This window comes from Staphylococcus taiwanensis, from assembly GCA_020544305.1.
Classification (GTDB): Bacteria; Bacillota; Bacilli; order Staphylococcales; family Staphylococcaceae; genus Staphylococcus; species Staphylococcus taiwanensis.
The window spans coordinates 2,018,253-2,075,923 of the sequence record CP058667.1 but is presented as its reverse complement, the minus strand read 5'-3'; the positions used below and the strand labels follow the sequence as shown (position 1 = coordinate 2,075,923).

The following is a 57,671-nucleotide window of genomic DNA, read 5'->3' as shown; positions in this document are numbered from 1 at the left end:
CAGCTAAAAGCCATAATGTAAAAGAATTAAAAGAGAAATATTTGAAGAATGTTCAGCATGAGAAAAAATCAATTCAAGACGTAAAATCATTTGTAGATTTATGTAATAAGTCTATAAAAGCTAATGAAGATATTTTGGATTATACGAAATTATTTGAAAGCAATCGATCACAAGTAGAAACGCAAATTCAAAAAGCTAGCAATCAAGACGATGCCAATCAATTAACATCTAAAATTGAAAACAATAATAAAAAATTAAAAGAAACAGCTCAGAAATATTTAGAGAATGAGCATTCTGATTCGAAAAATGCAATTGAAAAACGTATTAAACCTTTAATTGAAAAGCAAATTACCGAATTAAACCAAACGAATATTACTGACTCAAATGTTAATAATGCACGTAAAAATGCGATAGAAATGTACTATAATTTATTGAATTATTACGACACACGTGAAAATACTATAGCTATTGAGAAAAAACTTTCTAAAATTAATGTCGAAAAGTTGCCGAAAACGGGTAAAGAGTTAAGTAAATACGATAATGATTTTTACGATGATTTAAAGAAAGTTAAAGCGCAACAATAATATGATAGTTAGTAAAATTAAAATTTCCGGTTAACATTAGACAGTGAAATGTGTATAATTGAACCCATTGAGTAGTTTAAAATGATTATAAAGAGCAATGAATATGGGCATAAATAATTTTAGAGGTGAATAGAATGGCTATTAAGCTGAGTTCGATTGACCAGTTTGAACAAGTACTTGAAGACAATAAATACGTATTTGTATTAAAACATAGTGATACTTGTCCAATCTCAGCAAATGCATTTGATCAATTTAATAAGTTTTTATATGAAAGAGATATGGATGGCTATTATTTAGTCGTTCAAGAAGAAAGAAAGTTATCTGATTATATCGCTGAAAAAACAAATGTAAAACATGAATCTCCACAAGCATTCTATTTCATTGATGGAAAAGCTATGTGGAATGCGAGTCATGATGATATTAATGTATCTTCATTAGCTCAAGCTGAAGAATAAAATACAAAAACATATTGAAAGTTATGCGTAAGGCTGAGACATACCCGTTTGATGGTGGTCTCAGCCTTAATTTCTACCGTACAATTGGCTTTCAATTATGAAAAGTACAGATGATACATGTATAATGTGAAAGTGAAGTCGAATAAATAACATCTAAATCAGTTTTACAAAAAATAAAGAAAATGGCATGAGGTGATTAAGAGATGAAAGTATTAGTAGCCATGGATGAATTTAACGGTATCATTTCAAGTTATCAAGCTAACCGTTTTATAGAAGAAGCGGTAGCAAGTGAAATAGATAATGCAGATATTGTTCAAGTACCTTTGTTTAATGGACGTCATGAATTAATGGATTCAGTGTTCTTATGGCAGTCCGGTACAAAGTATAAAATAAATGCGCATGATGCAGATATGAATGAAGTCGAAACAGTTTACGGACAAACCGAGCAAGGGTTAACGATTATTGAAGGTAATCTATTTGTTAAAGGTCAAAAGCCAATAGAACAACGGTCAAGTTATGGTTTAGGTGAGGTCATTTTAGATGCGCTTAATAATGGTGCAGATAATATTGTCATTTCACTTGGTGGTATAGATAGTTTTGACGGTGGCATTGGCATGTTGCAAGCATTGGGTGCTAAATTTTATGATGATGAAGCAAATGTACTTGATGCACGTGAAGGAACTCAAATTATCAAGTTTATTAGACGAATTGATTTAGCTGATATTCCTCAAGCGTTTAAAGATGCACACATTCAATTGATGTCAGATTTTTCTAGTAAATTATATGGGAAAAATAGTGAAATGATGCAGACTTATGACACACAACACATTGATCGACAAAAAGCTGCAGAAATAGATAATTTGATTTGGTACTTTAGTGAAATTGTTAAGCATGAATTAAAAGTAGCGATGGGTCCTGTCGAACGTGGTGGTGCTGGTGGAGGCATTGCTGCTTTATTACACAGTTTATATGGTGCTGAAATACTAACGAGTCATGAATTAGTGGATCAAATCACACATTTGGATGATCTAGTATCTCAAGCTGACTTAATTATTTTTGGAGAGGGCTTGAAAGAAGAAGATCATTTACTTGAAACAACCACTTTAACAATCGCTGAATTAGCAGATAAACATCATAAGCCCGCGATTGCTATTTGTGCAACTGATGATAAATTTGATGTTTTTAATAAATATAATATCACAGCAATGTTTAATACATTTATTGAAATGCCTGAAACGTTTGAAGATTTTAAAATGGGCATTCAACTTAGACATTACACTGTACAAGCATTAAGATTATTGAAAACATCTTTAAGTGAATAAAAAATACATTAAAAATGCCTGGGACATTCGGTCTCAGGCATTTTTAATGTAATAGTATTTTATTTTTTATGGTTTGTTACTTCTTGAGCGATACCTATGATAACCTGTACCGCTTTTTCCATTACATCTATAGATGCATATTCGAAAGGACCATGGAAATTTCCACAACCCGTGAAAATGTTAGGTGTAGGTAAACCTTTAAATGATAGTTGTGATCCGTCGGTACCACCACGAATTGGTTCAGTATTTGGTTCAATATTTAAATCTGCAAATACTTTTTTAGGAATATCAATGATATAAGGATGTGGTTCAATTTTCTCAGCCATATTATAATATTGATCTTCAATATCGACTTTAACTGGGAAATCTTCATAATGTGTATTAATATCATCGCGGATTTCTAAAAGTTTTTTCTTACGCAATTCGAACGTTTCTCTATCATGATCGCGAATAATATATTGGAGCGTCGCTTTTTCAACGTTACCTTCAAATTTCATTAAATGAAAGAAACCTTCATAGCCTTCTGTACGTTCAGGCACTTCACCGGCTGGTAATAAACTATGGAATTGGTGACCTAATGAAAGGGCATTAACCATAATATTTTTAGCTGAGCCAGGATGAACATTCACGCCATGAGTCGTAATTTTAGCTTCAGCAGCATTGAAACTCTCAAATTGGAGTTCACCAAATTCACTGCCATCCATTGTATAAGCGAAATCCGCATTAAAACGTTCTACATCAAATTTATGAGGGCCTCGTCCAATTTCTTCGTCTGGTGTAAATGCGATACGAATTCGACCATGCTTGATTTCTGGATGTTCGTTTAAGTATTTCACAGCTTCCATAATTTCTACTACGCCAGCTTTGTCATCTGCGCCTAACAACGATGTCCCATCCGTAATCATCAACGTATGACCTATTAATTTTTTTAATTCAGGAAAAGTCTCTTGATTTAATACACGGTTAGTATCGCCAAGCTTAATTGACGTACCATCATATTCTTCCACGATTTGAGGATTCACGTTCGTAGCATTAAAATCAGGTGATGTATCAACGTGAGCTAAAAAGCCTACAGTTGGTACGGTATCCTCTACATTACTTTCTAATGTTGCAAACAAATAGCCATTTTCATCAAGTTCAGTTTCTAATCCGAATGTTTCAAGTTCTTGTTGTAATAAATGCAATAAATCCCATTGTTTTTCAGTAGAAGGCGTAGTTTCAGATTCTGGATTAGACTGTGTATCAATTTTGACGTAACGTGATAATCTGTCTATAATCTGTTCTTTCATAGCTAGACATCCCCTTAGATTCTATTATTCATATTATAAGATTTTCTATATGTTTTACCTTTAATTTTATCATATAACTGTTTGATACGTGTGTAAATATAGTAGAGGATTTCGGCGACTAATATACCGAATGCGATTGAACCAGAAATGAGCGTGACCTCTAAAAATGTATTTACTGCTTGTGTATAATCATTTGAAACTAAAAAGCGTGTTGCTTCGTATGCTGTCCCACCTGGTACAAGAGGTATAATTCCTGGCACAATAAAGATAATGACAGGGCGTTTATAACGGCGACTCATCACGTGACTGAGTAATCCTAGTATCAAACTACCTAGAAATGAGGCGCCCACTTTTCCTAAATCCATATCTACAGTATATTGGTAAATGGTCCATGCGACGGCACCAACAAAGCCACATGCTGCAAGCAGTTTCTTAGGCGCATTGAAAATGATAGAAAAAAGAACTGTAGAAATGAAACTAATTGTAAAATGGAATAAATAAAATAACATTTGTGAACAGCCTTTCTTAAAAAATTAGTAATACGATGGCTACACCAGCACCAATAGCAAATGAAGTAAGTGCAGCTTCAACACCACGTGACATCCCAGCTAGTAATTCGCCGGCCATTAAATCACGTATTGCGTTGCAAATTAATATTCCTGGTACAAGGGGCATAACACTTGAAATCGTTATAATGTTTTGGTTCGTCGCGATGCCTAACTTTGTGAATGTTGCAGCGATAGTGATAACCACAGCGGATGCGACAAACTCTGAAAAGAATTTAATTTGGATAAAACGTTGAACTAAACTAAAAGTTAGAAAAGCAGCACCACCGGCAATAACTGCAATCCAACAGTCAGAAGCTACGCCTCCAAACATGAATAGGAAGAAACCGCATGCGATTGCGGCAGCAAAAAAGTTTAATAAAAAAGAATATTGTAATGATGCCCGACGTAAATGAATCAGTTCAGATTTAGCTTCGTCTATAGATAATTCATTTCGTGCAATCTTTCGAGATAGACTGTTTGTTAGGGCAATTTTCTCTAAATCTGTAGTACGTTCACGTATTCGAATGAGTCTTGTATTTGTACGGTCATTGAGAGAAAAAATAATCGCTGTTGACGTTACGAAACTATATGTATCATATAAACCATAACTATGCGCGATACGATTCATCGTATCTTCTACACGATAAGTTTCAGCACCTGCTTCTAGAAGAATTCTTCCAGCAATTAATACAACATCAATCACTTTATTTTCATCGATAATAGTGATTGAATCTGACATAAACGTCACCTCCATAGCAAAGGGTAGATAAATTTCGTTAAATAGACAATTTGAAGTGTACAACTTGCGCACGTAACTTGCAATAGTGATTCACGTATTCATACCACTTCTTCAAAGATTGTTAACATACGATCTCAATTATTTACATTTTATGTGATTTTAAAATGTGAAATAACTACTAAAAAATCGACGTTATACGCTTAAAATATAAAAAACTTCTTTCAAAGTAGACATTGTAGAAATGTAACTTAGAAAGAAGTTTCGTATTTAAGTTTAAAACTTGTATCTCATTTTTTATTAGTAGCAATCTACATTTTAATAATAGGGTTGAACATGACTTGGTTACGGCCTTCATTTTTAGCAACATGAACCATGTCATCTGCGTCTTTAAATACTTTACGTTGTGATTTGTGATCTTCTTTAGTTAAGTAACCCACACCTATTGAAACGGATAATTTAATGACTTCTTTATTAGGTAAATGGAATGAAGATTTTTCTACACCTGTTCGAATATTCTCCGCAAGTTTAACACTTTGATCTAATGAATAATCTCGAATGACTACTGAGAATTCTTCGCCACCATTACGGAAAATTTGAAATTGTTTTGGCACGTAGTTTTTTAATAACTGTGACATTTGCTTGAGCACAGCATCACCAGAATGATGTGAATACGTGTCATTTACATCTTTAAATCCGTCTATATCTATTAAAAGAAGTGCTAGACTTTCATTATTATCTTCAGCGGCTTGTGAAATTTCATTTAAATGTCTATCAAACTCTTTAACGTTACCTAAACCTGTAAGATAGTCGTATTTGTCTTCATTTTCATAACGTGTAACAAGAGAGAAGAAATGCCACATATCAACAAACGTAATCGCTGAAGCAATCGTTAAAACAAATGAAATCGGAACTAAGACAGCTATTTCAGTCCAATCATATAAAGGACTAAAGATTGATAAAATGAATAATATAATCACACTGATAAGATTTAAAATGACCAAAGACACAATATCGTTTTGTTTCAAGAATGGTCCTACAACACTAACGATAATGCCAATAACTATAAGGACAACACCATATAAAATTGAGTTTCCAAAAGTGAAAACATCGACTAATGCAACAATAACAGCTGCAATTAATGTGTAGCCCATATTAGTGAAACGCCCTAAAAATAATAATGGGACAAATGTTAAATGAATTAGATATTCATGATGAAATGGGATAGGATATGCGGCGAGTAATAATGCTACTAATGTCATTAGGACGGTAACATAGCCTTTTGAAAAGACCATAATTTTATTTTCGGAATATTGTAACCGATGAAATAAATAAATTCCCGCAACCATGACCGCAATGTTATAAATAATTGCTTCAATCATATTGGAATCGACTCCTTTAATTTAACCATTAGTTATTGTAAGTGAAAACTTACCATTTGTCATTATGTTGTAGGACATACGTAGAATAAATTTTAAAAGGCACGTAGACTTTCATGTTCAAATTAAGAATGAAATGATATGATAGAAAAAATAACTTATCTTTACAAAAAATTAACAATATCTCAAACACACAAGCTAAAAGTGACGAAATAAGTTAAGATATTTGGTGTTTATAGATTAGATTTTATAGTTTGAAAGTGAAAGATTAGTTTAACATTTACTACTATAGTCCAGTATAAAAGAACGTAAAAAACTGTTTAAATTTAAATAAGCAGATAAAAATAAACGAGAAAATATTAAGAGAGATTTAATGAAGGTGAACTGATGTATACTTTACTACTCATTGCTGTAACAATGGTAATCAGTTTAATAATCACACCTATCGTAATTAAGCTATCTATTAAATACGATTTAGTAGATAGACCTAATTACAGAAAAGTACATACAAGGCCTGTGTCAGTATTAGGCGGTACCGTAATATTACTTTCTTTTCTAATTGGCATTTGGCTTGGTCATCCAATTGAAAGGGAAGTGAAACCTCTAGTTATTGGTGCAATTGTAATGTACTTAGTTGGGTTGATTGATGACATCTATGATTTGAAGCCACTATTAAAATTACTAGGTCAAATAATTGCCGCTTCAATTGTAGCTTTTTATGGCATAACAATAGATTTTATTTCTTTTCCGATGGGTCCCACAATTCATTTTGGAATATTAAGTATCCCAATCACTATTATTTGGATAGTGGCTATTACTAACGCGATTAATTTAATTGATGGTTTAGATGGTTTAGCTTCCGGGGTATCAGCAATTGGTTTAATCACCATTGCATTTATCGCAATTTTACAAGCCAATGTCTTTATTATCATGATTTGTAGTGTGCTTATTGGTGCTTTACTAGGTTTCTTATGTTTCAATTTCCATCCAGCAAAGATATTTTTAGGTGATAGTGGTGCTTTGATGATTGGATTCATCATAGGATTTCTATCCTTGCTAGGCTTTAAGAATATTACATTTATATCATTATTCTTCCCAATCGTAATTCTTGCCGTTCCATTTATTGATACATTGTTCGCGATGATTCGAAGAATGAGAAATGGACAACATATTATGCAAGCAGACAAGTCCCACTTACATCATAAATTATTAGCACTCGGTTATACGCATCGCCAAACCGTATTACTGATATACTCAATAGCCATTTTATTTAGTTTATCAAGTATTATCTTATATCTATCACAACCTTTAGGTGTACTACTCATGTTTATTCTTATTGTAGTCACAATTGAGTTGATTGTTGAATTTACAGGATTAATTGACGATAATTATCGTCCAATACTTAATTTGATTACTAAGAAAAATGATGAACATCATGCACAGGATAAAGTGAAACATAAATAATATATAAGCCTTGTTCATATATAGAAAGCTACTTCGAGTGATTAAATATGAACAAGGCTTTTTAGTTTGGTTTTATAATAAGAGTCAAGAACATGATTTCCAGAGAAATAGCCAGTAAATGATTTTTTAATTCATTTACTGGCTTCTTTATTTAGGCTCTATAATAAATTGGACTAATGATTAAAATTCATCAGTGCAATTATTGTGTTTTGAAAACAAAAACGGCGCAATTACCACAATAATTATTAGTTACCACACAAATAAAAAAGAAAGGTAATGCGCCTATGTGTAAGTCTATATTAAAACCATTAAAATTAAAGATAAATATATCATTTTTAAATGAAGTGACCGCAAAAAATATTATGGAAACATAAGATTATTTAATTATGTTGAACACTTCATTTTCAATTAAGTCGTTGGAATATCGAAAGGTAACTTTTTCACATTTCCTTCATGTAATTCAAAGTTTCCAGCTGTATTTCGATTTAAAAAATCAATAAAGTTATCATATTCTGATTGAACGACATCAATTTGATAACTTACCTTATCGGTATATGTTGTATCTCTTAAAATATAGGATGTGGAGGCTAATTCATATTCGAATTTACCTGTTAAGTCATAATTGATCGTTACTGTAGTCGGTATCGCATCTCTTAATTCAACGCGACCAATATCGTAGATGACGTCTCTTACAGCACCACTATAAGCACGAATCAAGCCACCGCCACCTAATTTAATGCCGCCAAAGTAACGTGTAACGACAACACAGACGTCATGAACATCTAATTTCTTTAATATTTCAAGCATGGGTACGCCAGCTGTACCACTCGGTTCACCATCATCATTGGCTTTTTGAATATTCATTTGATCACCAACAGTGTAGGCAGAACAATTATGGTTCGCTTCTTTATGCGTTTGTTTCATTTCATTTATAAAAGCTTTCGCTTCATCTTCAGAAGAGATTGGTTTTATATGTGCAATAAAACGAGATTTATTAATCACATTTTCAATTGTATGTGCTTGTTTGATAGTAATCACATGTTCACTCAATGCGTTCTCACCTCCATTAGTAATTAGCGTTATTAACTTTTATTATACACACTTATATTTAAATGAATAAATATCTGATTATGAATTTCTTTTTCAATAGAAATAATTTATAATAACCTTGAGTATAATTGAGGAGGACTACAATGAAAATCGCAGTAATGGCAGATTCAACTGGGTATCTACCACAAGACTTTATGGATAAGTATCAGATACCTATTGCACCATTAAGTGTCGCATTTGATGATGGAGAAACGTTTACTGAAAATGATAATGTTCCAATCGAACGTTTTTATAATAAAATGGCCTCATCTAAAACATTCCCAACAACAAGCCAACCAGCTATTGGAGAATGGATTAAAAACTACGAAATGCTAAGAGATAAAGGTTACACAGACATAATTGTGATTGCCTTATCAAGTGGAATAAGTGGTAGCTATCAATCAGCAACACAAGCTGGAGAAATGGTTGAAGGCGTCAAAGTTCATACTTTTGATAGTAAGTTAGCCGCTATGATTGAAGGAAGTTACACCATTTATGCAACTGAACTTGTGAAAAAGGGCTTCACACCAGAAGTGATAATCGAAGAATTAAAAGAAATTCGTGAGAATACAGGTGCATATTTATTTGTAGATGATTTGAAAAATTTACAAAAAAGTGGCCGTATAACAGGTGCCCAAGCTTGGGTAGGTACTTTATTAAAGATGAAACCAGTGCTTCGCTTTGAAGAAGATGGTAAGATTCATCCATTCGAGAAAGTTCGTACTAAAAAACGTGCTTTTAATGCATTGGAAGAGAATATCTTCGGCATTATTAAAGATAAAGACTTAGAAGAAGTTACAGTCTTTGTAATTAATGGCGATAAAATTGATGAAGGTAAAGCTTTTTATCATCATTTAAAAGAAACTTATCCAAATGTAAATGTACAATATTCTGAGTTTGGTCCAGTCATCGCGTCTCATTTAGGCTCAGGTGGATTAGGATTGGGATATTTCCCTAGAAAAATCGAGATAAATTAATTTTTGTAAGTCTAAAAGTGAGGGGATTAAGTGTATGCACAATGAGAATGCATTGTGTATTACCCTTATCCTAGTGCTTTTAGGCTTTTTATTTTTGAAAAAGGAAGTGATACTTATAAAATATTATGGAAAATTAGTATTTCCTAATGTTGAATTAAGTGACGAGACAGTCATTATTAAGACACCCGGTATTGTTAAAACGTCAAAAGGTTATCGATGTATACAATGTGGCAATGAAGATGATAAACAATTGTGTGAATATGAAGCGGCATTTTCAAAGGAGAACATCATTTATTGTCGTAGTTGTATTCAATTAGGTCGTATGGATAATGTCACGGAATATCGAATAACAGAAAGTGTTTGTAGTAAAACAGATGGCTATTATGCATTACCATTTAAATTATCTGAACAGCAGTGTTATGCTTCAGAAAAGATAGTTGATGCGATTCATCATTTCAAGGATTTACTCTTATATGCTGTAACTGGAGCAGGGAAAACAGAAATGATGTTTGAAGGTATCCGAATTGCACGTCAATTAGGCTATAATGTAGCGGTTATTTCACCGAGAGTAGATGTGGTAATTGAAATTAGTTTACGTATCAAAGAAGCGTTTATCTATGAAGAAATTGACGTCTTACATCAATCAAGTCAGCAACAATACAATGGTCATTTCGTTATAGCAACGGTACATCAAATGTATCGTTTTAAAACACATTTCGACATTATATTTATCGATGAAGTCGATGCTTTTCCACTATCTATGGATCCAAGACTTGTAGAAGCGATTCAACTTGCCTCTAAACCACAACACAGTCATATATTTATGACAGCTACGCCTCCCAAAAATTTATTGAAACAATTGCCTCATGAACAAATTATTCAATTGCCCGCTCGGTTTCATAGACGTCCTTTGCCAGTTCCTCAATTTAAGTATTTCAAATTAAACACAAAACACATTCAATACAAGTTAAAACAATTATTGCTTCGACAAATTGAAGCGCAGCGTTACACGCTAGTCTTTTTTAATAATATTGAAATAATGAAACAAGTATTTAAACTTTATCATTATCTCTTTCCAGATTTAATATATGTTTCAAGCAAAGATGCGTTACGTTTTGAGAAAGTCGAAGCTTTACGTAAGGGCGAACATCGAATTGTCTTTACGACAACAATTTTAGAACGAGGTTTTACTATGCCTCGTTTAGACGTGATTGTGATGAATGCTGAAAGTTTTGACAAAGCAGCACTAGTACAAATTTCGGGACGGGTAGGACGCAAACAAGAAGCGCCAACCGGAACAGTTATTTTTTTACATGAAGGTGTGAGCTTATCCATGATTCAAGCTAAGAAGGATATTAAGCATATGAATCAATTAGGCTTAACGAAAGGGTGGTTAGATGCCTAAATGTGTGCAGTGTTTAAAGACGATTCATGAGCCACTCACTATTTTAAACTTTTATCGACCTGTCGAAAGAATGTGTAAAACATGTCAACAAGAATGGGATAACGTGAAATTGATTCAAGACCATCATCGTTGTCCAAGATGCTTAAACTATCATGAAGATGTGGATGCTGTTTGTTTGGATTGCCAATTTTTAGAAAAAGAATTTGCACTCATGTCACAACTATACTGTGATTACCAATATAGCGGCGTGATGAAAGAAACCATCCATAATTATAAATTTATGAGAGATTATTATTTAGCTGATGTACTGGCATCACAACTTCGCTTACCTCAAACTTCATATGACATGATTGTACCCATACCATCGCCTTATGAGCGTGATTTAGATCGAACATTTAATCCTGTGACGACTGTTTTAAAGAAAATGGGGGTCAAATATCATAATATTCTTGGAACTGACCTTAGACCCAAACAATCATTATTAGGTAAAATTGAGAGAGCGAAAGCACCCAATCCATTTTACGTCAAAGAGGATATGGATTTAACTGATAAAGAAATATTACTCGTAGATGATATTTATACAACTGGATTAACAATACATCATGCAGGGTGTAAATTGTATGATAAAAATGTCAGAAAATTCAAAGTGTTTACGTTTTCAAGATAGGTTAAACGTGGTATTATAATAGTAAGAATTACCAATATAAGAGGTTAAAGGAGAGATAGCTATGATTAGATTTGAAATTCATGGAGATAACCTCACTATTACAGATGCCATCCGCAACTATATTGAGGAAAAAATTGGTAAACTTGAACGTTATTTTAACGATGTGCCAAACGCAGTTGCACACGTTAAAGTTAAAACGTACCAAAACTCTACAACTAAAATTGAAGTAACGATTCCTTTAAAAAATGTAACATTAAGAGCTGAAGAACGACATGATGATTTATATGCAGCAATTGACTTAGTTACTAGTAAATTAGAACGTCAAGTACGTAAATATAAAACACGTGTTAATCGTAAGCATAAAAATCACGGTGAGCCAGAGGCGTTTGTAGCTGAAGTTCAAGAAGCACCTCCTGAGGTAGCAGAAGAAACTGAAGTTGAACCAACGAATGAGAGTGATATTGAAATTATTCGTTCAAAACAATTCAGCTTAAAACCAATGGACTCAGAGGAAGCAGTTTTACAAATGGATTTATTAGGACATGATTTCTATATCTTTACAGATCGTGAAACAGATGGAACAAGTATTGTTTATAAACGTAAAGATGGAAAATATGGATTAATTGAAACAACAGAATAACCATCAATAAACAAAACAAGTAAGAATAGAGAGCGTTCATTTCAAATGGACGCTCTTGTTTTATGTGAAAACTTATATAGTAATTCGTGGACGCTAATAAAATGCTGTGCTAATGTAATGAGGTAATTGGATATTTATGTTTAGAACATAAAGTTATAAATAATAAATAGGGAAGTACAGTAATAGATAATAGTTGTGTGCAATTAAGTACAACGTTTATATGAGTATTTAAGTATAAATTTGAAAGTATAAATGATATGATAAATTGTTGTAAGGAAACAGTTTTAAGCTAAAGGAGCGGACGTAATGGGATTTTTATCAAAAATTGCTGATGGCAATAAAAAAGAAACTAAACGTCTAGGTAAAATAGCCGATGAAGTACTCGCATTAGAGGAAGATATGGCTATCTTAACTGATGAAGAAATTAAAAATAAAACCAAACAGTTTCAACAAGAAGTTCAAGACATAGAAGATGTGAAAAAACAAAATGATTATTTAGATAAGATTTTGCCTCAAGCGTATGCCCTTGTACGCGAAGGGTCAAAACGTGTCTTTAATATGACACCATATAAAGTACAAGTTATGGGTGGTATTGCGATTCATAAAGGTGATATCGCCGAAATGAGAACTGGTGAAGGTAAAACTTTGACAGCAACGATGCCTACTTATCTTAATGCACTTGCTGGTCGTGGTGTACACGTCATCACAGTCAATGAATACTTATCAAGTGTGCAAAGTGAAGAAATGGCTGAGTTATATGAATTTTTAGGTTTAACAGTAGGCTTGAATTTAAACAGTAAATCAACTACAGAAAAACGTGAAGCTTACGCTCAAGACATTACCTATAGTACTAACAACGAATTAGGCTTCGATTATTTAAGAGATAACATGGTCAACTATGCGGAAGAACGCGTAATGAGACCATTACATTTTGCGATTATTGATGAGGTCGACTCAATTTTAATTGATGAAGCAAGAACACCATTAATTATCTCTGGAGAAGCGGAAAAATCTACTTCTTTATATACACAAGCTAATGTATTCGCTAAAATGCTAAAAGCTGAAGATGACTATAAATATGATGAAAAAACAAAAGCAGTACATTTAACTGAGCAAGGTGCAGATAAAGCGGAACGCATGTTCAAAATTGAAAATTTATATGACGTACAAAATGTCGAAGTCATTAGCCACATTAATACTGCATTGAAAGCACATGTAACGTTACAAAGAGACGTCGACTACATGGTAGTTGATGGCGAAGTACTAATCGTGGACCAATTTACTGGACGTACAATGCCTGGTCGTCGTTTCTCTGAAGGGCTTCACCAAGCAATAGAAGCTAAAGAAGGCGTGAAGATTCAAAATGAATCTAAAACAATGGCGTCAATCACATTCCAAAACTATTTCCGTATGTATAACAAATTAGCTGGTATGACAGGTACTGCAAAAACGGAAGAAGAGGAATTCCGCAATATTTATAATATGACGGTTACACAAATTCCAACTAATAAACCTGTTCAACGTGATGACAAATCTGACTTAATCTACATCAGTCAAAAAGGTAAATTTGATGCTGTAGTTGAAGATGTTGTTGAAAAACATAAACAAGGACAACCCGTACTATTAGGTACAGTTGCAGTTGAAACTAGTGAATATATTTCTAACTTACTTAAAAAACGTGGTATTCGTCATGATGTATTAAATGCGAAAAACCATGAACGTGAAGCTGAAATTGTAGCAAACGCTGGACAAAAAGGCGCAGTTACTATTGCGACAAACATGGCTGGACGTGGTACAGATATTAAACTTGGCGAAGGCGTTGAAGAAATTGGTGGTCTTGCTGTAATTGGTACTGAACGCCATGAATCACGTCGTATCGATGACCAATTACGTGGTCGTTCTGGTCGTCAAGGTGATAAAGGTGATAGTCGTTTCTACTTATCATTACAAGATGAATTGATGGTACGATTTGGTTCAGAAAGATTACAAAAAATGATGAATCGTTTAGGTATGGATGATTCAACACCAATTGAATCTAAAATGGTATCACGTGCTGTAGAATCAGCTCAAAAACGTGTAGAAGGCAATAACTTTGATGCACGTAAACGTATTCTAGAATATGACGAAGTGTTACGTAAACAACGTGAGATTATTTATACTGAACGTAATAATGTGATTGACTCAGAAGATAGCTCACAATTAGTAAATGCAATGTTGCGTGCAACGTTACAACGTGGTGTAAACTATCATATCAATGAAGAAGACGATGACCCTGATTATGTACCATTTATTAACTACGTTAATGATGTCTTCTTACAAGAAGGAGATCTTACAGAAGAAGAAATTAAGGGTAAAGATTCAGAGGATATCTTCGAAATTGTATGGTCTAAAATTGAAAAAGGTTATGAAAGTCAAAAAGAAAAAATTGGCGATCAAATGCCTGAATTTGAACGAATGATTTTATTACGCTCAATTGATACACATTGGACAGACCACATCGATACAATGGACCAATTACGACAAGGTATCCATTTACGTTCATATGCACAACAAAATCCACTTCGAGATTATCAAAACGAAGGTCATGAGCTATTTGATATGATGATGCAAAATATTGAAGAAGATACATCTAAATTTATTCTTAAATCAGTTATACAAGTAGATGAAGACATCGAACGTGAAAAAACAACTGACTTCGGTACAGCACAACACGTATCAGCTGAGGATGGTAAAGAAAAAGCCAAAAAGCAACCTGTTGTTAAAGGCGATAAAATAGGACGTAATGATCCTTGTCCATGTGGTAGCGGCAAGAAATATAAAAATTGTCATGGCAGAGAAGAATAATCTAAACCATTATAAGCAGGAGTAGTGAAGTTGTTTTCACTCTCCTGTTTTTTGAATTTAATTGATGATCTTGTGTACTGAACTTTTGATATAGATTGTTGATGGTTTAGAACTTGATTTGTGAACGAGTTTGGTACTGCATTTTCAAAAGGAATGACAAGACTCAAAAATGTCATGTATTATAATGAAATATAGAGTGAAATGATTAGGAGAGATAAACGATGGAATTATCGGAAATCAAACGTAAACTTGATGAGTATAACGAAAATTTAACACAAATTAGGGGGTCTCTTTGACTTAGAAAATAAAGAGACAAATATCCAGGAATATGAAGAGATGATGACAGAGCCAGATTTCTGGGATGATCAAAACAAAGCACAAGAAGTTATTGATAAGAATAATGCGTTGAAATCTGTAGTTAATGGTTATCATGATTTAAATAATGAAGTCGAAGATATGACTGCGACATGGGAATTATTGCAAGAAGAATTTGATGAAGATATGAAAGGTGACTTGGAACAAGAAGTGACTGCTTTTAAAGAAAAAGTTGATCAATTCGAATTGCAATTATTATTAGATGGACCCCATGATGCGAATAATGCAATTCTTGAGTTACATCCTGGCGCTGGCGGTACTGAATCACAGGATTGGGCGAGCATGTTATTGCGTATGTATCAACGCTATGGCGAACAACAAGGTTTCAAAGTTGAAACGGTAGATTATTTACCAGGTGATGAAGCTGGCGTTAAAAGTGTAACACTCTTAATTAAAGGACATAACGCCTATGGTTATTTGAAAGCTGAAAAAGGTGTTCATAGATTAGTTAGAATTTCACCATTTGATTCATCAGGACGACGTCATACGTCATTCGCATCTTGTGATGTTATTCCAGAATTTAATAATGACGAAATTGAAATTGAGATTAATCCTGATGATATTACAGTTGATACATTTAGAGCATCTGGTGCAGGTGGACAACATATCAATAAAACAGAATCTGCTATTCGAATAACACACCATCCAACAGGTATCGTAGTAAATAACCAAAACGAACGTTCTCAAATTAAAAACCGTGAAGCAGCCATGAAAATGTTGAAAGCTAAGCTATATCAATTGAAATTAGAAGAGCAAGAACGTGAAATGGCTGAAATACGTGGTGAACAAAAAGAGATTGGTTGGGGAAGTCAAATCAGATCATATGTATTCCATCCCTATTCAATGGTAAAAGATCATCGTACCAATGAGGAAACTGGTAAAGTTGATGCTGTCATGGATGGCGAAATAGGACCATTTATCGAAGCTTATCTAAGACAATCCATGACACATAGTGAAGGATAATGAGACGGAGTTTCGATAAGAAATAGCTGAATAACCAAAGTTATCCTTTTTGAAGGAACTGTAAAAGAGCGTTTTGATATCTTATATAAATGAAAAAATAGATGTAAATCGTTAAGTGTATTATTACTAACAGGACTGTATTTAAATAGTTAAAACGTCTTATTTAACCTTTATATTACAAGGCGTTAACAATCAACTATTACGAAATAGGGTGTGCTACAGTATAAAAGAACAATAATACAAAACAACAAAGGAATGACAACATGAGAAATAAGACGCTTACAGTAACTTTAACTTCAATCGCAGCTTTTGCAGGAATTAGTGGAATCGCTAATGCCGAACATAGTCAAAATACAAACAATACAGTTCCAGCTCAACATATAAATGTATCTACTGATCAAAAACAACAAGAAACAGTAGCAGGTTTAACAGAAAAAGATATTGTTAAAGTTAAAGCAGGTGATACTTTATATCATATTGCTTTATCTCACAAGTTATCTTTAGAACAAGTATATGCGTATAACCCTGGCATAACTGCTCTCATTCATCCAGGTGATTTAATTGCCGTTAGCGATAAAGGTGCTGCTGAACTGGAAAATAGTAATGTGGATTATGCACAAACTTACACAGAATCTTATAGTGAGAATCATATAAGTGAAACGCCAGTAACACACTATCAAGGGGACAATAATTATAAAGTAACAACAACGAGTGCACCCGTTATACATCCATCTACAATTAAGACTTCATACACTAATACGTCATATAATGAGCCAACACATTACAATAATAAAGTAGTTGGAAACCAAGGAAATCATTATTACTTTGGTAATTGTACTTATTATGCGTTTGATCGTCGTCAACAATTAGGACGCTCTATTGGTAGTTATTGGGGCAATGCCAATAACTGGGCTTATTCTGCTAAAAATGCTGGGTTAGCTGTAGACAATCGCCCAGAGGTTGGTGCTATATTCCAAACTAACGCCGGATACTATGGACATGTAGGTGTAGTTGAACGTGTTAACCAAGATGGTTCAGTATATGTTTCAGAAATGAACTGGAATGGTAACTTCAATCATGTGACTAACAGAACAATTAAAAATGTTTCAAGTTATAACTTCATTCATTAGTGCGATTCAATATACTAGTTGATTTATAATATTAAAAATATGATTTAAATTTGTTTTTATATTTAAACCAAACGCATAACAGTTAATTGAACATGGGAACAATCAAATTAAACTATCTTTAGTTTTAATCGGCTTTGAGAGATGGAACAATGAATTCAGAATGAATTCGGTTCCATCTTTTTCTTTATATTTAAAAGGATGATAACGGTGTATGGAGTAATGCAATTGAGTTTATAATAAGAAAGATATCATATTCAATTTACTCATCATTTTTTTACTGTGTTTTTTTATTGACACTTTTCATTGAAATGTTGATTGGTATAATAAAAATAAGTATAATCTTTATTTAATAAAGTATGGAGGTAAGGTATCATGGGTGTGCATCAATATTTCAAAAGACTATCAGATTTAGAAAAATTAATTCGTTTACCAGGTAAATTTAAATATTTTGAACATAACGTTGCTGCGCATTCTTTTAAAGTGACTAAGATTGCACAATATTTAGCAACTGTAGAAGAACATCATGGCAATACAATTGACTGGAAGAGTTTATATGAAAAAGCACTTAATCATGATTTCGCTGAAGTCTTTACAGGAGATATAAAGACACCAGTTAAGTACGCTAGAACTGAGTTGAAAATGCTATTTTCACAAGTAGAAGAAGAAATGGTGGATACTTTTATCAATGAAGAAATACCCGAACCTTATCAAGATATTTATCGTAAAAGGCTACAAGAAGGCAAAGATGATTCATTAGAAGGACAAATTTTATCGGTAGCGGATAAAATTGATTTACTATATGAAACTTTTGGAGAAATACAAAAACGTAATCCTGAAGCATTATTTTTTGAAATTTATGAGCATAGTTTAGAAACAATCATGCAATTTGATCATTTACATTCTGTTCAAGATTTCATTGATAATGTAATTCCTGAAATGTTGACTGAAAACTTCATTCCTCGTGCAGAATTGCGTGAAACAACGATGGCAATTTTAGACCGAAGAAGAAGAAATGGGTGAAATCAATGATTTGGTACGCTTTAGCCGCATTCTTTCCATGTGTATTAGTTATTTTATTTAGTGTTATTACAAGAAGTAAGTGGGTCGGAGTCATTGTAACATTAATTTTAATAGCCACATCCATTTATAAAGGTTTTTTTCACAATGAATGGATTATTTTTATCGATGTAGTATCGTTATTAGCAGGATACGTCATTATTGATAATTTAGAATTTCATAAACATCAAGATTGAATGTATTCAAACAGAAAAATTGAATTTATATATAGACTGTTTTATAGTGTAGATGCACATATGAGATTGATAGGAACAGTAAGCGTAAATGTACATGGTGAGATTTTAAGGTTAGTATAATGTTAACCTAAGTCTCATCTTTTTTATATAAATGAATAAAGCATAAGTAATAAAAATACAAACGTAAGCGAACAAACGTTTGTATTTTTGTTTTGACTTTTGTTAAAATAGTGCTAAGTAAGCATATTTTTATCATATTAGGAAATAAATAAGAAAGTACATTACGACAAACAAGTAATATAGAGATTATAAACAATAGTGAAGCTGATTTTAATAAAGTGACATTGAATAAAATAAACTTAGTTAAGCAAATATATGATGCACATATAAAGTAATATAGCTATCTAAGACATTATAAATTGAGGAGGCGCTTGTCAGTATGGTGGAACATGTTCCATTTAAGCTAAATTCAGAGTTTGATCCACAAGGGGACCAACCTCAAGCAATTGAAAAAATAGTAAAAGGTGTTAAAGAAGGAAAGCGACATCAAACATTATTAGGAGCAACTGGTACAGGTAAAACATTTACGATGAGTAACGTAATTAAACAAGTTGGAAAGCCAACATTAATTATTGCACATAATAAAACCTTAGCTGGACAATTATATAGCGAGTTTAAAGAATTCTTTCCAGAAAATAGAGTAGAGTACTTTGTTAGTTACTATGACTACTATCAACCTGAAGCTTATGTCCCTTCTACTGATACATTTATTGAAAAAGATGCGTCAATTAATGATGAAATCGACCAATTACGCCACTCAGCAACAAGTGCATTATTTGAACGTGATGATGTGATAATCATCGCTAGTGTAAGTTGTATTTATGGTTTAGGTAATCCAGAAGAATATAAAGATTTAGTTGTAAGCGTACGTGTAGGAATGGAAATGGACCGTAGTGAGCTCTTACGTAAATTAGTCGATGTACAGTATTCAAGAAATGATATTGATTTCCAACGTGGTACATTTAGAGTACGTGGAGATGTAGTTGAAATTTTCCCGGCATCACGTGAAGAAATGTGTATTCGTGTAGAATTCTTTGGTGATGAAATTGATCGCATTCGTGAAGTTAATTATTTAACTGGAGAAGTTATTCGTGAACGCGAACATTTTGCGATATTCCCTGCATCTCACTTCGTTACACGTGAAGAGAAAATGAAAGTAGCTATTGAACGAATTGAAAATGAATTAGAAGAACGATTGAAAGAATTAAAAGATGAAAATAAATTATTAGAAGCACAGCGATTGGAACAACGAACAAACTATGATTTAGAAATGATGCGAGAAATGGGATTCTGTTCTGGTATTGAGAACTATTCTGTACATCTAACGTTAAGACCTCTTGGCTCAACACCCTATACATTATTAGACTATTTTGGCGACGATTGGTTAGTGATGATTGATGAGTCTCACGTAACATTACCACAAATTAGAGGGATGTTTAATGGTGACCGTGCGCGTAAGCAAGTACTTGTTGACCATGGCTTCCGTTTACCAAGTGCAATGGACAACCGACCATTAAAATTTGAAGAATTTGAACAAAAAACGAATCAACTTGTATATGTTTCAGCAACACCAGGACCATATGAAATTGAACATACCGATGAAATGGTAGAACAAATTATTCGTCCAACTGGATTGCTTGATCCTAAAATTGATGTGCGACCAACGAAAAATCAAATTGATGATTTATTGAGTGAGATTCAAGAGCGTATAGATAGAAATGAACGTGTTTTAGTAACTACATTAACTAAAAAAATGAGCGAAGATTTAACGACTTATATGAAAGAAGCGGGCATTAAAGTCAATTATTTACACTCTGAAATTAAAACATTAGAACGTATCGAAATTATCCGTGATTTACGTATGGGTACTTATGACGTAGTGGTGGGAATTAATTTACTAAGAGAAGGTATAGATATTCCTGAAGTATCTTTAGTAGTTATTTTAGATGCGGATAAGGAAGGTTTCTTACGTTCTAATCGTTCATTAATTCAAACGATTGGACGTGCAGCGCGTAATGAAAAAGGCGAAGTTATTATGTATGCTGATAAAATTACTGATTCAATGCAATATGCACTTGATGAAACACAACGTCGTCGAGATATACAAATGGCACACAATGAAAAGCATGGTATTACACCTAAAACGATAAACAAAAAAATTCATGACGTTATCAGTGCAACGGTTGATAACGATGAAACCAATGACCAACAACAAACAGCAGTACCAAAGAAAATGACTAAGAAAGAACGACAAAAAACGATTGAAAATATAGAAAAAGAAATGAAAAAAGCTGCTAAAGATTTAGACTTCGAAAGAGCGACTGAATTGAGAGATATGTTATTTGAATTAAAATCAGAAGGGTGACAGTTAAATGAAAGGACCAAGTATCGTAGTTAAAGGTGCTCGAGCACACAATTTAAAAGATATTGATATTGAACTTCCAAAAAATAAATTGATTGTCATGACTGGATTGTCAGGATCAGGTAAATCATCATTAGCATTTGATACGATTTATGCTGAAGGACAACGACGTTATGTTGAATCATTAAGTGCTTACGCACGACAATTTTTAGGACAAATGGATAAGCCAGATGTAGATACGATTGAAGGACTATCGCCAGCGATTTCAATTGATCAAAAGACGACAAGTAAAAACCCACGTTCCACTGTAGCGACTGTAACAGAAATATATGATTATATTCGATTATTATATGCACGTGTTGGAAAGCCTTATTGTCCTAATCATGGTATTGAGATTGAATCACAAACTGTTCAACAAATGGTTGACCGTATACTTGAATTAGAAGAACGAACTAAAATTCAAATTTTAGCGCCAGTCATTTCCCATAGAAAAGGAAGTCATGAGAAATTAATCGCTGATATTGGTAAAAAAGGTTATGTGCGATTAAGAGTAGATGGAGACATCGTTGACGTAAATGAAGTACCAGCATTAGATAAAAATAAAAATCATACTATCGAAGTTGTAGTAGACCGTTTAGTAGTTAAACCTGGTATTGAAACGCGTCTCGCAGATTCAATAGAAACTGGATTAGAATTAGCAGAAGGTAATATTACAGTCGATGTAATTGATGGTGAAGACCTTAAATTCTCTGAGAATCATGCTTGCCCAATTTGTGGCTTTTCTATTGGAGAATTAGAACCTAGAATGTTTAGTTTTAACAGTCCATTTGGCGCTTGCCCTACCTGTGATGGTCTAGGTCAAAGATTAACTGTTGATCTTGATTTAGTCGTCCCTGATCAAAATAAAACGTTAAACGAAGGTGCAATTGAACCTTGGGAACCTACAAGTTCTGACTTTTATCCAACGTTATTAAAACGTGTTTGTGAAGTGTATAAGATTAACATGGATAAACCATATAAAAAGCTTACAGACAGACAAAAAGACATTCTTATGAATGGCTCTGGAGACAAAGAAATTGATTTTTCTTTCCATAGTCGTAACGGTGGAACACGACATCGTAGAATGAAATTTGAAGGTGTACTTCCAAATATTGATCGCCGTTATCATGAATCACCATCAGAATATACACGTGAAGTGATGAGTAAATATATGACTGAATTACCATGTGAAACTTGTCACGGTAAACGTTTGAGTAAAGAAGCGTTATCTGTATACGTGGGTGGTTACAATATTGGTGAAGTAGTGGAACATTCTATTACGAATGCGTTGAAATATTATGAAAATATAGAGCTATCCGAACAAGATAGAGCAATAGCGAACCAAATTTTAAAAGAAATTATTTCACGATTATCTTTCTTAAACAATGTTGGGTTAGAATATTTAACGCTTAACCGTTCATCTGGTACCCTATCAGGCGGTGAGGCGCAACGTATTCGTTTAGCGACTCAAATTGGTTCACGCTTAACAGGAGTATTATATGTATTAGATGAGCCTTCCATCGGTTTACATCAGCGTGATAACGATAGATTGATTAGTACGTTGAAAGAAATGAGAGATTTGGGCAATACACTGATTGTAGTTGAACATGATGATGATACAATGCGTGCAGCAGACTATCTCGTCGATGTAGGCCCTGGCGCCGGCAACCATGGTGGCGAAATTGTTTCTAGTGGTACGCCAAATAAAGTGATGAAAGATAAAAAGTCACTTACTGGGCAATATTTAAGTGGTAAAAAGCGTATTGATGTACCAGAACACCGTCGTGAAATCACTGATCGTAAAATTAGCATTAAGGGAGCACGAAGTAATAACTTAAAAGGTGTCGACGTTGATGTTCCTTTATCAGTAATGACTGTTGTTACAGGTGTTTCAGGTTCTGGGAAAAGTTCTTTAGTAAATGAAGTGCTTTATAAATCATTAGCACAAAAAATTAATAAATCTAAAGTTAAACCAGGCGATTATGATAGTATCGAAGGCATTGATCAACTAGATAAAATTATAGACATTGATCAATCACCCATAGGTAGAACACCACGTTCAAATCCAGCAACCTATACAGGCGTTTTTGATGATATTCGTGATGTCTTTGCACAAACGAATGAAGCTAAAATTCGTGGTTATCAAAAAGGACGTTTTAGTTTCAATGTCAAAGGTGGCCGATGTGAAGCATGTAAAGGTGACGGTATCATTAAAATAGAAATGCACTTTTTACCAGATGTTTATGTTCCATGTGAAGTGTGCGATGGTAAACGTTACAATCGTGAAACTTTAGAAGTAACGTATAAAGGTAAAAATATTGCAGAAGTACTAGAAATGACAGTTGAAGAAGCGGCTTATTTCTTTGAAAATATTCCTAAAATTCATCGTAAACTTCAAACACTGGTAGATGTCGGTCTTGGTTATATTACATTAGGACAACAAGCAACTACCTTATCTGGTGGTGAAGCACAACGTGTGAAATTAGCATCAGAATTGCACAAACGTTCAACTGGACGTTCAATCTATATTCTAGATGAACCTACTACAGGTTTACATGTTGATGATATTAGTCGTCTGTTAAAAGTATTAAACCGTTTAGTTGAAAATGGAGATACTGTAGTAATTATTGAACATAATTTAGATGTAATTAAAACTGCGGATCATATTATTGATTTAGGTCCTGAAGGCGGCGACGGTGGTGGCACGATTGTAGCTACAGGAACACCAGAAGAAATTGCTGAGGTTGAATCTTCGTATACTGGTAAATATTTAAAACCAGTTCTTGAACGTGATAAAGTTGAATAAGGTTATAAGATAGTTGTAGCGTTTAAGATAAAATGAATATTGGTATGTTACGTTACAAATTTGCATTAACTGGCTGGCCTGAGAAAGCAATACTATCAAGTTTTTGTATAATTAACGCCTACATGTAGGAGTGGAACCAAGGATTCGACATGAATTCTGTTCCACTCCTTATTCTATTTATGATAATCAACACCAAATATCACTAGCAATGAAACATTTTGAAGAAGAATTCACCTTTTTTATATAAATAGTGACTTTATTTTTGATATGATAATAAATGAATCAATTCAAGTGAAAATTTTTGAGGTGAACTCATGTTAACGACAGAGAAATTAGTCAATTTATTGAAGTTAGAATTATTTACTGGAGAAAAAGGGTTACATAAACCTATTAAAAATACAGATATTTCAAGACCTGGTTTAGAAATGGCGGGATATTTTTCTCATTATGCTGCAGATCGTATTCAACTCTTAGGTACAACAGAATTATCATTTTATAATTTATTACCGGATGAAGAACGTCACGGACGTATGAGAAAACTATGTCGTCCTGAAACACCTGCAATTATTGTGACAAGAGGACTAGAACCACCACAAGAATTAATACAAGCTGCACAAGAAATGAACACACCTTTAATTGTATCTAAAGATGCGACGACAAGTTTAATGAGTCGTTTAACAACATTTTTAGAACATGAGTTAGCCAAAACGACTTCTCTACACGGTGTATTAGTAGATGTTTATGGTGTGGGTGTATTAATTACAGGAGACTCTGGTATTGGTAAAAGTGAAACAGCACTTGAATTAGTGAAACGTGGTCACCGTTTAGTAGCCGATGATAATGTCGAAATTCGTGAAATAACGAAAGATGAATTAATTGGCACACCGCCTAAATTAATTGAACATTTATTAGAAATTAGAGGTTTAGGTATTATCAATGTCATGACCCTATTTGGTGCGGGATCTATTCTTACACAGAAACAAATCAGATTAAATATAAACCTTGAAAATTGGGACAAAGATAAACTTTATGACCGTGTTGGATTGAATGAAGAAACGTTACAAATCCTTGATACAGAAATCACTAAAAAAACGATTCCTGTACGACCAGGACGAAATGTGGCAGTTATTATAGAAGTTGCAGCTATGAATTATCGCTTGAATATTATGGGTATTAATACTGCTGAAGAATTTAATCAACGTTTAAATGAAGAAATTTTAAGAAAAGGTCATCAAAGCAAGGAGAACTAAGTAATGATGTTTAATTTAAATTATGTTGATCCTACTGCGATTCATTTAGGACCATTAGCAATCAAATGGTATGGCATTATTATTGCTGTAGGTATCCTTATCGGGTATTTTATCGCACAAGAAAGTTTAAAGCATGTTGGCTTAGATAAAGATACATTAGTAGATGTCATTTTCTATAGCGCCATTTTTGGTTTTATTGTGGCACGTATTTATTTCGTCATTTTCCAATGGCCTTATTATATGGAGAATCCTACTGAGATACCGAAAATATGGCACGGTGGTATTGCAATACACGGTGGTCTTCTTGGTGGTTTCATTACAGGTATTATCGTTTGTAAAGTGAAAAACTTAAATCCATTTCAAATTGGTGATATCGTAGCGCCGAGTATAATATTAGCGCAAGGTATCGGACGTTGGGGCAATTTTATGAACCATGAGGCCCACGGTGGCCCAGTTTCGAAAGCGTTTTTAGAAAACTTACATATTCCTGACTTTATTATTCGAAATATGTATATAGAGGGTGTGTATTATCATCCGACATTTTTATATGAATCAGTCTGGGATGTACTAGGTTTCATCATTTTAATTACGCTAAGAAAACATTTAAAAGTTGGAGAAACGTTTACGTTATACTTAATATGGTATTCAATAGGTCGTTTCTTCGTAGAGGGTTTAAGAACAGACAGCTTGATGTTGACGAGTCACATTAGAGTAGCTCAACTCGTATCAGTTATACTTATTGTCTTAGGATTAGTAATTATGATTTATCGTCGTGTGAAATATCAACCACCATTATACAAAGAAGCAGGTCCATTAGCTTGGACTAACTCGAAAGAGAATGTTAAATAATGAGACGCTTAAATAAAGTTAACAGCCAATCTATTAATCCGTTATGGCGTATCTATCAATTTGTTCGTTTTCCAAGCGTCTTTAGAAACACACTTGTCATTGAAATAAGTCGCTTTATCCCTAATTTGAGACTTAAACGTTGGATTTATGTTCATTCTCTGAAAATGAAAATCGGACAGCACACGTCTTTAGCATATAAAGTCATGCCAGACATCTTTCATCCTCAGTTAATATCAATTGGCAATAATAGCGTAATTGGTTATAATACTACAATATTAACGCACGAGGTATTGGTAGACGAATATCGCTTTGGACCCGTAAACATAGGTCATGAAACCTTAATAGGAGCTAATTCGACGATTCTTCCTGGTATTAACATAGGTGATGATGTCATTGTTAAAGCCGGTACAGTCGTATCTAAAGACATTCCAGATCACGCTGTAGCGTTTGGCAATCCCATGCAAATAAAATATAAATAAAGAGAGGTGACAAAGTATGGCGCAAGATAACGATAAAATTATTTCCATGAAATTTGATGAAACATTCTATCGTAAAATGGCAGATCAAAAATATAAACAACAAGATTTTAATAAAGCAGCTGAATATTTCAGTAAAGTGCTTGATTTGTCACCGACTGATTTTGATATAAAGCTAAAATATGCTTATTGTTTAAATAAACTTAATTTAGGTAGACGTGCTGAAGCATTATTTTACGAAAGTATTATTAATGCAGATCATGTTGAAGATAGCTATTATCAATTAAGCCAACTAAACATTGATTTAAATGAGCCAAACAAGGCCTTCTTGTTTGGTATTAATTATGTAATTTTAACGCATGACAAAGCATTTCGAGAAGAACTCGAAAAAACGTTTGAAGTGTCTTATATGAGTGAAGAAAAAATTGAATTGGAAGCGCAACTCTTTGCTACACAAATATTATTCCAATATTTATTTTCACAAGGACGTTTAAAGGATGCAAAGGCATTTATTTTAAACAAGGATGAATCTTTACAAGAACATCGTGTTATTCGCAACTTACTTGCAATGTGTTATCTCTATTTAAGTGAATATGAAACCGCTAAAGAAATGTTTGAAGCGTTGTTAGCAGAAGATAACTCAGATGTACATGCATTATGTCATTATACTTTATTACTCTACAATACGAATGAAACTGAAAAATACCACAAATATTTAAAAATTTTGAGTAAAGTTGTACCGATGAATGATGACGAAAGTTTCAAACTTGGTATTGTCTTAAGTTATTTAAAACAGTATGAATCATCTCAACAAATTTTACTACCATTGTATAAGAAGGGGAAATTCGCTTCACTTCAAATGTTTAATGCACTGAGCTTTAACTATTATTACCTCGGAAATAAAGAACAGAGTAAAGCTTTTTGGGAAAAGCTACTTCATATCTCTAAAGTAGATGTAGGTTATGCGCCGTGGGTACTTGAGGAAAGTAAGCAAACATTTGAGTATAAAATATTACCTTTACTACAAGATGATGATAGTCATTATAGATTGTATGGTGTGTTCTTATTAAATCAACTTAATGGTAGTGAAATATTGATGACTGAAGAAATTTGGGCAATCTTAGAAACAATGAATGACTATGAAAAGTTGTACTTAACATATTTAGTTCAAGGCTTACATTTGAATAAACTTGATTTCATTCATCGTGGCTTAGTTAAGTTATATGAAACAGAGGAATTACAACAAGATACAGAACTTTTTGTAAGTTGGATTGATAAAGGCGAGGGTTTAATAGCAAATGAGGTTGATTTGAGTGACGTGGATAGATATGTAGCTGCACATGCTTATTTGTATCATCGTTATTGTGCTACGCATACAACTAAGAAGAAGATTTTAGAATTATTTAATGTATCCCGCTACAAATTAGATAATGCAATTGACCAATTGTTGAGCATATAAATTTAAAGATTTCGCAGAATAATATATAATGCGCATGTTAATAAAAACGTAGGAGGCATAAAAATGACTGAAGTAAATTATGATGTTGCGATTATCGGCGCTGGACCTGCTGGTATGACTGCAGCAGTTTATGCATCACGTGCAAATTTAAGCACTGTAATGATTGAAAGAGGTATGCCAGGTGGACAAATGGCTAATACTGAAGAAGTGGAGAACTTCCCTGGATTTGAAATGATTACGGGTCCAGACTTATCAACTAAAATGTTTGAACACGCTAAAAAATTTGGCGCTGAATATCAATATGGTGACATTAAATCTATTGAAGATAAAGGCGACTATAAAGTAATTAACCTTGGTAATAAAGAGATAACAGCACGTGCCGTTATTATTACTACTGGTGCTGAATATAAAAAAATTGGTGTGCCTGGTGAACAAGAATTAGGTGGACGCGGCGTAAGTTATTGTGCAGTATGTGATGGTGCCTTCTTTAAAAATAAAAATTTATTTGTTATCGGTGGTGGCGATTCAGCAGTTGAAGAAGGAGCGTTCCTTACTAAATTCGCTGACAAAGTGACAATTGTTCATAGAAGAGATGAACTAAGAGCACAAAAAATCCTACAAGATCGTGCCTTCAAAAATGAAAAAATTGATTTTATTTGGAGTCACACTTTAAAATCAATTAATGAAAAAGATGGTAAAGTTGGTTCAATAACACTTGTTTCAACTAAAGATGCTTCCGAACAAACATTAGATGCAGATGGTGTATTCATCTATATTGGTATGAAACCATTAACTGCACCTTTCACTAACTTAGGTATTACGAATGATATGGGTTATATTGTAACAGAAGATAATATGACTACATCAGTACCTGGTATCTTCGCAGCAGGAGATGTTCGAGATAAAGGACTACGTCAAATTGTAACAGCAACAGGTGATGGTAGTATTGCAGCACAAAGTGCAATTGACTACATTGAGGAATTAAAAGATAAAGCGTAATTCGTAAATATAGCTAGAGTAATGTCTTTCTTCAAAATAACGAAGTGAAATGGACATTAGCTCTAGCTTTTTTAATGATTATATTTTTAAATTATTAAATCATTTTGAGAAAAGTTACGATAGATTAAACATGTGATATTATGATTATAAATTAAAGATAAATAGACAATAACGACTTAAATATATAAGACGAACTAGGCGGTGCCATAATAATGAATTATACAGACAATGAAATGAGTAAAAGCGAATTATTAGTAGTTACCGGATTATCCGGAGCCGGTAAGACAGTAGTAATCCAATGCTTAGAAGATATCGGTTTCTTTTGCGTAGATAACTTGCCACCTATTTTACTTCCAAAATTTGTAGAATTAATGGAACAAGGAAATCCTTCTTTACAAAAGGTAGCCATCGCAATCGATTTACGTGGTAAAGAGTTATTCAAATCATTAGTAGAAGAAATCGATGCAATTAAAAGTCGTAATGATGTTATTGTAGATGTCATGTTTTTAGAAGCAGATACAGAGAAGCTAATTTCTAGATATAAAGAATCTCGTCGTGCACACCCACTTAATGAAAATGGACAAATGTCGCTCATTGACTCCATTTTAGAAGAAAGACAAATGTTATCTAGAATTCGTACAATCGCAAATTATATTGTAGATACTACAAATCTAAAAACGAAGGAATTAAAAGAAAGAGTTAAGAAGAAATTTGAAGATGAAAACTTTAAATCCTTCAGTATTAATGTTACAAGCTTTGGATTTAAACACGGTATTCAAAAAGATGCAGATTTAGTGTTTGATGTGCGTTTCTTACCTAATCCATATTATGTTGAAGACTTGAGACCGATGACTGGAGAAGATGAACCTGTCTATAATTATGTTATGAAATGGAAAGAGACAGAAATTTTTTATGAAAAATTAATGGATTTATTAAAATTCATGATTCCAGGGTATAAAAAAGAGGGTAAATCACAATTAGTGATTGCGATGGGTTGTACGGGAGGACAACATCGCTCAGTTGCTCTTGCGAAACGAATCGGTGAAGAGCTAAGAGACATATTTGATTATAATGTTTATGTACATCATCGAGATGCACATATCGAAAGTGGCGTGAAAAAATGAAACAATTAAAAATCGTACTGATTGGTGGAGGTACTGGCCTGTCGGTATTAGCTAGGGGGTTAAGAGAATACCCCATTGATATAACTGCTATAGTTACAGTTGCCGATGATGGCGGTAGTACTGGCAAAATCCGTAGTGAAATGGATATACCAGCACCCGGAGATATTAGAAATGTAATTGCGGCATTAAGTGATGCTGAGCCAATATTGGAAGAAATATTTCAATATCGTTTTAAAGAGAACCAAATTGAAGGTCATTCATTAGGCAATTTATTATTAGCTGCCTTAACAAATATAAAGAATGACTTTGGGCATGCGGTTAAAGAATTAAGTAAAATATTAAACATTAAAGGGAAAGTCATTCCATCAACAAATACTAATGTTAAGTTAAATGCTGTTTTAGAAGATGGAGAAATTGTACATGGTGAATCGAAAATTCCAAAAAAGAATAAACGCATTGATCGCGTATATTTAGAGCCTGAAAATGTTGAGCCTATGGAAGAAGCCATTGACGCACTAGAAGAAGCTGATTTAATTGTTATGGGTCCGGGTTCGCTTTATACAAGTGTCATTTCTAATTTATGTGTTAAAGGTATGTCAGATGCAATTTTAAGTTCAAAAGCACCTAAATTATATATATCTAATGTAATGACGCAACCGGGGGAAACAACTGGCTATGACGTCGTAGATCATATAGAAGCAATACATAAACATGCTGGTAAACCTTTTATAGATTATGTTATTTGCAGTGAAGATAAATATGATGACGAGGTGCTAGAGCGTTATAAAGAACGTAATGCTACACCAGTTGCTATGAATGAAGATAGAATCACAGAGCATCATATTAAAATGATTACATCTTCAAATTTAGTTGAAATTTCTGACCAACATTTGGTCCGACATAATACTAAAGTATTAGCGAAATTGATTTATGATTTAGCACTTGAAATGACAAGTACAATTCAATTCCAACCGAAAAATAATTCCTTCTAATCTTGTAGATAATTATGTTATGATAAATTGCATATGTTTATTAATAGAAGTATTTGTACGAATGATAAGTGAGATAGAATGTTAATTGCATATGTTTATAACGAGATTAGAGGAGGGTATTTGTGATGAGTTTTGCTTCAGAGATGAAAAATGAATTAACACGTATAGAAGTAGATGAAGCCAATGCTAAGGCAGAGCTTAGCGCGTTAATTCGTATGAACGGTGCACTTAGCCTATCTAATCAACAATTTGTAATTAATGTTCAAACAGAAAATGCTACCACAGCAAGACGAATATATTCACTTATTAAGCGTATATTTAATGTGGAAGTTGAAATTTTAGTACGTAAAAAAATGAAACTAAAGAAAAATAATATTTATATATGCCGTACAAAAGTACGTGCAAAGGAAATACTAGATGAACTTGGCATTTTGAAAAATGGTATTTTTGTACATGACATTGATGCAAGTATGATTCAAGATGATGAAATGCGCAGAAGTTATTTACGTGGTGCGTTTTTAGCTGGTGGCTCAGTTAATAATCCAGAGACATCTTCGTATCATTTAGAAATTTTTTCACAATATGAGAACCATTCTGAAGGTTTAACTAAGTTAATGAATAGCTATGGTTTGAATGCTAAACATCTAGAACGTAAAAAGGGTAGTATCGCTTATTTGAAAGAAGCAGAAAAAATATCAGATTTTCTAAGTTTGATAGGTGGTTATCAAGCTTTGTTAAAATTTGAGGATGTACGAATTGTTAGGGATATGAGAAATTCTGTTAACCGATTAGTTAATTGCGAGACAGCTAATTTAAATAAAACAGTAAGTGCGGCCATGAAACAGGTAGAGAGTATTCAATTAATCGATCAAGAAATTGGCTTGGATAATTTACCAGATCGTTTAAGAGAAATTGCTAAACTTCGTGTAGAGCATCAAGAAATTTCGTTGAAAGAATTGGGTGAAATGGTTTCTACGGGTGCCATTTCTAAATCCGGTGTTAACCATCGATTGAGAAAATTAAATGAACTTGCTGATAAAATACGAAGTGGCGAAAAAATAGAATTATAAAGTTAAAGAGTCGGGACAAATTTATAGTAAAAGACTACATTGTCATTTCGCAGTAGCGGACTGAGCTGAGAATGCACTTTAAATCAAGCTTTACTCAGATCTAGTCATTCTTGCGAGGTGGGGGAGCCCTAGCAAAGAGAATTTCCCAAAGAAATTCTACAAGTAAAGCAAGTTGGGAGTACGACGAATTCAGAAGAATTCTGTTCTAGTCTCTTTCATTACAAAAAATAAATTTCATATGGTGTTTTACCATAAGGCAAAATAAAAAGAACGCCCTCATAACAGCGTTCTCAGTTTGAAAATAGTTGTAATTTAAAGTGATTAGCCCCCTCGAGAGGAATCGAACCTCTATCTTAAGAACCGGAATCTTACGTGCTATCCATTACACTACGAGGAGTTAAAAAGTAAAAAATCCGAATTTCTGTACTATTTGTTAATTTAAAAGTACAATCTGTATGTAGTTTATAGTGTACAAAATATTTTAAAATATGGTCAAATTTTATGGAAGAGTGAGTTTAATTTTTGACCATTTTTGACTTTTGATGTAAAATACAAAATAACAGTTAATCATAAGGAGGAAATATAAATGAATTTAATTCCTACAGTTATTGAAACAACAAATCGTGGAGAACGTGCGTATGACATTTACTCTCGTTTATTAAAAGACCGCATCATCATGTTAGGCTCTGCTATTGATGACAATGTAGCAAATTCAATTGTATCACAATTGCTATTCTTACAAGCGCAAGACTCTGAGAAAGATATCTATTTATATATCAACTCTCCAGGTGGTAGTGTCACAGCTGGTTTCGCAATTTATGATACAATTCAACATATAAAACCAGACGTACAAACAATTTGTATTGGTATGGCAGCTTCAATGGGATCATTCTTACTTGCTGCTGGTGCTAAAGGTAAACGTTTTGCATTACCAAATGCTGAAGTAATGATTCACCAACCACTAGGTGGTGCACAAGGTCAAGCAACTGAAATTGAAATTGCTGCTAACCACATCTTAAAAACACGTGAAAAATTAAACAGAATTTTAGCTGAACGTACAGGTCAAAGCATTGAAAAAATTCAACAAGATACTGACCGTGATAATTTCTTAACAGCTGATGAAGCGAAAGAATATGGCTTAATCGATAACGTAATGCAACCTGAAGATCAAAACGCATAATATCATTATTTTTGAATTATAATATATATAATTAGCTCCCTTCGAAGTAGACAATGAATGAACACTTTGAAGGGAGCTTTTTTATGGTTACAATTGCTTTTATTGACGTTTGCGATTTTGAGATGAACTTTTCAAGAATAATTGTATTGAGATAGCAAGAAGTACTAAGCCTACAATAATGAATAAAATAGACATTAAGATAATTATAAAATCATGTTCGAATGCAAAAATCCCATTTAATATAAGAAAGATACTAGCAATCATTAGTAAAATATAAGTTAATTTATTGTCATTCATATTTCAAAAACTCCTATGACTATTAGTCAATTAAATCTTCAAGTGCTAGCTTCAAATTAGGATATTTAAAGTTAAAACCTAATGCATCCAGTTTGTTAGGTAAAACTTTTTGAGTATCTAGTACAACTGTTGACATCTCACCTAAAACAGCTCTCATAGCTAGTGAAGGCGCCCATGTTTCATGAGGTTTATGCATTGTACGCGCAAGTGTATAACCAAATAAATTTTGACGTTCTGCAATTGGTGAAGCGAGATTGAAAGGACCTTTAGCTTGTGGATGATCAATAATGAACAGTATAGCGCTAACTAAGTCCTCGATATGAATCCAAGAATACCATTGGAAACCAGAACCTAATTTACCGCCAACGAAGTATTTATACGGTAATTTCATAGTTTGTAGTGCGCCACCATCAGCAGATAAAATCATGCTAAATCTTCCTAGTACAACACGTGTTCCAAATGCTTCGAAACGTTTAGCGAATCGTTCCCATTGATAAACAACATCAGATAAAAAGTCAAAAGGAAGCGTTTGGTACATTTCAGTGTAACTATGATATAGATTTGGTGGATAATAGCCCATAGCGCTAGCGTTAAAGAGTACTTCAGGTTTATGTTCTCTTTGAGTAAATAAATCAACCAGTGCTTGTGTGGACTGTATACGACTTGTCATAATGAGTTGTTTATAAGACGGTGTCCAACGTTTATTTAAAGTTGCACCTGCTAAGTTAATAACTACATCTATATCAGGAACTTGATCTTCCCATCCTTCTTTAGACCAATTAACATATGAAATTTTAGGTTCATCACTTTCCTTGTCACTACGCGTTAGGATAGTAACGTGTACGTCTTGTTTTTTTAATTCATTTACTAAATGACTACCGACCATTCCAGTTCCACCAGTAATTAAGAATTGTCTCATATATACACCTCTGTTAATTTTTTAATTAAGATATTCATTTTTATTATTTACAACTAATAAATGATGTTCAAAAAATATACAATGATTAGTCAATAATATGTCATTTCTTATGCTGTAAACCGGATTTAATTTTATATAAGTTAAGTTATAATAAAGTTGTACCTTCGCTATAGATGATTTCAACATCTTTTAGTTAAATGAGTATACCCCATAAAATATACAAACGAAGGTCAATTTTGACTCCCTTTAGTAGTAGCCCATGCGAGAAACGTATGGGCCTTTTATATGTCTATTATAATACTAAATATAAAAGATTAAGAATAATATGATTAAAGAAACGACAATGATTGAAATGAATAAGAAATCAAATTTGGAAGAATTTGAATCATCATAATTGTCATTATTAATCATCATTGATTTTAATCCACGATTTGGTACTTTATCATCTTCAAATATATCTTTCGAAAAATTTTGTCGCATCTATATCACACTTTCAAATTAAAATAAAATTTAGATTAATAGTGTTTGTATTTACTTATGATGTTATCATATATAAGTGATTATATATCAATTTGTTTTCATCTCCTAATCCTTTTAATATCATTTTCAAGAGATTTGTTGTAAAATAATATGCTACATTCAGGGGACTGTAAAGAATATCTAAAAGTGAGGTAGCTTATGTCTAAGAAGAATAGAAATAGAGAAGACTTTGAAGAGCCGGAAAAGAAAAAAATGAGTGGTATTTCGAAAGTAATTAGTACTGTCATTGTTCTCCTTTTACTAGGTGGATTGGCTTTTGCGATTTTTTCTTTTGTAGATCATTCCAATAGAGCAAATGAACGTTTAAATAATCAGTCAACAGAAGAACATAAAGATAAAAAAGAAAAAACGAAAGAAGATAAAAAGACGAGTGAAGATAAGAAAACAACCGAAGATAATAATGGTGATGATAAAGCTACTCAACAAAACGCAGTGAAACAATCACCACAGACAGAACAACGTCAAACACATCAAGCAACACCATCTACTCAAGAAAAAACTACGAAACAAGCGACAACACAAGAAAAACAACCTACAAAACAATCTTCAGAAGAAGCAACTACTGAAGAAAAAGCTACGAAAGAAGATACATCTAAAAAAGAACCTAGCACAGAAGAGCAAGCATCTGAAGAAAAGGATACTGATGCTAATAGTAATAGCAATAATGATAAAGCAAGTAACCAAAGCGATAGCACAGAATCAGATAAATCAAATAACACTACAAATAATGATAGTGATCATAATAATCAAACTTCACAAAGTAATCAATCAAATGCTCAAAATAGCACACAACAAACACAACAGTCACCACAGACACAACAAAAGACAACAACACAATCATCTACGAAACAAACTGCGACACAACAATCAGTGCAAAGCAGTAGTGCACAATCACGAAGTAATTCATCACAACAATCATCAAGTGATGATAACTAACGTTATATAAATAACTGTCCAGGTTAATAAAATTTATCAAGTTAAATAAGTTGGAGTGAAACGACGAAATGATTTTAAAAATTCCGTTTCACTCCTTTTTTACAATTGTTGCCATTGATAATAAATACTGAATGATATATAAACAGAATTTGTAATTCAATATATCTTCATAAAACGTTAAAATATCCAATTCAATAAAAACGTTAATATAATTGAAAGTAAAACTGAAATGAATATTGAAGAAAGACAACCAAAAGGACAGCCACATCCATAACGATAATGAACTGAATAATTGTTGGTTTCATGATTGTTTCTATCATTGAAATAGTCATCATCTTTATATCTACGATCAGAAGGGTCAATAACCTCTACATCATTCGAATTTTCTCGTGTCATGTCATAGCCTCCCCACATTTTTTATTTAATTGTATATGAAAATTTTAAAAAGATAAAAATAATGAATCGCAAGTCGAAAAAGAATACAATTTCGTTTTTAAGGGTAATATTTAAAAATAAGAGAAATTATCTATGGAAATACGCGATTGATAGTGATATTTTACTTAAAATAGCGAATTTTACAGATAATTTTAAATATTAGAGTTTTTCTCTTGCAATTTCATAAACACAATAGTACTATTGCAAGTGTAAGAGGTTGGATTTTGTCCCAGGCGGGACGTAATTGGTCAACCCACTTCTATACTATTGGTTACCTTTTAGATATAAAGGAGGAAGGTAGTAGTGAAAGACCTGATTAAAATACAGCAAAAGTTGATACCTGATTTAATCGATAAAATGTATCGTCGCTTTTCTATCTTAACTACTATCTCAAACAATCAACCAGTAGGAAGAAGAAGCCTTAGTGAACATATGGATATTACAGAACGCGTATTAAGATCTGAAACGGATATGTTGAAAAAGCAAGATCTAATCCAAGTTAAATCAACCGGAATGGAAATTACTGATGAAGGCACTGAAGTTTTAAAACAACTTAATGATTACTTTAATGTTTATACAGATGATAATCAGTTGGCCGAACAAATTAAATCGAATTTTAATATTAAAGAAGTTCATGTGATACCAGGTGATTCAGATAGTCAAGAAAATGTTAAGTCTGAAATGGGAAGACAAGCTGGACAATTACTTGAAAGTATTTTATACGAGGATGCAATTGTATCGGTAACGGGTGGTTCAACAATGGCTAATGTTAGTCGTGCAATGCACTTGCTACCATTTAATGTATTTTTCGTTCCAGCTCGTGGTGGTCTTGGTGAAAATATGGTCTACCAAGCGAATACGATTTCAGCTAGCATGGCCCAACAGACTGGTGGCTATTACACAACACTATATGTACCAGATAATGTGAGCGAATCTACTTACAATACATTATTAATGGAACCTTCCGTGGTACATACATTAGATAAAATTAAGCAAGCAAATATAACAATTCACGGTATTGGTGATGCGCTGAAGATGGCGCGTCGTAGACAATCGTCAGATGAAGTGATTGAAAGCCTTCAACATCACCAAGCCGTTGCAGAAGCTTTCGGTTACTATTTTGACTCTCAAGGAAATGTAGTCTACAAAGTGAAGACGATTGGACTACAGCTTGAAGATTTAGAAACCAAAGATTTTATATTCGCTGTTGCAGGAGGGCAATCTAAAGGAGAAGCAATTAAAGCTTACTTAAGTATTGCACCTAAAAACACAGTATTAATCACTGATGAAGCAGCAGCAAAAGTAATATTAAATAAGTAATAAAAAGTTAATAGCTTTTTAAATATCATTTTAAAGGAGGCCATTATAATGGCAGTAAAAGTAGCAATTAATGGTTTTGGTAGAATTGGTCGTTTAGCATTCAGAAGAATTCAAGACGTAGAAGGTATTGAAGTAGTTGCAGTAAACGACTTAACAGACGACGAAATGTTAGCTCATTTATTAAAATATGACACTATGCAAGGTCGTTTCACAGGAGAAGTTGAAGTTATCGATGGTGGTTTCCGCGTAAATGGTAAAGAAGTTAAATCATATGAAGAACCAGACGCAAGCAAATTACCATGGGGCGACTTAGACATCGATGTTGTATTAGAATGTACTGGTTTCTACACTGAAAAAGAAAAAGCAGAAGCACACATCAATGCAGGTGCTAAAAAAGTATTAATCTCTGCACCAGCTAAAGGTGACGTTAAAACAATCGTATTCAACACTAACCATAAAGACTTAGATGGTTCAGAAACAGTTGTTTCAGGTGCTTCATGTACTACTAACTCATTAGCACCAGTTGCTAAAGTATTAAGTGACGAATTTGGTTTAGTTGAAGGTTTAATGACTACTATCCACGCTTACACTGGTGACCAAATGACTCAAGATGGTCCTCATAAAAAAGGCGACAAACGTCGTGCACGTGCAGCAGCTCAAAACATCGTACCTAACTCAACAGGTGCTGCCAAAGCTATCGGTAAAGTTATCCCTGAAATCGATGGTAAATTAGACGGTGGTGCACAACGTGTACCAGTTGCTACAGGTTCATTAACTGAAGTAACAGTTGTATTAGAAAAAGACGTAACAGTTGAAGACGTTAACAAAGCAATGAAAAACGCTTCAAACGAATCATTCGGTTACACTGAAGACGAAATCGTATCTTCAGATGTAGTAGGTATGACTTACGGTTCATTATTCGACGCTACACAAACTCGTGTAATGTCAGTAGGCGACCGTCAATTAGTTAAAGTTGCAGCTTGGTATGACAATGAAATGTCTTACACTGCTCAATTAGTTCGTACTTTAGAATATTTAGCAGAATTATCTAAATAATTTAGAAGCATAGTTAAATAAACTTGTGCTCAGTACACTTGTACAAATTATTGAAATAAGTTAGCTTATGAGTAAGCGGGGAGCACTAACGCTTCTCCGCTTATTTTTATATGAATAATTCCTATTAGAGGAGGAAATTATAATGGCAAAAAAAATTGTTTCTGATTTAGACTTAAAAGGAAAAGTTGTTTTAGAACGTGCTGATTTCAATGTACCTTTAAAAGACGGTAAAATCACTAATGATAACCGTATTGTTCAGGCTTTACCAACTATTAAATATATCATCGAACAAGGTGGTAAATTAGTTCTATTTTCTCACTTAGGAAAAGTTAAAGAAGAAAGTGACAAAGAAGGTTTAACATTAAAACCTGTAGCTGATGCTTTATCTGAAAAATTAGGTAAAGAAGTTACTTTCGTACCTGAAACACGTGGAGAAAAATTAGAATCTGCAATCAAAAACTTAAATGAAGGCGATGTATTATTAGTTGAAAATACACGTTTTGAAGATTTAGATGGTAAAAAAGAATCTAAAAATGATCCTGAATTAGGTAAATATTGGGCATCATTAGGCGACGTGTTCGTTAATGACGCTTTTGGTACAGCACACCGTGAACATGCTTCTAACGTAGGTATTTCTACTCACTTAGAAACAGCAGCTGGCTATTTAATGGAAAAAGAAATTAAATTTATTGGTGGCGTGGTTAATGACCCACATAAACCAGTAGTTGCTATTTTAGGTGGCGCAAAAGTTTCAGATAAAATTGGTGTCATTAAAAACTTAGTGAATATCGCTGATAAAATTCTTATTGGTGGCGGTATGGCGTATACTTTCTTAAAAGCGCAAGGTAAAGAAATTGGTTTATCTCTATTAGAAGAAGATAAAATTGATTTCGCTAAAGAATTATTAGAAAGTAATGGCGACCAAATCGTTTTACCAGTTGATGCAAAAGTTGCAAAAGAATTCTCTAATGACGCTAAAATTACTGAAGTTGCAATTGATGACATTCCTTCAGATCAAGAAGCTATGGACGTTGGCCCTAAAACAGTTGAGTTATTCTCTAAAGAATTAGAAGGTGCACACACTGTAGTATGGAATGGACCTATGGGTGTATTTGAATTCAGTAACTTTGCTCAAGGTACAATTGGAGTATGTAAAGCCATTGCTAACTTAAAAGATGCTACAACTATTATTGGTGGCGGTGACTCTGCTGCGGCAGCAATTTCTTTAGGATTTGAAGATGACTTCACACACATTTCTACTGGTGGCGGTGCTTCATTAGAATATCTTGAAGGAATTGAATTACCAGGTATTAAAGCAATTAATGATAAATAATTATCTTTGGAAAATCACTACGTTTTTTAAAACATTTTCAAGGGAAAAAGCATAAAGATTAAGGCGTGTCGTCTTAAGAAAATATTTAACGCTAAAATTACAAATATGATATATAGGAGTGTAATCAATGAGAAAACCAATCATAGCCGGTAACTGGAAAATGAACAAAACAGTTCAAGAAGCTAAAGACTTCGTAAATAACTTACCAACATTACCTGACGAAAAAGAAGTTGAATCAGTAATTTGTGCGCCAACAATTCAATTAGACGCATTAATTTCGCTAGTGAATGATGGCAAAGCAAAAGGATTAAAAATTGGTGCTCAAAACACTTATTTTGAAGACAACGGTGCATTCACAGGAGAAACTTCTCCAGTAGCACTAGCTGACTTAGGTGTTAAATATGTTGTTATTGGACACTCAGAACGTCGTGAATTGTTCCATGAAACGGATGAAGATGTGAACAAAAAAGCACACGCAGTATTCAATCATGGTATGACACCAATCATTTGTGTTGGTGAAACTGATGAAGAACGCGAAAATGGTAAAGCTAATGAAATCGTTAGTAATCAAGTTAAAAAAGCATTAGAAGGTCTTTCTGAAGCTCAACTTAAAGAAGTTGTCATTGCTTACGAACCAATCTGGGCAATCGGTACTGGTAAATCAGCTACTTCAGAAGATGCGAATGAAATGTGTGCACAAGTACGTAAAACAGTTGCAGAAGTTGCAAGTCAAGACGTTGCTGAAGCAACTCGTATTCAATACGGTGGTAGTGTTAAACCTAACAACGTTAAAGAATACATGGCTCAATCAGATATCGATGGTGCATTAGTTGGTGGCGCATCATTAAAAGTTGAAGATTTCGTACAATTGTTAGAAGGTGCAAAATAATTATGGCTAAACAACCAACAGCTTTAATCATTTTAGATGGTTTCGCTAATCGTGAGAGTGAACATGGTAATGCAGTAAAACAAGCGCACAAACCTAATTTTGATCGCTATTACAGCAAATACCCTACTACTCAAATTGAAGCGAGTGGTTTAGACGTAGGCCTTCCTGAAGGCCAAATGGGTAACTCAGAAGTTGGTCATATGAACATTGGTGCAGGACGTATCGTCTATCAAAGTTTGACACGCATCAATAAATCTATCGCTGATGGTGATTTCTTTGAAAATGATGTATTAAATAATGCTGCGCAACACGTTAAAGATCATCATTCTGCATTACATGTCTTTGGTTTATTATCTGATGGTGGTGTACACAGTCATTACCAACATCTATTTGCATTATTAGAACTTGCTAAACAAAAAGGTTTAGATAAAGTTTACGTACATGCATTCTTAGATGGTCGTGATGTAGATCAAAAATCAGCGCTAAAATATATTGAAGAGACAGAAGCTAAATTTAAAGCATTAGGTGTAGGTCAATTCGCATCAATTTCTGGTCGTTATTATGCAATGGACCGAGACAAACGTTGGGATCGTGAACAAAAAGCATATAACGCGATTCGTAACTTTGAAGGACCTTCATATGCTTCAGCTAAAGAAGGCGTTGAAGCGAACTACGCACAAGATTTAACGGATGAATTCGTAGAACCATTTATCGTTGATGGTCAAAATAATGGCGTGAATGATGGAGATGCAGTTATCTTCTTTAATTTCCGTCCTGACAGAGCAGCACAATTATCAGAAGTATTTACTAACAAAGCCTTTGATGGTTTCAAAGTAGAACAAGTCAACGATTTATTCTACGCTACATTTACTAAATACAATGATAATGTAGATGCTGAAATTGTCTTCGAAAAAGTAGACTTAACGAACACAATTGGTGAAGTTGCTCAAAACAACAACTTAAAACAATTACGTATTGCAGAAACTGAAAAATATCCTCACGTTACGTATTTCATGAGTGGTGGACGTAACGAAGAATTTGAAGGTGAACGTCGTCGTTTAATCGATTCACCTAAAGTTGCTACTTACGATTTAAAACCAGAAATGAGTGCGTATGAAGTTAAAGATGCGTTACTTGAAGAGTTAGACAAAGGCGATTTAGATTTAATTCTTTTAAACTTTGCTAACCCTGATATGGTTGGTCATAGTGGTATGTTAGAGCCAACGATTAAAGCAATCGAAGCAGTGGATGAATGTTTAGGTGAAGTCGTTGATAAAATCTTAGACATGAATGGGTATGCAATTATCACAGCTGACCACGGTAACTCTGATCAAGTGTTAACAGATGATGATCAACCAATGACGACACATACAACTAATCCAGTGCCAGTTATCGTAACTAAAGAAGGCGTAACATTACGTGAAACTGGTCGTCTAGGTGATTTAGCACCAACATTACTTGATTTATTAAATGTTGAGCAACCATCAGATATGACTGGAGAATCATTAATTAAACACTAATGTTGTTGGTGTAAATGCATGAAGACGTTTTCAATATAAGGCGTTTTAAAATGCCTATATTGAGAACTTCCTAATGCGATACAAATATTTTATTAAATGATGAAATCAAGCTATAATAGCTATAGATTCTAAATTAAAAGGAGATTATACACATGCCAATTATTACAGATGTTTATGCTCGCGAAGTCTTAGACTCACGTGGTAACCCAACAGTTGAAGTTGAAGTATTAACTGAGAGCGGTGCTTTCGGTCGTGCATTAGTACCATCAGGTGCTTCTACTGGTGAACATGAAGCAGTTGAATTACGTGACGGAGACAAATCACGTTACAGCGGTAAAGGTGTTACTAAAGCTGTCGATAATGTTAACGAAATTATCGCACCAGAAATCGTTGAAGGTGAATTTTCAGTATTAGATCAAGTATCTATCGATAAAATGATGATTCAATTAGACGGTACATCTAACAAAGGTAAATTAGGCGCTAACGCTATCTTAGGCGTGTCTATCGCAGTTGCACGTGCAGCAGCAGACTTATTAGGTCAACCTTTATACAAATATTTAGGTGGATTTAATGGTAAACAATTACCAGTACCTATGATGAACATCGTTAATGGTGGTTCTCACTCAGACGCACCTATCGCATTCCAAGAATTCATGATTTTACCAACAGGTGCTGAATCATTCAAAGAAGCATTACGTTGGGGTGCTGAAATCTTCCATAACTTAAAATCAATCTTAAGTGAACGTGGTTTAGAAACTGCAGTAGGTGACGAAGGTGGTTTCGCTCCTAAATTTGACGGTACTGAAGATGCTGTAGAAACAATCATCAAAGCGATTGAAAAAGCAGGATACAAACCAGGTGAAGATGTATTCTTAGGATTTGACTGTGCATCTTCTGAATTCTACGAAAATGGTGTATATGACTACACTAAATTCGAAGGTGAACACGGTGCTAAACGTAGCGCTGCAGAACAAGTTGACTACTTAGAAGAATTAATTGGTAAATACCCAATCATCACTATCGAAGATGGTATGGATGAAAACGACTGGGACGGTTGGAAACAATTAACTGACCGTATCGGTGACAAAGTTCAATTAGTAGGTGACGATTTATTCGTAACTAACACTGAAATCCTTTCTAAAGGTATTGAACAAGGTATCGGTAACTCAATCTTAATCAAAGTTAACCAAATCGGTACATTAACTGAAACATTCGATGCAATCGAAATGGCTCAAAAAGCAGGTTACACTGCAGTAGTTTCTCACCGTTCAGGTGAAACTGAAGATACAACAATCTCAGACATCGCTGTAGCTACAAACGCTGGCCAAATCAAAACAGGTTCATTATCAAGAACTGACCGTATTGCTAAATACAATCAATTATTACGTATCGAAGACGAATTATTTGAAACTGCTAAATTTGATGGCATCAAATCTTTCTACAATTTAGATAAATAATAGAGATTCGACATTTTATAAGAGTTCACGCAAATGTATATTGCCTGTCACAGAGTTGAGACTGTGGCAGGTATTTTTTGTTTTTGAAAATGGAGACCCCACACCTCTATTTGTGCCCATTTTCAGTAGGAATAAACTATATCACGATGAAGCTACCAACATAGGGTTGTAAATGATACATCACTCTGAATAAACTACCGGCACAATGGAACTTATTTAATTTACCTATACAAACTGATATAATAGGCGTGTAATTGAAAGAAGGAGAATGGAACATGGAGAATCAGCCTACTCAACCTAGTCAAAGAGAACGAAATACTGCAAAATTAGTCGCTTACAGTTCTTTAATATTCTGCATATTATTAATTATTCATAACTTTATTGCCTTAGACACACAAACAGCTAAATCATTACTATCACGTGCCGGTCAAAAAGTAAGCGATAGTGGTGTGGCCAATATCTTAAATAGTTTCAGATATACGGGCATCATGTATATCCTAGCGTACCTAGCTGGTGTTATAGCATTATGGAATCGTCATAAATATTTATGGTGGTTTATGTTTGCTGTATATGTGTCTAACGTATTGTTTACACTAGTCAATTTAGCAATGGTTATCAATGCGATTATGGCTGTAAAATCAGTGATGTTTATTGTGCCTATCTTAATTGTTATTATCGGTTCAACAGTCTTGGCACTGTACATGTTAGTCGTGTCAATTATGCGTAAGAGTACGTTTAATCGCTAGTCATTGATAAGCTAATGAGAAATATGGTATAATTCGGAACGTATATAATGAATGGAGGACAATTTTCATGCATACACTTTTCATAGTACTATTAATTATTGATTGTATTGCATTAATCACTGTTGTATTACTCCAAGAAGGTAAAAGTAATGGACTTTCAGGTGCTATTAGTGGTGGCGCAGAACAGTTATTTGGTAAACAAAAACAACGTGGCGTCGATTTATTCTTGCATAGATTAACAATTATTTTAGCAATCATTTTCTTCTTAATTATGATTGGTATAAGTTACTTAGGTTTATAAGGTCCGACGATGTTAATGTCGGGCTTTTTTATTTATAATAAAGAATGACGAAACTTTAAATAGATATTCAAGTTTTAAACACTAAAGTGCACGATAAGGGTATGTATATTTTCATGAGAATCAGGGAATAGCATACACGGCAAATAAATGTAAATGAGAGGCGTCGTTTGATGTCTCATGATGTAAATAGACGTAGATATTGTGATGGAGAGGGATTTAGAAATGCAAATTAAATTACCACAACCGTTCTTCTTTGAAGAAGGTAAACGTGCAGTCCTACTTCTACATGGGTTTACTGGTAACTCATCAGATGTAAGACAGTTAGGAAGATTTTTACAGAAAAAAGGCTACACATCTTATGCACCTCAATACGAGGGACATGCAGCTCCACCGGAAGAAATCTTGAAATCAAGTCCGCATGTATGGTTTAAAGATGTGCTTGATGGTTATGATTATTTAGTGGACCAAGGCTATGAAGAAATTGCCGTAGCAGGTTTATCTCTCGGTGGTGTCTTCGCCTTGAAACTTAGCTTAAATCGTCCTGTAAAGGGTATTGTAACTATGTGTGCACCCGCTGAAGGTAAAACGCAAGGTGCAATATATGAAGGCTTTTTAGAATATGCACGAAACTTTAAAAAATATGAAGGTAAAGATCAAGCCACAATCGATAAAGAAATGGAAGACTTCCATCCTACTGAAACGTTAAAAGAGTTAAGCGAAACACTAAATAACGTTAGAAACGAAATCGATGAAGTATTAGATCCAATATTAGTAGTACAAGCTGAAAATGATGAAATGATTAATCCTCAATCAGCAAATTATATATACGAGAATGTCGACTCAGATGAAAAAGACATCAAATGGTATGCAAATTCAGGACATGTCATTACAATCGATAAAGAAAAAGAACAAGTATTCGAAGACGTATACAATTTCTTAGAATCTTTAGATTGGTCTGAATAATAAATTTAAAATATGAAATGAAAGAAGAAAGGAGGGGCATGATGAATTTAAAGCAATCCATTGAAGAAATCATAAAGCAACCTGATTACGAACCGATGTCGGTATCTGATTTTCAAGATGCTTTAGGTCTTAATAGTGCCGACTCATTTAGAGATTTAATAAAGGTGCTAGTAGAACTAGAACAAGCAGGATTAGTTGAACGAACTAAGACAGATAGATACCAACGTAAACAATCACATAAAAGTTCAAATTCTAAATTAATTAAAGGGACGTTAAGTCAAAATAAGAAGGGCTTCGCATTCTTACGACCTGAAGAAGAAGGTATGGATGATATCTTTATTCCACCAACTAAGATTAACCGTGCATTAGATGGTGACACAGTCATTGTTGAAATCCAAAAATCTAAAGGTGAACATAAAGGTAAAATTGAAGGTGAAGTTAAATCAATTGAGAAACATTCTGTAACCCAAGTAGTAGGTACGTATAGCGAAGCAAAACACTTTGGCTTTGTCATTCCGGATGATAAACGAATTATGCAAGACATCTTCATTCCGAAAGGCCAAAGTCTTGGTGCCGTAGATGGCCATAAAGTGCTCGTTCAAATTACGAAGTATGCGGACGGTACGGATAATCCAGAAGGACATGTATCAGCGATACTCGGCCATAAAAATGATCCAGGCGTAGATATCCTATCTATCATTTATCAACACGGTATTGAAATCGAATTCCCTGATAATGTTTTGAAAGAAGCTGAAGCAGTACCTGAAGATATTAAGCCTGAAGAAATTAAAGGTCGTACTGACTTACGTGATGAATTAACGATTACCATTGATGGTGCAGATGCCAAAGATTTAGATGATGCCATAAGTGTGAAGAAACTACAAAACGGTCATACTGAATTAACTGTAAGTATCGCTGATGTAAGCTACTATGTTAAAGAAGACTCAGCATTAGATAAAGAAGCTTACGATAGAGCGACAAGTGTTTACTTAGTAGACCGTGTGATTCCAATGATTCCACATCGCTTGAGTAATGGTATTTGTTCATTAAACCCTGAAGTTGATCGCTTAACACTCAGTTGTCGCATGGAGATTAATGAACGTGGCGACGTGGTTAAACATGACATATTCGATAGTGTCATTCATTCTAATTACAGAATGACATATGATGCGGTGAATCAAATTATCACTGAAAAGGACCCAAACGTTCGCAAACAATATCAAGAAATTACACCAATGCTTGATTTAGCACAAGATTTATCAAATCGTCTCATTCAAATGCGTAAACGTCGTGGTGAAATTGACTTCGATATTAGTGAAGCCAAAGTGTTAGTTAATAATGAGGGTCTACCAACTGATGTGGTTTTACGTGAACGTGGTGAAGGTGAACGTTTAATTGAATCATTTATGTTAGCTGCTAACGAAACCGTGGCTGAACATTTCAATAAACTAGAAGTACCATTCATTTACCGTGTCCATGAACAACCGAAATCAGATCGTTTAAGACAATTCTTCGACTTTATTACAAACTTCGGTATTATGATTAAAGGTACAGGTGAAGATATCCATCCTTCAACATTACAATCGATTCAGGAAGAAGTTGAAGGCCGTTCAGAACAAATGGTTATCTCAACAATGATGTTACGTTCAATGCAACAAGCACATTATGATGATACGAACTTAGGACATTTTGGTTTATCAGCAGAATACTATACCCATTTCACATCACCGATTAGACGTTACCCTGACTTAACGGTTCATCGTCTAATTCGAAAATATCTCATCGATCATTCAATGAATAATAAAGAATTGCACAAATGGGAAGATAAATTACCTGAATTAGCTGAACATACGTCACAACGTGAACGTCGTGCAATTGAAGCCGAACGCGATACGGATGAATTGAAAAAAGCTGAATATATGATTCAACATATCGGTGATGAATTTGAAGGCATCGTAAGCTCTGTTGCAAACTTTGGTATGTTTATTGAACTACCTAACACTATTGAAGGTATGGTTCACATTTCAAATATGACAGATGATTATTATCATTTTGATGAACGTCAAATGGCATTAATTGGTGAACGACAAGCTAAAGTATTCCGTATTGGTGATCAAGTTACTGTGAAAGTCACACATGTAGATGTTGATGAACGTATGATAGACTTCCAAATCGTTGGCATGCCTTTACCGAAGAATGATAGAAGTCAACGTCCAGCAAGAGGGAAGACCATCCAAGCTAAAACACGTGGTAAATCTCTAGATAAATCTAAAGATGATGATCATAAAGGTAAGAAGAAAAAACGTAAGCAACGAAAAGGTAAAAACCAACGTAGTCGTGATAAACAAGGTAAAACCAATCACAAACCATTCTATAAAGATAAAAGTGTGAAGAAAAAATCACGTCGTAAGAAAAAATAATCAGCAAAGAGGTGACAGAGACTAATGGCTAAGAAAAAAACAAAATCACCCGGTACACTAGCTGAAAACCGTAAAGCCAGACATGATTATAATATTGAAGATACTATTGAAGCGGGCATTGCATTAAAAGGAACAGAGATTAAATCCATTCGCCGTGGTAGTGCCAATTTAAAAGATAGTTACGCGCAAGTAAAACGTGGCGAAATGTTCATTAATAATATGCATATTGCACCTTATGAAGAAGGAAACCGTTTTAATCATGACCCTTTACGTTCTAGAAAGTTATTACTCCATAAAAAGGAAATTATTAAACTTGGAGAACGTACGAGAGAAATTGGATATTCACTTATCCCATTAAAATTGTATTTGAAACATGGTCAGTGTAAAGTCTTATTAGGTGTAGCACGTGGTAAGAAAATACACGATAAACGCCAAGCTTTAAAAGATAAAGCAATGAAACGTGACGTTGATCGTGCAATCAAAGACCGTTATTAAGCGTAAGCGCGTTTGTTGCTTAATTGGTCGCTATTTGGTATGATAACTGATGTTGTGAATTAACTGATACGTTGGTTAGCGATTGGGGTGACATTCTACTCGAGTGCATCATCTCAATCTCGCAAGAATGATTAGAACTGAGAAGCGCTATATATTAGCAACTTCTCAGTTCAATCAAGTACTGCGTTTGTATATGATACCTTAAGGGGTTGTTATATACTAAACGTATCTAATATTATTTCGGGGGCGTTTTTGGATTCGACAGGGGTCCCTCGAGCACATTAAGCGTGTCGGAGGGTTGTCTCCGACATCAACACATTTCAGTAAATATAACTGACAAATCAAACAATAATTTCGCAGTAGCTGCGTAATAGCACTCTGCATCGCCTAACAGCATCTCCTACGTGCTGTTAACGCGATTCAACCCTAGTAGGATATGCTAAACACTGCCGTTTGAAGTCTGTTTAGATGAAATCCAATCAAACTAGCATAATACTGGTTGTCTGTTGCTTACTATTATGCGAAATTTATCAATAGACTACACACGTAGAAAGGTGTGTATCAGGACCTCTGGACGCGGGTTCGAATCCCGCCGTCTCCACTATGTAGCCTGCAACCCTTGTGGTTGTAGGCTTTTTGTTTTGTATTTAAACGTTTCTAGGTTAAAATATATAAATGTTGTATTTATTATATAAAATTATTATAATATAATTAAGTCAACGACCATGCGTGGACTTTAAAAAACAAAATCATGTACAGTAGTAGCCGTCTGCTATGAGACTAGGCATTATAATTGAATATCATAGTGTTGATAATGAGATATGATTAATGAGTGATTAGTCATATCTCTTTTTTACATATGCAAACATACAAATCCAACCATCAGATTAATGTGAAATGAACTAAAGTTAACCTTATAAGTAGAAGAGGTGGTTATTTGAGATATGTGAATAACGAGAAACAGAGACATGCTTTAATCAGTCAATTAACTGAGAACCAAAGAGAAATACTGTTTATGTATTATAAATACAGAAAAAAGAATATATTAATCAATGATATGTATCGCCATTCAGAAGAGTGGGAACTTATCGACTTTAAAGTAAATGAAAATTACCGAACGAGTTGTAATGATAACCCGTTATATTGTGAATGCGGAAAAGAATTAAAGTATCAATATATACTACGATCAAAGTCAAAAGATAGTATTATAAAACTTGGGATTGAACATTTTAAAGAACATAGTGGCATTCCGAATCGTATTGCTTATCAGGTTAGAAAGAATATGTTCTTGTTAGATGATTGGTTGGATGATGTACTCTTAAATCATGATAAATTGATGAATGATTCAGAGTATCATCGTAAAGTGATAAACATGTATAAAGAGTGGAATACGATCTCTGAGTTAGATGTGGAAGAATTTAATTCGAATTCATCAAAGCCTATTACGAGTAAGAATATTGAATTAATTAATGATTTTAAAAAGTATAGTATGGCTTTGCCCACCAACATCGAACAGAAAGTCTTTGCTTTGATTGATTATTTTCATAAAAAGAAATATCTTGCGTATCTAGAAGAACTAGAACGAGAAAGACGTATTCAAAGAGAAAAAGAACAAGAAGCATTAAGAAAAGAACGAGAGTTAAAACGACAGCAATTTTTAAAAGAGGCTGAAGCACGTAATATTCAAAAAAGAAAAATTATGGACAAAGAAAAGGCTGATAAAATGTTAATTGCTGAATGCAGAGTGAAAATAACAAAACTATTAGACGTACAAAATGTTATTGATATCACTACAATTTATAATGAATGTAAAATAGAGATAGACGAATTATTAAAATCGCATGTTAATACAAAGATTGTAAATGATATCGTAAATTCTATTAATAGATACACGATGTATACTGTGAAGTTCCAAAACAATAAGCTATTTAAAGCATGGACTAAGCGTTTTTGATAAGCAACATGTTCATATCCAAAATATATTGGATGAACACAACTAAATTATATTAAATTTATTAATCTTGACATATTTAATAAAAATGTTATAATATAAATGTCAACGACAATGCGTGGACGTTATAAACCGAAATACATTGCATAGCTAAGAATAAGTTTTAAATAACTTAGGAAAGAGAGCAGGTAGGACTTGCTCTCTTTTTAGTCAACGGTCGTGCGTGGACTTTAAAACAAATACATTGATTATCGGATTTGAAATGCAAATTTCAATAAATGTAGACAAGACGTTGGAACGAATCGTTTCAACGTTTTTTATTTTCTAAAATTAGCACTTTCATTAAATTTTTTTAAGTCCAAAATGGTTAAACAAACTAATAAATTTAATTCTTTCAATTAATGTGATACGATTTTTAAATGTATTTGTTAATTGAAAGGGAGTATTTACATGAATAAAAAAGCACTATTAGTAATGGATATGCAAAATGGTATTGTGAATTCATTAGCTGAAACACACGGGTTAATTCAAGCAACGAATGATGCCATAACAGTTGCTCGATCAAAGCGCATTCCGGTTATTTTTGTGAGAGTCGCCTTTTCAAAAAATTATGGTGAAATCTCATCTAATAATAAACGTTTTAATCAAATTAAAAATAGTGGTAGACCTATGTCAGTTGACGACAAGGAAACACAAATTATTGATGATTTAAATGTTGAATCCAACGACCATTTTATTATTAAGAAACGCGTGAGCGCCTTTACAGGAAGTGATTTAGAGGTGTTATTAAGAGGCTTACAAGTTGATCACTTAATGCTTACAGGGGTAGCGACAAGTGGTGTTGTACTTTCAACTGCTGTAGAAGCTAGTGATAAAGACTATAAGTTAACATTTTTAAAAGACGCTATGATGGATAGAGATGAACAAGTTCATCACTTTTTAACGCGTGATATTTTCCCTAAATATGGTGATGTTCTCTCAACATCAGAGTGGGATGACATGAGTGACTAATTCTAATTCAACCGCTTCAACCGCACCTACGTTTAATACAAAGTTATATCCACCCATGATATTAGGTTCTATTTTGAATCCAATTAACTCATCTATGCTTGCAGTGGCGCTTGTACCTATTGCACATGCCTTTGGTGTACCGTTTTATCAAACGGCATGGCTTATTTCCTCATTATACTTGGCTACAAGTATTGGCCAGCCTGTAATAGGAAAGTTAGTGGATACTTTTGGACCACGAAGTTTGTTTTTATTTGCGACAAGTTTGGTAGGTTTAGCAAGTTTAATTGCGCTATTTACGCCATCATTTTATGGGCTAGTACTTGCCCGGTTTTTAATCGGAATAGGAACATGTGCAGGTTATCCATCTGCCATGTATTTGATTAAGTATGAAGCTGATCGTACGGGTAAAGAAAGTCCAAGTTCAATACTGACGATATTAGCGATAAGTAACCAAATCATCGCGATTGTTGGACCAACTCTAGGTGGTTTGTTAATTGGTTTCGGTGGATGGAAATCTATTTTTATCGTCAATTTACCATTGTCTGTTCTTGCGTTTGTTTTTGGCTATCTTTATTTTCCGAAAATAGTAGTGAAAGACAAATTACAAGCATTGAAAGACAAAGTTGACGTTATCGGAATCCTATTATTTACAATGACGTTAGCGTCTTGGATGATATTCTTCATGGAACCGAGTCGTAAAACTGCGGTGTTATTTTTACTAGGCTTGTTAAGTTTAATTATTTTTATCTATTTTGAATTAAAATCTAGAAAACCATTTATCGATTTAAGAGTATTAAGTCATAACATTGTGCTAAATAATACCTATCTTCGAATGTTTCTTACAATGCTGATTTCATATAGTGTTTTGTATAGTTACGTTCAATGGTTAGAGGAAGATAGAGGCTTATCACCGACACATGCTGGTTTAATGATGTTGCCTCAATTTATAGTTGGAATTACTGTGGCACAATTATCAGGGTCACGATTATCGATTCGAGCTAAATTGTATATAGGTGCATTAGGTGCTTTAATCACTATGATTGGTTTTCAATTTATCAATAGTTCAACACCGCTAGTGATACTCATAGTATTATCAGCTATATTTGGATTACCGCAAGGACTACTCAATTTAGCGAATCAGAATGCAGTTTACCATCAAGCACCTAAATCTATTATTGGTATGTCAGCAGGATTATTAAGAACAGCAGGGTATATAGGTGCGATTGTATCTTCTACACTTACTGGTATTTTATTTAAAGATAGTAACTTGACGTATGCGATACATGCTTTAGGCTTTGTCGCGTCCATAATTGCTATCGCTATTTTGATATTGACCATATTCGGTGGCAATAGTTTGAAATCTAAATAAGACGTTCAATAGATGAACATTTTAAGGGCTTTGATTAGCCCTTTTTTGTTTCTGAAAAATGATTTGAATTAACAAATGAAGTCTGTATTATATTTATTTTTGGAAAATAAAAATTTGAAAATTAAGATATATATTGTATAATGCAAACAATATAATTGTTGAGTAGCAGGTGAATTGGAATGTGTGATTTGAATACATTAATAGCTATACCTAAAATTGAGCTACATTGTCATTTGGATGGCTCTGTAAGTGTTGAATTTATAAAAAAGGAAGCAAAGAAACAAAATATTAACATTAATCTTGATAATATATCAGCAGATGAGCAATGTGAAAGTTTAGATGAATATTTACGCTGTTTCGATGAGATATTGAAAGTCATGCAAACGGAAGAGAGTCTAATTGAGAGTGTAGTAGACGTTGCAAAACAAGCTCAAAAAGACGGTATTAAATATATTGAATTAAGATTTGCACCTAAATTTCATATGCAAAAGGGAATGAACATAGATAATATCTTGCATGCTGTATGTAAAGGTACGCAACAAGCTGAAGACCAAACGGATGTCATGGTCCGAATCATAGTTTGTGGTATGAAACATCATTCAAATGAAGAAAATATCGAGATATTTAAACAAATCCACTCAACAGAACTATTAAAACAATATATCGTTGGTGTTGATTTAGCGGGTGGGGAAGAAGATGATTCAATACCGAAACATGAAGCAGCTATAGCATTTGCTAAAGAGAATAATTTAAATATCACATTACACGCTGGAGAATGCGGATGTATAAAAAATATTCATGATTCAATAAAATTAGGTGCACAACGGATTGGTCATGGTGTAGCCATTTTTAAAGATACAGAACAATTCTATGACTTTCAAAATAAAGATACTTTATTAGAAATTTGTCCGCTAAGTAATATTCAAACGAATGCGATTAATGATATTAAAGATATCGATTTAGCTTTATTGAAAAGGATGGATATTCCGTATTTGATTAATACTGACAATAGAGTTGTAACGCAAACAAACTTAGTGAAAGAATATCAAACATTGTTAAATAATGGTTTGATCAGTATAGATGAAATTAAACGTATTAATCATGAAGCGGTGCAATATGCGTTTGCTAATGTAAAAGATAAAAAAGTGTTAAAAGAAAGATTGAAATAATTTCAATTTATAAATTAAGGATTTGTGTTAACTATTTATAGGAGGATAATTTATGATTAAAGCACTTAACCATATTTGTTTTTCAGTAAGTAATCTTCAAAAGTCAATATCTTTTTATAAAGACATATTACGAGCAAAACTCTTAGTTGAGGGTAACACAACAGCCTATCTTGATTTAAATGGAATATGGATAGCATTAAATCAAGAAGAAGGAATACCTCGTGAAGAAATTCAGTACTCCTATACGCATATAGCGTTCTCTATAGAAGAGCAAGAATTTGAAGATTGGTATAGTTGGCTTGAATATAATAAGGTGAATATTTTAAAAGGACGTAAGAGAGATATGAAAGACAAAAAGTCACTTTATTTTACAGATCCTGATGGTCATAAATTAGAATTACACACTGGTACTTTGCAAGACAGACTAAATTATTATAAACAAGATAAAAAGCATATGATATTTTATAAGTGAAATGGTGATTGTATGAATTTGACTACTCGACTATTCAAAGATGAAGATTTAGAACAAATAGAATCTTTACAGAAATTATATGAAGACATAGGATATCCTACCAATAAAAAAGAGTTAAAAGATAGATTAAAAAAATTAAATAATCGCGATGACTATTATTTATTATTATTGTTGAAGGATAATAAAATTATTGGCTTAAGTGGTATGTGTAAAATGTTGTTTTTCGAAAAAATGGTGAATATATGAGGATATTAGCATTTGTTATTAATATCAATTATCGAAAAAATGGATATGGTTCACTTTTACTTAAGGAAAGTGAGAATTTAGCACGTAAAATGAAGTGTGAAGCTCTTACTTTGAATAGTGGGATAAAAGAAGAAAGACGAACTGCACATCATTTTTATAAATATAGTGGTTTGGATAAAAAGTCATTTGGCTTTGTGAAAAATTTAATATAGCAAACGACAGGATACAGGTTAATTGTAATTCGTATCCTGTCAATTTAGCAAAATAATTGCTAGCTTTTTAATTATTTTTTATCAATTTTTTTGCCGTCAGTACGATCTGAGTTGCCTTTATCTTTATGTGCATTAGGGTTGTCCTTTTTATGCGTACTTTTTTTAACGTTTTTCACTGAATCATCATGATGACTACACGCGCCTAATACAAGAAAACTTGAGAGTAATAAAAATGCTACTTTTTTCATAGTTTCACCCTTTGTTTAAGTTAATTTAGATTGTAAAGATATAAATAAATTTAATTTAAGTATGTCACACTTTTCTAAAAATTCAATAGTTAAAAAAATTAAAAAGTTACAAAAATATAATTCTAATAAAAAATAGCAGATAGGCTAACCTATCTGCTATTAATATTAATTGGCATTGTCATTCGATTGAGCTGAGCGATCTTCAGTAGTTTGTGTTTCGCTACTTTGTGTCTGATTACTATTATTGTCTGAGGAATAATTCTGAGTTTGTGTACTATTAGACTGATTACCAGTATTTGAATTATTTTCAGATGAGCGTGTGCCAACACCATTATTATTATTTGTAGTTGTATTGTTTTGATTTGTATTTTGTTGGTTTGTATTATTAGTTTGATTCGTATTTTGCTCTTTTGTAGCTTGGTTATTATTTTGGCTATTCATATTGTTGTTATTATTTTGATTAGTGTTGTTTTGATCTGTTGCTTGTTCATTTGTAGCTTGTTCTTGTTGTGTATTTTGTTGTTCCTGTGTTTGTTGGTTATTCGTAGTTTCTTCGGAGCTATTTTCTTGCGGTGTTGCATTACTATTACTATTGTTGCTATTTTCATCTGATTTATCTTTTTTCTTGTCTTTATCTTTGTGTTTATCCTTTGATGATTTATCATCGTTTGGCTTTTTATCTTGAGTTTCTGTTGCTTGATTTGTTGATGGATTATTACTTTCAATCATTTTATGAAGACCTAATGCCAACATACTCAATAGGATAATTGTTATTGCCATTGCAAAATACTTTAAATAATTTCTATTTTTAAATACTGCGACTATAGCAAATAAAATGATTAAAACAGCAATTAATAATAATGCCATACCCGTATAGAACAACATTTTATCCATACATTACCTCCGTTTTGTTTAGACCATTAATTATATTGTACTATACATATAAAACAATAATATTAATGTGGAATTAACATCTAATTAATTTTTATATACAGTAATGTAAATGAATCATTCATTTTCAGACACATCTACTCAGTTTTATCAAAAATATTGAGTTCCTCGTCATCGATACTAGCAGACACATACAATTGATCGTCATAAATTTGAGTGTTATGAGAGGATTGATTCAAATTGACTGCTGCTAATATTTTAAAAGCACCAGATGCTATTGGTTCAACAATTGAAATTTCATTATTAGTTTCTTGAATGATTAAACGTCTATGAGAGTGATTATTAATTTTCCAGTTATTCAATATATACACCTTTCTTTATAAAATAAAACTACGTTAGCGTTATTCTAACGTAGTAAATGGATTAGTTAAAACTTCTTTCAATTTCAGTAAAAGCTTTATTGGTTACTTTAATATCATCGATACGATCTGCAGTTATGCTACCTTCTAAATAGCCATAATCAATTAAAACTTTACAATTTTCGATAAAATCATTATAGTCTCTATCGCAAAAATACGCATCTTGTGCTGTGATACTGTCTTTAAAATCATTGGCTTCAGCTTCAGTTTGTCCTTCATTAGAACGTTCCATATACAATTTGTAAAATTTAGCGATTGTATATTTTTGTT

The 57,671-nt window shown here is 33.4% G+C and carries 54 protein-coding genes, 1 tRNA gene, 1 other RNA gene and 1 pseudogene (2 of these 57 cut by a window edge); 43 read left to right on the top strand and 14 right to left on the bottom strand.

Translation table 11 applies throughout. The annotated features are described in order from the left end of the window. From HYI43_09960 to HYI43_09950, 3 genes are all read left to right on the top strand, one after another. Positions 1 to 584: the 3' portion of an EMYY motif lipoprotein gene (locus HYI43_09960; protein ID UDI78860.1), read on the top strand. Its footprint begins 295 nt before the window's first position; 584 of the gene's 879 nt are visible here — the last part of the coding sequence; its start codon lies beyond the left edge, outside the window; its stop codon occupies positions 582 to 584. A gap of 134 nt (positions 585 to 718) precedes the next feature. Continuing rightward, complete coding sequence (ytxJ, locus tag HYI43_09955; protein ID UDI78859.1) at positions 719 to 1,039, top strand: bacillithiol system redox-active protein YtxJ; 321 nt, start codon at positions 719 to 721, stop codon at positions 1,037 to 1,039. A 203-nt stretch (positions 1,040 to 1,242) separates the two neighbouring features. Next, positions 1,243 to 2,361, top strand: a complete 1,119-nt coding sequence (locus HYI43_09950) for a glycerate kinase (GenBank protein UDI78858.1) — start codon at positions 1,243 to 1,245, stop codon at positions 2,359 to 2,361. 59 nt (positions 2,362 to 2,420) lie between these two features. On the opposite strand, the gene pepT is transcribed toward HYI43_09950, so the two are convergent. The 4 genes from pepT to HYI43_09930 form a co-directional block, all read right to left on the bottom strand. Then, a complete protein-coding gene (pepT, locus tag HYI43_09945; GenBank protein UDI78857.1) occupies positions 2,421 to 3,650 on the bottom strand; it encodes a peptidase T in 1,230 nt (409 codons plus the stop codon). Between the two features lie 14 nt (positions 3,651 to 3,664). Further along, positions 3,665 to 4,159: a threonine/serine exporter family protein gene (locus HYI43_09940; GenBank protein ID UDI78856.1), complete on the bottom strand. Its 495-nt coding sequence runs from the start codon at positions 4,157 to 4,159 to the stop codon at positions 3,665 to 3,667. Between the two features lie 16 nt (positions 4,160 to 4,175). After that, a complete protein-coding gene (locus HYI43_09935) occupies positions 4,176 to 4,937 on the bottom strand; it encodes a threonine/serine exporter ThrE family protein (GenBank protein ID UDI78855.1) in 762 nt (253 codons plus the stop codon). Positions 4,938 to 5,245: 308 nt separating this feature from the next. Continuing rightward, entirely contained in the window at positions 5,246 to 6,316 is a 1,071-nt protein-coding gene (locus HYI43_09930; protein UDI78854.1) for a diguanylate cyclase, read from the bottom strand. A gap of 384 nt (positions 6,317 to 6,700) precedes the next feature. Here HYI43_09930 and HYI43_09925 point away from each other — a divergent pair, with 384 nt between their 5' ends. Further along, the gene (locus tag HYI43_09925) at positions 6,701 to 7,777 is read left to right on the top strand and encodes an undecaprenyl/decaprenyl-phosphate alpha-N-acetylglucosaminyl 1-phosphate transferase (protein ID UDI78853.1); all 1,077 of its coding nucleotides are present in this window, start codon (positions 6,701 to 6,703) and stop codon (positions 7,775 to 7,777) included. A gap of 408 nt (positions 7,778 to 8,185) precedes the next feature. Here the strand turns inward: HYI43_09925 and HYI43_09920 are convergent, their stop codons facing one another. Further along, positions 8,186 to 8,827 carry a YigZ family protein gene (locus HYI43_09920; GenBank protein ID UDI78852.1) on the bottom strand — a complete coding sequence of 214 codons (642 nt, stop codon included), beginning with the start codon at positions 8,825 to 8,827 and terminating at the stop codon, positions 8,186 to 8,188. A gap of 143 nt (positions 8,828 to 8,970) precedes the next feature. On the opposite strand from HYI43_09920, the gene HYI43_09915 reads away from it, so the two are divergent. The 19 genes from HYI43_09915 to whiA all read left to right on the top strand — a co-directional run bounded on the left by HYI43_09915 (position 8,971) and on the right by whiA (position 32,606). After that, on the top strand, positions 8,971 to 9,843 hold the full coding sequence (locus HYI43_09915; protein UDI78851.1) for a DegV family protein: 873 nt from the start codon (positions 8,971 to 8,973) through the stop codon (positions 9,841 to 9,843). Between the two features lie 34 nt (positions 9,844 to 9,877). Then, the gene (locus tag HYI43_09910) at positions 9,878 to 11,248 is read left to right on the top strand and encodes a DEAD/DEAH box helicase family protein (GenBank protein UDI78850.1); all 1,371 of its coding nucleotides are present in this window, start codon (positions 9,878 to 9,880) and stop codon (positions 11,246 to 11,248) included. Further along, on the top strand, positions 11,241 to 11,915 hold the full coding sequence (locus HYI43_09905; protein ID UDI78849.1) for a ComF family protein: 675 nt from the start codon (positions 11,241 to 11,243) through the stop codon (positions 11,913 to 11,915). Before HYI43_09910 ends, HYI43_09905 begins: the two co-directional genes overlap by 8 nt. Positions 11,916 to 11,976: 61 nt before the next feature. Beyond that, positions 11,977 to 12,555, top strand: a complete 579-nt coding sequence (gene raiA, locus HYI43_09900; GenBank protein UDI78848.1) for a ribosome-associated translation inhibitor RaiA — start codon at positions 11,977 to 11,979, stop codon at positions 12,553 to 12,555. 306 nt (positions 12,556 to 12,861) lie between these two features. Next, positions 12,862 to 15,399: a preprotein translocase subunit SecA gene (gene secA / locus HYI43_09895; GenBank protein UDI78847.1), complete on the top strand. Its 2,538-nt coding sequence runs from the start codon at positions 12,862 to 12,864 to the stop codon at positions 15,397 to 15,399. 221 nt (positions 15,400 to 15,620) lie between these two features. Continuing rightward, a protein-coding gene (gene prfB, locus HYI43_09890) for a peptide chain release factor 2 (protein ID UDI78846.1) occupies positions 15,621 to 16,737 on the top strand; the annotation gives its coding sequence in 2 pieces (ribosomal slippage) (positions 15,621 to 15,692 and positions 15,694 to 16,737; 1,116 coding nt in all). Positions 16,738 to 17,000: 263 nt separating this feature from the next. Then, positions 17,001 to 17,867, top strand: coding sequence for a CHAP domain-containing protein (locus tag HYI43_09885; GenBank protein UDI78845.1), 867 nt, complete (start codon positions 17,001 to 17,003; stop codon positions 17,865 to 17,867). A 372-nt stretch (positions 17,868 to 18,239) separates the two neighbouring features. Then, on the top strand, positions 18,240 to 18,887 hold the full coding sequence (locus tag HYI43_09880) for an HD domain-containing protein (GenBank protein UDI78844.1): 648 nt from the start codon (positions 18,240 to 18,242) through the stop codon (positions 18,885 to 18,887). A 5-nt stretch (positions 18,888 to 18,892) separates the two neighbouring features. Further along, positions 18,893 to 19,120 (top strand): CsbA family protein, encoded by a 228-nt coding sequence (locus tag HYI43_09875; GenBank protein UDI78843.1) that lies wholly within the window; start codon positions 18,893 to 18,895, stop codon positions 19,118 to 19,120. A gap of 439 nt (positions 19,121 to 19,559) precedes the next feature. After that, positions 19,560 to 21,545, top strand: coding sequence for an excinuclease ABC subunit UvrB (gene uvrB / locus HYI43_09870; protein UDI78842.1), 1,986 nt, complete (start codon positions 19,560 to 19,562; stop codon positions 21,543 to 21,545). Positions 21,546 to 21,552: 7 nt separating this feature from the next. Continuing rightward, positions 21,553 to 24,387 carry an excinuclease ABC subunit UvrA gene (gene uvrA / locus HYI43_09865; protein UDI78841.1) on the top strand — a complete coding sequence of 945 codons (2,835 nt, stop codon included), beginning with the start codon at positions 21,553 to 21,555 and terminating at the stop codon, positions 24,385 to 24,387. 314 nt (positions 24,388 to 24,701) lie between these two features. Then, entirely contained in the window at positions 24,702 to 25,637 is a 936-nt protein-coding gene (locus HYI43_09860) for an HPr kinase/phosphorylase (protein UDI78840.1), read from the top strand. 3 nt (positions 25,638 to 25,640) lie between these two features. After that, positions 25,641 to 26,486, top strand: coding sequence for a prolipoprotein diacylglyceryl transferase (locus tag HYI43_09855; protein UDI78839.1), 846 nt, complete (start codon positions 25,641 to 25,643; stop codon positions 26,484 to 26,486). Next, positions 26,486 to 26,965: an acyltransferase gene (locus tag HYI43_09850; protein ID UDI78838.1), complete on the top strand. Its 480-nt coding sequence runs from the start codon at positions 26,486 to 26,488 to the stop codon at positions 26,963 to 26,965. The genes HYI43_09855 and HYI43_09850 overlap by 1 nt, the downstream gene beginning before the upstream one ends. Positions 26,966 to 26,981: 16 nt before the next feature. Next, on the top strand, positions 26,982 to 28,421 hold the full coding sequence (locus HYI43_09845) for a tetratricopeptide repeat protein (GenBank protein UDI78837.1): 1,440 nt from the start codon (positions 26,982 to 26,984) through the stop codon (positions 28,419 to 28,421). A gap of 63 nt (positions 28,422 to 28,484) precedes the next feature. Continuing rightward, positions 28,485 to 29,420, top strand: a complete 936-nt coding sequence (gene trxB / locus HYI43_09840) for a thioredoxin-disulfide reductase (protein UDI78836.1) — start codon at positions 28,485 to 28,487, stop codon at positions 29,418 to 29,420. 212 nt (positions 29,421 to 29,632) lie between these two features. After that, positions 29,633 to 30,544 carry an RNase adapter RapZ gene (gene rapZ, locus HYI43_09835; protein UDI78835.1) on the top strand — a complete coding sequence of 304 codons (912 nt, stop codon included), beginning with the start codon at positions 29,633 to 29,635 and terminating at the stop codon, positions 30,542 to 30,544. Continuing rightward, entirely contained in the window at positions 30,541 to 31,536 is a 996-nt protein-coding gene (locus tag HYI43_09830) for a YvcK family protein (protein ID UDI78834.1), read from the top strand. Before rapZ ends, HYI43_09830 begins: the two co-directional genes overlap by 4 nt. A gap of 125 nt (positions 31,537 to 31,661) precedes the next feature. After that, a complete protein-coding gene (whiA, locus tag HYI43_09825) occupies positions 31,662 to 32,606 on the top strand; it encodes a DNA-binding protein WhiA (protein UDI78833.1) in 945 nt (314 codons plus the stop codon). 325 nt (positions 32,607 to 32,931) lie between these two features. On the opposite strand, the gene HYI43_09820 is transcribed toward whiA, so the two are convergent. Continuing rightward, positions 32,932 to 33,003: transfer RNA gene (locus HYI43_09820), tRNA-Arg, on the bottom strand. A 189-nt stretch (positions 33,004 to 33,192) separates the two neighbouring features. Here HYI43_09820 and clpP point away from each other — a divergent pair. Beyond that, positions 33,193 to 33,786: an ATP-dependent Clp endopeptidase proteolytic subunit ClpP gene (gene clpP / locus HYI43_09815; protein ID UDI78832.1), complete on the top strand. Its 594-nt coding sequence runs from the start codon at positions 33,193 to 33,195 to the stop codon at positions 33,784 to 33,786. Positions 33,787 to 33,885: 99 nt separating this feature from the next. Here the strand turns inward: clpP and HYI43_09810 are convergent, their stop codons facing one another. The 3 genes from HYI43_09810 to HYI43_09800 all read right to left on the bottom strand — a co-directional run bounded on the left by HYI43_09810 (position 33,886) and on the right by HYI43_09800 (position 35,482). Further along, positions 33,886 to 34,083, bottom strand: coding sequence for a hypothetical protein (locus HYI43_09810; protein ID UDI78831.1), 198 nt, complete (start codon positions 34,081 to 34,083; stop codon positions 33,886 to 33,888). A gap of 22 nt (positions 34,084 to 34,105) precedes the next feature. Further along, positions 34,106 to 35,002 carry a TIGR01777 family protein gene (locus tag HYI43_09805; GenBank protein UDI78830.1) on the bottom strand — a complete coding sequence of 299 codons (897 nt, stop codon included), beginning with the start codon at positions 35,000 to 35,002 and terminating at the stop codon, positions 34,106 to 34,108. Positions 35,003 to 35,302: 300 nt separating this feature from the next. After that, positions 35,303 to 35,482: a hypothetical protein gene (locus HYI43_09800; GenBank protein UDI78829.1), complete on the bottom strand. Its 180-nt coding sequence runs from the start codon at positions 35,480 to 35,482 to the stop codon at positions 35,303 to 35,305. Between the two features lie 198 nt (positions 35,483 to 35,680). Between HYI43_09800 and HYI43_09795 the strand changes: the two genes are divergently transcribed. Continuing rightward, the gene (locus tag HYI43_09795; GenBank protein UDI78828.1) at positions 35,681 to 36,478 is read left to right on the top strand and encodes a DUF4887 domain-containing protein; all 798 of its coding nucleotides are present in this window, start codon (positions 35,681 to 35,683) and stop codon (positions 36,476 to 36,478) included. Positions 36,479 to 36,655: 177 nt separating this feature from the next. Here the strand turns inward: HYI43_09795 and HYI43_09790 are convergent, their stop codons facing one another. Beyond that, positions 36,656 to 36,874, bottom strand: coding sequence for a hypothetical protein (locus HYI43_09790; protein UDI78827.1), 219 nt, complete (start codon positions 36,872 to 36,874; stop codon positions 36,656 to 36,658). Between the two features lie 342 nt (positions 36,875 to 37,216). Here HYI43_09790 and HYI43_09785 point away from each other — a divergent pair, with 342 nt between their 5' ends. The 18 genes and pseudogenes from HYI43_09785 to HYI43_09700 all read left to right on the top strand — a co-directional run bounded on the left by HYI43_09785 (position 37,217) and on the right by HYI43_09700 (position 55,843). Further along, a complete protein-coding gene (locus HYI43_09785) occupies positions 37,217 to 38,233 on the top strand; it encodes a sugar-binding transcriptional regulator (GenBank protein UDI78826.1) in 1,017 nt (338 codons plus the stop codon). A 48-nt stretch (positions 38,234 to 38,281) separates the two neighbouring features. Then, complete coding sequence (gap, locus tag HYI43_09780) at positions 38,282 to 39,289, top strand: type I glyceraldehyde-3-phosphate dehydrogenase (protein ID UDI78825.1); 1,008 nt, start codon at positions 38,282 to 38,284, stop codon at positions 39,287 to 39,289. Between the two features lie 142 nt (positions 39,290 to 39,431). Then, on the top strand, positions 39,432 to 40,622 hold the full coding sequence (locus HYI43_09775) for a phosphoglycerate kinase (protein UDI78824.1): 1,191 nt from the start codon (positions 39,432 to 39,434) through the stop codon (positions 40,620 to 40,622). Positions 40,623 to 40,749: 127 nt separating this feature from the next. Continuing rightward, positions 40,750 to 41,511, top strand: a complete 762-nt coding sequence (locus HYI43_09770) for a triose-phosphate isomerase (GenBank protein ID UDI78823.1) — start codon at positions 40,750 to 40,752, stop codon at positions 41,509 to 41,511. A 2-nt stretch (positions 41,512 to 41,513) separates the two neighbouring features. Then, on the top strand, positions 41,514 to 43,031 hold the full coding sequence (locus HYI43_09765; GenBank protein ID UDI78822.1) for a 2,3-bisphosphoglycerate-independent phosphoglycerate mutase: 1,518 nt from the start codon (positions 41,514 to 41,516) through the stop codon (positions 43,029 to 43,031). 152 nt (positions 43,032 to 43,183) lie between these two features. Then, on the top strand, positions 43,184 to 44,488 hold the full coding sequence (eno, locus tag HYI43_09760; protein ID UDI78821.1) for a phosphopyruvate hydratase: 1,305 nt from the start codon (positions 43,184 to 43,186) through the stop codon (positions 44,486 to 44,488). A 275-nt stretch (positions 44,489 to 44,763) separates the two neighbouring features. Continuing rightward, positions 44,764 to 45,234: a hypothetical protein gene (locus tag HYI43_09755; GenBank protein UDI78820.1), complete on the top strand. Its 471-nt coding sequence runs from the start codon at positions 44,764 to 44,766 to the stop codon at positions 45,232 to 45,234. A 67-nt stretch (positions 45,235 to 45,301) separates the two neighbouring features. Further along, the gene (secG, locus tag HYI43_09750) at positions 45,302 to 45,535 is read left to right on the top strand and encodes a preprotein translocase subunit SecG (protein ID UDI78819.1); all 234 of its coding nucleotides are present in this window, start codon (positions 45,302 to 45,304) and stop codon (positions 45,533 to 45,535) included. 222 nt (positions 45,536 to 45,757) lie between these two features. Continuing rightward, complete coding sequence (locus HYI43_09745; GenBank protein ID UDI78818.1) at positions 45,758 to 46,498, top strand: carboxylesterase; 741 nt, start codon at positions 45,758 to 45,760, stop codon at positions 46,496 to 46,498. A 41-nt stretch (positions 46,499 to 46,539) separates the two neighbouring features. After that, positions 46,540 to 48,918, top strand: coding sequence for a ribonuclease R (rnr, locus tag HYI43_09740; GenBank protein ID UDI78817.1), 2,379 nt, complete (start codon positions 46,540 to 46,542; stop codon positions 48,916 to 48,918). A gap of 24 nt (positions 48,919 to 48,942) precedes the next feature. Beyond that, complete coding sequence (smpB, locus tag HYI43_09735; GenBank protein UDI78816.1) at positions 48,943 to 49,413, top strand: SsrA-binding protein SmpB; 471 nt, start codon at positions 48,943 to 48,945, stop codon at positions 49,411 to 49,413. Between the two features lie 242 nt (positions 49,414 to 49,655). Further along, positions 49,656 to 50,017: a transfer-messenger RNA gene (gene ssrA, locus HYI43_09730) on the top strand. 333 nt (positions 50,018 to 50,350) lie between these two features. After that, positions 50,351 to 51,367 carry a hypothetical protein gene (locus HYI43_09725; protein ID UDI78815.1) on the top strand — a complete coding sequence of 339 codons (1,017 nt, stop codon included), beginning with the start codon at positions 50,351 to 50,353 and terminating at the stop codon, positions 51,365 to 51,367. Positions 51,368 to 51,814: 447 nt separating this feature from the next. Next, entirely contained in the window at positions 51,815 to 52,375 is a 561-nt protein-coding gene (locus tag HYI43_09720) for a cysteine hydrolase (protein ID UDI78814.1), read from the top strand. Between the two features lie 55 nt (positions 52,376 to 52,430). Next, positions 52,431 to 53,744: an MFS transporter gene (locus tag HYI43_09715; protein ID UDI79299.1), complete on the top strand. Its 1,314-nt coding sequence runs from the start codon at positions 52,431 to 52,433 to the stop codon at positions 53,742 to 53,744. A gap of 179 nt (positions 53,745 to 53,923) precedes the next feature. Next, entirely contained in the window at positions 53,924 to 54,913 is a 990-nt protein-coding gene (gene add / locus HYI43_09710; GenBank protein UDI78813.1) for an adenosine deaminase, read from the top strand. A gap of 52 nt (positions 54,914 to 54,965) precedes the next feature. Next, positions 54,966 to 55,385 carry a FosB/FosD family fosfomycin resistance bacillithiol transferase gene (fosB, locus tag HYI43_09705; GenBank protein ID UDI78812.1) on the top strand — a complete coding sequence of 140 codons (420 nt, stop codon included), beginning with the start codon at positions 54,966 to 54,968 and terminating at the stop codon, positions 55,383 to 55,385. 12 nt (positions 55,386 to 55,397) lie between these two features. Further along, positions 55,398 to 55,843, top strand: a pseudogene (locus tag HYI43_09700) (GNAT family N-acetyltransferase). A gap of 71 nt (positions 55,844 to 55,914) precedes the next feature. Here HYI43_09700 and HYI43_09695 read toward each other — a convergent pair. The 4 genes from HYI43_09695 to HYI43_09680 form a co-directional block, all read right to left on the bottom strand. After that, positions 55,915 to 56,091 carry a hypothetical protein gene (locus HYI43_09695; GenBank protein ID UDI78811.1) on the bottom strand — a complete coding sequence of 59 codons (177 nt, stop codon included), beginning with the start codon at positions 56,089 to 56,091 and terminating at the stop codon, positions 55,915 to 55,917. A gap of 165 nt (positions 56,092 to 56,256) precedes the next feature. Beyond that, on the bottom strand, positions 56,257 to 56,985 hold the full coding sequence (locus tag HYI43_09690; GenBank protein ID UDI78810.1) for a hypothetical protein: 729 nt from the start codon (positions 56,983 to 56,985) through the stop codon (positions 56,257 to 56,259). A gap of 134 nt (positions 56,986 to 57,119) precedes the next feature. Next, on the bottom strand, positions 57,120 to 57,344 hold the full coding sequence (locus HYI43_09685) for a hypothetical protein (GenBank protein UDI78809.1): 225 nt from the start codon (positions 57,342 to 57,344) through the stop codon (positions 57,120 to 57,122). Positions 57,345 to 57,405: 61 nt separating this feature from the next. Beyond that, positions 57,406 to 57,671, bottom strand: partial view of a hypothetical protein gene (locus HYI43_09680; GenBank protein UDI78808.1) — the 3' portion only. It continues 22 nt past the right edge of the window; 266 of the gene's 288 nt are visible here — the last part of the coding sequence; the start codon falls outside the window, past its right edge — the gene reads right to left on this strand; the stop codon is at positions 57,406 to 57,408.

Bases quoted from the DNA above. Each gene is read 5' to 3' on its own strand.
- ytxJ (UDI78859.1), top strand. From the start codon at position 719: ATGGCTATTAAGCTGAGTTCGATTGACCAGTTTGAACAAGTACTTGAA.
- HYI43_09950 (UDI78858.1), top strand. From the start codon at position 1,243: ATGAAAGTATTAGTAGCCATGGATGAATTTAACGGTATCATTTCAAGT.
- pepT (UDI78857.1), bottom strand. From the start codon at position 3,650: ATGAAAGAACAGATTATAGACAGATTATCACGTTACGTCAAAATTGAT.
- HYI43_09940 (UDI78856.1), bottom strand. From the start codon at position 4,159: ATGTTATTTTATTTATTCCATTTTACAATTAGTTTCATTTCTACAGTT.
- HYI43_09935 (UDI78855.1), bottom strand. From the start codon at position 4,937: ATGTCAGATTCAATCACTATTATCGATGAAAATAAAGTGATTGATGTT.
- HYI43_09930 (UDI78854.1), bottom strand. From the start codon at position 6,316: ATGATTGAAGCAATTATTTATAACATTGCGGTCATGGTTGCGGGAATT.
- HYI43_09925 (UDI78853.1), top strand. From the start codon at position 6,701: ATGTATACTTTACTACTCATTGCTGTAACAATGGTAATCAGTTTAATA.
- HYI43_09915 (UDI78851.1), top strand. From the start codon at position 8,971: ATGAAAATCGCAGTAATGGCAGATTCAACTGGGTATCTACCACAAGAC.
- HYI43_09910 (UDI78850.1), top strand. From the start codon at position 9,878: ATGCACAATGAGAATGCATTGTGTATTACCCTTATCCTAGTGCTTTTA.
- HYI43_09905 (UDI78849.1), top strand. From the start codon at position 11,241: ATGCCTAAATGTGTGCAGTGTTTAAAGACGATTCATGAGCCACTCACT.
- raiA (UDI78848.1), top strand. From the start codon at position 11,977: ATGATTAGATTTGAAATTCATGGAGATAACCTCACTATTACAGATGCC.
- secA (UDI78847.1), top strand. From the start codon at position 12,862: ATGGGATTTTTATCAAAAATTGCTGATGGCAATAAAAAAGAAACTAAA.
- HYI43_09885 (UDI78845.1), top strand. From the start codon at position 17,001: ATGAGAAATAAGACGCTTACAGTAACTTTAACTTCAATCGCAGCTTTT.
- HYI43_09880 (UDI78844.1), top strand. From the start codon at position 18,240: ATGGGTGTGCATCAATATTTCAAAAGACTATCAGATTTAGAAAAATTA.
- HYI43_09875 (UDI78843.1), top strand. From the start codon at position 18,893: ATGATTTGGTACGCTTTAGCCGCATTCTTTCCATGTGTATTAGTTATT.
- uvrB (UDI78842.1), top strand. From the start codon at position 19,560: ATGGTGGAACATGTTCCATTTAAGCTAAATTCAGAGTTTGATCCACAA.
- uvrA (UDI78841.1), top strand. From the start codon at position 21,553: ATGAAAGGACCAAGTATCGTAGTTAAAGGTGCTCGAGCACACAATTTA.
- HYI43_09860 (UDI78840.1), top strand. From the start codon at position 24,702: ATGTTAACGACAGAGAAATTAGTCAATTTATTGAAGTTAGAATTATTT.
- HYI43_09855 (UDI78839.1), top strand. From the start codon at position 25,641: ATGATGTTTAATTTAAATTATGTTGATCCTACTGCGATTCATTTAGGA.
- HYI43_09850 (UDI78838.1), top strand. From the start codon at position 26,486: ATGAGACGCTTAAATAAAGTTAACAGCCAATCTATTAATCCGTTATGG.
- HYI43_09845 (UDI78837.1), top strand. From the start codon at position 26,982: ATGGCGCAAGATAACGATAAAATTATTTCCATGAAATTTGATGAAACA.
- trxB (UDI78836.1), top strand. From the start codon at position 28,485: ATGACTGAAGTAAATTATGATGTTGCGATTATCGGCGCTGGACCTGCT.
- rapZ (UDI78835.1), top strand. From the start codon at position 29,633: ATGAATTATACAGACAATGAAATGAGTAAAAGCGAATTATTAGTAGTT.
- HYI43_09830 (UDI78834.1), top strand. From the start codon at position 30,541: ATGAAACAATTAAAAATCGTACTGATTGGTGGAGGTACTGGCCTGTCG.
- whiA (UDI78833.1), top strand. From the start codon at position 31,662: ATGAGTTTTGCTTCAGAGATGAAAAATGAATTAACACGTATAGAAGTA.
- clpP (UDI78832.1), top strand. From the start codon at position 33,193: ATGAATTTAATTCCTACAGTTATTGAAACAACAAATCGTGGAGAACGT.
- HYI43_09810 (UDI78831.1), bottom strand. From the start codon at position 34,083: ATGAATGACAATAAATTAACTTATATTTTACTAATGATTGCTAGTATC.
- HYI43_09805 (UDI78830.1), bottom strand. From the start codon at position 35,002: ATGAGACAATTCTTAATTACTGGTGGAACTGGAATGGTCGGTAGTCAT.
- HYI43_09800 (UDI78829.1), bottom strand. From the start codon at position 35,482: ATGCGACAAAATTTTTCGAAAGATATATTTGAAGATGATAAAGTACCA.
- HYI43_09795 (UDI78828.1), top strand. From the start codon at position 35,681: ATGTCTAAGAAGAATAGAAATAGAGAAGACTTTGAAGAGCCGGAAAAG.
- HYI43_09790 (UDI78827.1), bottom strand. From the start codon at position 36,874: ATGACACGAGAAAATTCGAATGATGTAGAGGTTATTGACCCTTCTGAT.
- gap (UDI78825.1), top strand. From the start codon at position 38,282: ATGGCAGTAAAAGTAGCAATTAATGGTTTTGGTAGAATTGGTCGTTTA.
- HYI43_09775 (UDI78824.1), top strand. From the start codon at position 39,432: ATGGCAAAAAAAATTGTTTCTGATTTAGACTTAAAAGGAAAAGTTGTT.
- HYI43_09770 (UDI78823.1), top strand. From the start codon at position 40,750: ATGAGAAAACCAATCATAGCCGGTAACTGGAAAATGAACAAAACAGTT.
- HYI43_09765 (UDI78822.1), top strand. From the start codon at position 41,514: ATGGCTAAACAACCAACAGCTTTAATCATTTTAGATGGTTTCGCTAAT.
- eno (UDI78821.1), top strand. From the start codon at position 43,184: ATGCCAATTATTACAGATGTTTATGCTCGCGAAGTCTTAGACTCACGT.
- HYI43_09755 (UDI78820.1), top strand. From the start codon at position 44,764: ATGGAGAATCAGCCTACTCAACCTAGTCAAAGAGAACGAAATACTGCA.
- secG (UDI78819.1), top strand. From the start codon at position 45,302: ATGCATACACTTTTCATAGTACTATTAATTATTGATTGTATTGCATTA.
- HYI43_09745 (UDI78818.1), top strand. From the start codon at position 45,758: ATGCAAATTAAATTACCACAACCGTTCTTCTTTGAAGAAGGTAAACGT.
- rnr (UDI78817.1), top strand. From the start codon at position 46,540: ATGAATTTAAAGCAATCCATTGAAGAAATCATAAAGCAACCTGATTAC.
- smpB (UDI78816.1), top strand. From the start codon at position 48,943: ATGGCTAAGAAAAAAACAAAATCACCCGGTACACTAGCTGAAAACCGT.
- HYI43_09720 (UDI78814.1), top strand. From the start codon at position 51,815: ATGAATAAAAAAGCACTATTAGTAATGGATATGCAAAATGGTATTGTG.
- HYI43_09715 (UDI79299.1), top strand. From the start codon at position 52,431: ATGATATTAGGTTCTATTTTGAATCCAATTAACTCATCTATGCTTGCA.
- add (UDI78813.1), top strand. From the start codon at position 53,924: ATGTGTGATTTGAATACATTAATAGCTATACCTAAAATTGAGCTACAT.
- fosB (UDI78812.1), top strand. From the start codon at position 54,966: ATGATTAAAGCACTTAACCATATTTGTTTTTCAGTAAGTAATCTTCAA.
- HYI43_09695 (UDI78811.1), bottom strand. From the start codon at position 56,091: ATGAAAAAAGTAGCATTTTTATTACTCTCAAGTTTTCTTGTATTAGGC.
- HYI43_09690 (UDI78810.1), bottom strand. From the start codon at position 56,985: ATGGATAAAATGTTGTTCTATACGGGTATGGCATTATTATTAATTGCT.